The organism is Brucella grignonensis (assembly GCF_002252505.1).
GTDB classification, from domain to species: domain Bacteria; phylum Pseudomonadota; class Alphaproteobacteria; order Rhizobiales; family Rhizobiaceae; genus Brucella; species Brucella grignonensis.
Map to the genome: position 1 here is coordinate 57672 of NZ_NNRL01000153.1, position 57671 is coordinate 115342.

Sequence of the window (57671 nt, forward strand, 5' to 3'; positions counted from 1 at the left end):
GACAATAATTATCCGAAACCGCTCGTCATGCCGAAGCGTGGCTCAAGCTCTGCTCTAAGGCTCCTGATTATCGGCATCGTGCTGACAATGGCAGCGCTTGTCTATTTCCTGTTTCGCGACAAGCTCGGTGACGGATTTGCAATCGTCCTGATGGGCATATTGTCCATGATTGGCGTGTTCTATCTATTTGGCGCTGCCACAGGTCTGATCCAGTTCAGCCAGCGTCATGGCGGGCAGGATCTGGCTCATACCTTCATGGATACGCTGCCCGAAGGAACCGTAATTTCCGATTCCCGTGGCCAGATCGTTTACGCCAATAATTCCTATGCCGGGATGACCGGAGTCGCCACTGCCGACGGCGTGCGCTCGCTCGACAATATCCTCACGAATGAACCCGCTGCCTCGGATGCAATCTATCGCCTGACAAATGCTGTCCGCGATGGCCTCTCGGGGCAGGAAGAAGTACGCATTTCCGGTGGTCTTTCACGGGATGGCCATGGCTCTGCCGCACCAGTCTGGTATCGTATCAAGGCGCGTCCTGTCGATGGCGGACAGGACTTCAAGGGGCAGCTCGTTGCCTGGCAGATTGCCGACATTTCCGATGAGCGTGCCGAACAGGAGCGCTTTTTTCAGGAACTACAGGAAGCAATCAATCACCTTGACCATGCACCAGCCGGTTTTTTCTCAGCTGATCCGGCGGGGCGCATCATCTATTTAAATGCAACGCTCGCGGAATGGCTCGGCGTCGATCTCACGCAATTCACTCCGGGTTCGCTTACGCTCAACGATATTGTTGCGGGCAGTGGAATGGCGCTCATTAAGGCCGTCAAGGCAGAACCGGGGACCAGCCGCAACACAGTCATTGATCTTGATCTGATCAAGCGTAACGGCCAGAGTCTTGCTGTTCGCTTCTATCACCGCGTTCAGGCAGCGCGCGACGGAACACGCGGCACAAGCCGCACAATCGTGCTGGATCGCGCCGAGGGTGACGATTCATCGGCAGCATTGCGTTCTGCTGAAGTTCGGTTCACGCGCTTCTTCAATTCAGCACCTATGGCCATTGCAGCCGTGGATGCCGAAGGGCACACATTGCGCACCAATGCGCGCTTCCTCGATATTTTTGCGCCTGTCGTTGATCGTGATGCGGTCGATAATCGTGTGAAGCTCGAAAATGTCGTTCATGAACGTGACCGTGAAACCTTCAATAAGGCACTGGCTGCAGCATTTGCGGGGCAGGCCAGCATTTCGCCGGTCGATACTGTACTTCCGGGCAATGAAGAACGCCACATCCGCTTCTATCTGAGCGCTGTCACCGATCTGCGCGAAACCAGCGAAGAAGCTGCCATCATTTCTGCAGTGGAAACTACCGAGCAGAAAGCGCTCGAAAATCAGATGGCGCAAAGCCAGAAGATGCAGGCCGTCGGTCAGCTTGCTGGCGGTATCGCTCACGACTTCAACAACGTACTGACTGCAATCATCATGTCGTCGGACTTGCTGCTGAGCAATTACCGCGCGTCCGACCCGTCCTTCCCGGACATCATGAACATCAAGCAGAACGCAAATCGTGCGGCTTCTCTCGTTCGACAGCTTCTGGCATTCTCACGCCGTCAGACGCTCCGTCCGGAAGTTCTTGATCTGACGGATGTTCTGGCCGATCTGCGCATGCTTCTGGCACGCCTCGTCGGTAAGGATATCGGCCTCAAGATCGAGCATGGACGCGATGTATGGCCTGTTAAGGCCGATCTTGGCCAGTTCGAGCAGGTTGCCGTCAATCTGGCCGTAAACGCCCGTGACGCCATGCCAGAAGGCGGCGAGATCACGCTTCGCACGCGTAATGTCAAAGCGCACGAAGCAGCAAAGCTCAACTATCGTGATCTGCCTGAAGCGGACTATGTGGTGTTTGAAGTTGAAGACACTGGTACGGGCATCCCTGCCGATGTGCTGGAGAAAATCTTCGAGCCGTTCTTCACCACCAAGGAAGTAGGCAAGGGGACAGGTCTTGGTCTTTCGATGGTCTATGGCATCATCAAACAGACCGGCGGCTTCATCTATTGCGATTCCGAAGTCGGTAAAGGCACAACCTTCAAGATATTCCTGCCGCGTCATATCGAGGAACAAGGCACCGACAATGCGCCGGTCGCGGTCAAGGAGAAGAAGGTCGAAAAGGCAACAGACCTTTCAGGCTCCGCGACCGTTCTGCTCGTTGAGGACGAAGACGCGGTTCGTATGGGCGGTGTACGCGCGCTGCAGTCGCGTGGCTATACCGTGCACGAAGCAGCATCCGGTGTCGAAGCGCTTGAAGTCCTTGAAGAACTGAACGGTCAGGTCGATATCGTTGTCTCCGACGTTGTCATGCCTGAAATGGACGGCCCAACGCTTCTCCGTGAACTGCGCAAGACGCATCCTGACATCAAGTTCATCTTCGTATCCGGCTATGCAGAAGATGCATTTGCACGCAATCTACCAGCCGATGCTAAATTCGGCTTCTTGCCAAAACCATTCTCTCTCAAACAGTTAGCGACTTCTGTTAAAGAAATGCTAGAGAAAGAGGATTGATGCCAGTTCTCGGTGCGGCAAGCGATGCGTGAGCGCGTGATTTCGATTTTCGGCGGCGGACCCGCAGGGTTATTCGCCGCCGAACGCTTGTCTGCTCTTGGGCATTCCGTCACGGTTTATGAACAGATGCCAACCGTCGGGCGCAAGTTTTTGCTGGCAGGCAAATCGGGTCTCAACATCACCCATTCCGAAGAGTTCGCACAATTCGCGCAGCGCTATGGTGTGAGCAACGATCATCTGTTGCCAGCCTTGCAACAATTCACACCGCAGAATTTACGCGACTGGGCAGATGCGCTCGGAGCTGAAACCTTTGTCGGTTCATCCGGCCGCGTATTCCCGAAAACGATGAAGGCTTCGCCTTTGTTGCGCGCTTGGATACGTCGATTGGAAGCGCAAGGCGTCAAGATACTGACTCGTCACAAATGGATCGGCTTCAGCTCTGGCAGGCCACTGGTGCAAACGCCAAACGGAATTGAAGCGGTACTATGCGACGCCGCCCTTTTTGCCTTTGGTGGCGCAAGTTGGCCCAAGCTTGGTTCCAACGGTGCATGGAGCGAAATATTCGCAGAGCAAGATATCCAGATTGCACCGATGCGTCCGGCCAATTGCGGTTTCGATGTCAATTGGAGTGACATCTTTGCTCAGCGCTTTGCGGGCGATCCGGTCAAGTCGGTGACGATCACCAGCAAGGCAGGCGCAACGCAAGGTGAGTTTGTGATTACACGCGGTGGCGTAGAAGGCAGTCTCGTCTATGCGCATTCCGCCGCTCTGCGTGATGAACTAGAGCAAAAAGGGCAAGCCAATCTGGTTCTTGATCTGGCGCCGGGACGCACAATCGAACGATTGGCGCATGACCTATCACGACAAGATAAGAAGTTAAGTATCAGTAATATATTGCGAAAAGGCGCCGGTCTGACAGGTGTGAAAGCGGCGCTCGTCCTCGAATTTCAGCGTGAGAAAAACCCGACAAAACTCGCACAGACCATCAAGTCTCTCGCAATTCCACTTGTCCGTCCTCGACCGATTGAAGAAGCAATTTCTTCGGCAGGAGGCATAGAATGGAACGAACTCAATGAGCACTATATGCTCAAAAAACTGCCCGGTATATTCGTCGCGGGCGAGATGGTTGACTGGGAAGCGCCAACCGGCGGCTATCTCCTGACCGCATGTTTTGCAATGGGATTGGCGGCCGCAAACGGCATCGATAATTGGCTACGAAATAGGGGTTAGATTTCTCAATCATCCGCGATATGGGGGGAATATGAAACGCTTTTTGAAAGTTACCGGTTCTTTCGTCCTGCTGGCCATTCTTGGCGTCGTGTTATGGTTGGGTTTCAAACCACCGGAGCTTCTTAAAGTCGGTACGGGCTATGCCGCCAAAATTGTCTGCTCCAATGTCTTTCTGGCACATCGCGATGCTGAGGCCGTGCTTGCCGACGATGTGCAGGCACCGGGGCATCCACTGCTGAAATATCTCAACGTTTCCGTAAACGAGGCGCATCAGAGCGTTACCGTACATATCTTCGGCTTCTTTGCGCCGAGCAAAGCTGTTTATCGTCCGGGATTGGGCTGCGCCAATATTCATGACGAGGATTTACGTCCCGATCTGCAGATACCAGCAGATGCTGCAGCGCTTATATCCGACATCAGCATCAACCCCACAGTTCAGAACATCGTAGAAAATCCGGCACTAGCGGGGCCGGGAATGCGAGCAATCGCTGTTCTCAAGGATGGTAAAATTATTGCAGAGACTTATGGCGAGGGCTTCGATGCCAGCACGCCGTTACTTGGCTGGTCCATGACGAAATCGATTATGGCGACATTGATCGGTATGCGCATTGCAGAAGGCCGGATGGATCTAAAACGCGATCACTTGCTACCGGAATGGAACAGTGACGATCGTTCCAAAGTTACACTCGCTGACCTGATGGCCATGGAAAGCGGCCTCAAATTTGACGAAGATTATGGCAACGTCACGGACGTGACGCGCATGCTTTTCCTCGAGAACAATATGACTGGATTTGCCGCCTCTCTGCCGCTTGAAGCGCAGCCGGGCACAAAATTCAACTATTCGAGCGGCACGGCAAACATCCTGTCCAAGCTCTATATGGAAAGTTTCAACAGCCGCGGTGAAGCATTTACCTATGCGCAGAAAAAGCTCTTTGAGCCATTGGGCATCGCGAGCGCTACGTTGGAAGCGGATGCCAGCGGTATTTTTGTTGGCTCTTCTTACCTCTATGCAAATGCGCGCGACTGGCTTTATCTCGCACGATTTCTTCTTGACGATGGAAGGATTGGCGACAAACAACTGTTGCCGGCCGATTTCGTAAACTTCATGCGGCAACCGTCCAAAGCCTCACAGGGGCGTTACGGATCGGCGCAAGTATGGCTGCAAAGTGCAGGGGTGCATGTTGGCACAGAAGGCATCCCGGCAGATGCCTTCTGGATATCGGGTCATGACGGACAAAGCATTCTCATCGTTCCATCGATGCAGCTGGCAATTGTCCGTCTCGGCCTCACTCCGTCACGTACCGGATATAAGGTCCCGGAGCTTCAGGCGGCTGTGGTTAAAGCACTTCACTGATCCGGTTTCAGATCGGCGAGGTTGAGCTTGCGAAAGTCTCCGCCGCTCGGATTCTGGAATGGGTAGAGGCCAAACTCCGGCATGACTGCATAGAGGTGATCGAAAATATCGGACTGGATCTGCTCATAAGAAGCCCAGGCAGTTGTGTTCGTGAAACAGTAGATCTCTAGCGGCAAACCGTCCGGCGTCGGATCCATCTGGCGAACAATCAAAGTCATCCCTTTGTGAATGCCGGGATGACTGCGCAGATAGGTTTCAACATAGGCGCGGAATGTTCCGATATTGGTAAAGCGACGGGTATTGACCGGGTTCTTTGCCTTGTCGCCGAGCTTTGCATTCCAATCGGCGATTTCTTTTTCTTTCTTCGAAAGATAAGCTGTCAGCTGATCAATAGATGCAAGACTTTGAAGTTCTTCTTCGCTCAGAAAGCGGATTGTAGCCTGATCGATAAACAGAGCACGTTTGATGCGCCGTCCGCCTGACTGCTGCATCCCGCGATAGTTTTTCATCGGTTCAGTGATGAGCTTGCGGATTGGAACGGTGGTAATGGTATTGTCGAAATTCTGCACCTTCACCGTATAAAGCGCGATCTCAACCACATCGCCATTGGTATCGAGGTTTTTCATCTCGATCCAGTCGCCGACGCGCACCATGTTTGAGGAGGCGATTTGCATACTGGCTACGAGCGAAAGTAACGTATCCTGAAAAACCAGAATAAGCACTGCGGCCATAGCACCGACACCGGACAGAAGGATGATTGGAGACCGGTCCAGTAGTGTGGCAATTATAAGTACAATTGCCACGATATAGATCACGAGCTTACTGACCTGAATATAGCCCTTGATTGGGCGGTCTTTCGCTTCTTCACGGCGGCTATAAAGCGTATCCACGACGCTTAGAAATGCGCTCACGGTAAATGCCAGGGTCAGGATAATGAATGCCGTTGCAACATTACTGATGACCGTCAGTGCAGTTTGCGGCAACCCAGGTACAGCAGAGATGCCTGACGAAATAATCAAAGCCGGAACGACATTAGCCAGATGACCAACAATACCGTGCTTTTTTAGTTCCTCATCCTGACCAAAAGACGTCTTTCGAACGACTTTATTCAGAACTCTAAGCAATATCGCTTTAATGAGAAAATTGGCGACAAATGCTGCAAGAACAAGACCGCCAAGTGATGCAACCGTTTGCGCCCAAGGATGGGCAATAAAGAATTCTGACAATAGACTTTCCCGTATGGATTGTTTGGAATGATTGGGTGAATGTTTAACAGTGGTACGTGCATGAACCGCTGAAATCAACCGTTGCCATCATTTCAAATAAAAGCTCCGGCCAGAGATCATGATTTTTACCCATGAAGGAAACCAGAGACTTATAGTTACAGCACTGGCGTAGATGTTGCTAACGCGTCTGTCGGAGTTTCTTTCTATGCAAATTCTGAAATGCCTATAAACCGTACGCACGTCGTCGCAGGAATTATTATTCTAAGCTTACACGCTCGGTTACTTAATTTGAACGTGGAGATATGAATTGAAATCAAAGTTTTTATATATTTTATCAACAGCAGGACCTGAGTGAGAAACATAAATCATCAAAAAATACACTATAAAAACAAGACAGGCCGGTTTTACCCGGCCTGTCTTTTATATTCAATTTAACTGCAGATTAGCTGCAACCGCTTGTAGCGCCACATGTGTCGCACTTGAGGCAAGTACCGTTGCGAACCATGGTAAAGTTCTGGCACTCCGTGCAGCTGTCACCCGTATAGCCCTGCATCATCGATTTGATACGGCGATCAGCTTCAAGCTTCTTGGCGGCATTCGTCGTTTCTGCACGAGCAGATGCCGCATCAGCTGCTGCCTTATCGGAGAACAGTTCGGTTGCTGCCTGATTTTCCTGCTGAGGTGCTGGTGTTGCCTGCTCCTCAAACTCGCGCTTGAGTGCAGTCGCCCCTTCAGTCGCCAGACCAACTGTTGCCGAGCGCGGCGCAGACGCTTTCAGCGTGGTGACATTGGAACCTTGTGGTGCCGATGTAACCGAACCCTTTGATTCAACGCCGGGCTGTGTGTTTGACACCAATGTCGGCTTGTAGCCGCGTGTCCAGCCGGTGGAAACGAGATTGGTTTTGCCTTCCTGAATGCCCTTACCGAGCGCCGTGTTCGAGAAATCGCTCGTATCGACATGAGCGAGATCGTTGCGGCCAAGGTAAGACACAGCCAGTTCACGGAAGACATAATCGATGATCGACGTTGCCGTCTTGATCGCATCATTGCCGATGACCATGCCCGCAGGCTCGAACTTCGTGAACGTAAATGCCTCGACATATTCCTCGAGCGGCACGCCATATTGAAGGCCGAGCGACACAGCAATAGCGAAGTTGTTCATCATTGCACGGAAAGCAGCACCTTCTTTGTGCATATCAATGAAGATTTCACCGAGGCGACCATTACCAAACTCACCTGTGCGAAGGTAAACCTTATGACCACCTACGACTGCCTTCTGCGTGTAACCCTGACGACGGTTCGGCAGCTTCTCACGCTCATGAACGATCTTTTCGACGACCTTTTCAACGACGCGCTCTGTGATCTGAACAGCACGCGCTGCTGCCGGTGCTTCAATCAGCGCTTCAACCGCATCATCTTCGTCTTCATCATCTGCAATCAGCGAAGCGTTCAATGGCTGCGAGAGCTTGGACCCATCTCGATAAAGCGCATTGGCCTTAAGTGCCAGCTTCCACGAAAGCATGTACGCGCTCTTGCAGTCTTCAACGGTCGCTTCATTTGGCATGTTGATCGTCTTGGAGATCGCACCTGAAATGAATGGCTGTGCTGCTGCCATCATCCAGATATGGCTTTCAACCGACAGATAACGCTTGCCAATCTTGCCGCAAGGATTGGCGCAATCAAACACTGCATAATGCTCTTCTTTGAGGAAAGGCGCACCTTCAAGCGTCATCGCACCGCAAACGTGAACATTTGCTGCTTCGATTTCCTTCTTGGCAAAACCAATCGCTGGCAGCAATTCAAACGAGAAATCGTTGAGCTGCTCATCAGTAAGCTTGAGCACGTCCTTGCAGAAATCTTCGCCAAGCGTCCACTTGTTGAAAGCGAACTTGATGTCGAACGCGCTTTTTAGAGCCGCATTCAGCACTTCAATCTTCTCGTCAGTAAAGCCCTTGGCCTTCAAAGTAGAAGGATTGACGCCCGGTGCCTGATTGAGATTGCCATGACCGACAGCATAAGCTTCGATTTCAGCAATCTGGCTTTCCGAATAGCCGAGTGTGCGTAGCGCTTCAGGAACTGCACGATTGATGATCTTGAAATAGCCGCCGCCCGCGAGCTTCTTGAACTTCACCAGAGCAAAGTCAGGCTCAATACCGGTCGTATCACAATCCATGACGAGGCCGATCGTGCCGGTCGGCGCGATAACTGTCGCCTGCGCATTGCGGTAGCCGTGCTTTTCACCGAGTTCCAGAGCCTTGTCCCATGCAGCGCGTGCATGAGCGATCATGTCCTGATCAGGGCAATCTTCAGCAATCAGGCCAACCGGATTAACAGCCAGACCTTCATAACCATCATTTTCGCCATAAGCGGCGCGGCGATGATTGCGAATAACGCGGAGCATGCTTTCGGCATTTGGCTCATAGCTTGGGAAAGCACCGAGTTCCTTCGCCATTTCAGCGGAAGTGGCATAGGCAACACCGGTCATGATTGCGGTGAGGGCGCCACAGATCGCACGGCCTTCATCGGAGTCGTAAGGAATGCCGGAGGTCATCAACAGACCGCCAATATTGGCATAGCCTAATCCGAGCGTGCGGTATTCGTAGGAAAGACGAGCAATTTCCTTCGAAGGGAACTGCGCCATCATCACAGAAATTTCGAGAACCATCGTCCAAAGACGAGCGGTATGCTCATAAGCGCTAATGTCGAACGAGCCGTCCTTGTTGCGGTAGGTCAGCAGATTGATCGACGCCAGATTGCAAGCCGTGTCATCAAGGAACATATATTCCGAGCAGGGATTGGACGCGCGGATCGGGCCAGCCGCAGGGCAGGTATGCCAGTCGTTCATCGTGGTGTTGAAGTGAAGACCCGGATCAGCCGATGCCCAGGCGGCATAACCGATCTTTTCCCAAAGATCGCGCGCCTTGAGCGTCTTCATAACACGGCCATCGCGACGTGCCGTCAGGTTCCAGTCGCCGTCAGTTTCGACAGCACGCAGGAACTCATCCTTAAGCGAGACGGAATTGTTGGAATTCTGGCCCGACACTGTGAGATAAGCTTCCGAATCCCAATCGGTATCATAGGTTTTGAACTCAATATCCGTATAGCCCTGACGCGCAAACTGAATGACACGCTTCACGTAGTTTTCAGGAACCTGGTTCTTCTTTGCAGCCTTGATTTCGCGCTTGAGGGCAGGGTTCTTCGATGGGTCGAAGCAATCATCATTGTCTGCTTCGCAGTTCACGCAAGCCTTCATGATGGCAGTCAGATGCTGCTTGACGATCTTGGAGCCGGTAACGAGGGCCGCAACTTTCTGCTCCTCCTTCACCTTCCAGTCGATATATTCTTCGATATCCGGATGGTCGACATCGACAACCACCATCTTGGCAGCGCGACGTGTCGTACCACCCGACTTGATCGCGCCCGCTGCCCGGTCGCCGATCTTAAGAAAGCTCATAAGACCCGACGACTTGCCGCCGCCCGACAGCTTTTCGCCTGCGCCACGCAGATGCGAGAAGTTGGAGCCAGTGCCCGAGCCATATTTGAACAGACGGGCTTCACGAACCCAGAGATCCATGATGCCGCCTTCATTGACGAGATCATCACCAACCGACTGAATGAAGCAGGCATGTGGCTGTGGATGTTCGTAAGCGGACTTGGATTTCGTCAGCTTGCCAGTCTGCCAGTCAACATAGAAGTGCCCTTGACCCGGACCGTCAATGCCATAAGCCCAATGCAGGCCAGTGTTGAACCATTGCGGGCTGTTTGGTGCGACACGCTGCGTTGCAAGCATATAAGCGAGTTCATCACGGAAAGCGCTCGCATCTTCTTCGGAGTTGAAGTAGCCGCCCTTCCAACCCCAATAGGTCCAGGTGCCAGCCAGACGATCGAAAACCTGGCATGCATCCATTTCAGAACCAAAACGCTCATCTTCCGGAAGCTTGGATAGAGCCTCTTCATCCGGAACCGAGCGCCAGAGCCATGAAGGAACATCGTTCTCTTCAACTTTTTTCAGACGGGCAGGGACTCCGGCTTTGCGGAAATACTTCTGCGCAAGAATGTCTGCGGCAACCTGGCTGAACTGCGCCGGGACATTGATGTCCTCAAGGCGAAACACCACCGAGCCATCGGGATTCTTGATCTCACTGGTCGCCGTGCGGAATTCGATCTCCGCATAGGCCGACTGGTTTTCTTTCGTGAAACGGCGTTCGATCTTCATCTGTCCCATCCAAACGTTCTATATATAGTAGCCAGGCTGATCAATTTCAGCCCTAGTTCAGCCTTGGCGTGCCAGCCACAACAGGCGTCCTGCGTATTCGTTTCGAACGTCCTCCCTGCGCAGGAGGGCAATCGTGTTAAGGAGCGTGCTCCTCGATGTTTTTTCAACCAACCCTGCTCACATGGGCACAATTGGTGTTCCAGCCGCAAGGCTGGTCTTATTCGAAGTCATACGAGCTTGCGGATAAGGTCTTTCCCTATCTGGTATGTTATCATGATTGAAAATACTAAATCTAGTATTAATCCGACATCAATACCAACAAAACTCATCTTTCCGGTGAAGCTAAGCCTCTGAATTTCAGACGCAAAAAATCCCGCGCGATAAACATCTTTTCGACGCACCGCCCGCTACTGACTCAACTAAATTGAAGAAAAGGCCAACACAACTCGACGCCCGGCCACGCTACTCACGCAACGATCATTTCATAAAAAACGACTCGGAGATAAGCGTCAAGCTTTGGTTTACCATAAGGCTTCCAACGCTAGATATTGTGAGAAAGTGCTGGGGGCAAATGTGGATAACGGGGAGAATGACAGTTATATGAAGGGGAAACGAAATCATCTCCACAGACCTGCGGCCACCGTTTATTTGAAACTTGCTCAACAAGAGCAATGACCTTCATCCCATCTAATCCAGTTTGACGGTCAAGCCGACGTTGCGCCTAGTGGTCTGAATTCGACATTTGCATCCCTCGATTACAAACTCGGACAATTGTCGAAATCAAAAAGACCACTAGCAAGTTTACGAATCTAGTGGATTTTTCGAATTTGACGTTTGAAACTGCGTTGCAGTCGGTCGGGGTTCAAACGCCAAATTCAATCCACTAGGATAGATGAGTGTCATTTATCCCCAACTCCGGCTATGCCTGAGTTCTTGTTCATTTATATTTTTCTAGGGGGAAATTTGAAACCTTTATTGATGACATCTGTGCTCTTCACAGCGCTCTCTCTAAGCGCCTGCACAACCACGCCTGATTCCAATTCAGCGTCAGTAATTACCTCTGATGCCTGCGGCGCTTCGCAATATCAAAAATTGGTTGGCGGCCCATCCTCTGCGACAACAGGATTAAAAATCCCAGGCGATTCACGTCATTATGGACGTGAAGAGCGCGTCGCAACCGACAAGCCCTCGCGTTTGAATTTCGTTCACAGCGGGACCGCGACCGAGTCTGTGATTAATCCGAAATCTACCGTAATACGCGTATTTTGCGGGTAAAAACCCTATAAAGCTCCGGTAATCCGGGGCTTAAGCTGAATCGCGATCTAGTTGTTACAAATGTCGTAACATTCCAAAGCACACCTCAATCATTTCAATTGAGGTGTGCTCAAAAATATTCTTTGAAATGTAAAAACGGACTATTCAGCGGCAATTGCCATACGTGAACCGCCAAAATCCAACAGAATGCGCTTAAGATCGATTTCATCGACCCGCTCAGCGGCTTCCCGAGGGGAAACCCATTCGCAAACACGTTGATCACGTTCCGGCCAATCCTTAGCACGCTCGATAAAGTGCAGAGCGTAGACCGCAACCGTAAACTGATTGATGCATTCTGGCGGCAGGTCGCTCTTGCAATAATCGAAGCTCCCGATTGGCTGAGATAATATCTCGCCACGTACGCCAGCTTCTTCATAAGCTTCACGAGCAGCCGTCTCCGCAAGCGTGCGGCCAACTTGTGGCCATCCCTTGGGAATCACCCAACGGCCGGTTCCACGACTGGTGATGACAAGAACCTGCAATTCATGTGCGTCGTAGCGGTACACAAGTGCCGCAACCTGTTGCAAACGACCGGAAGGCGTCAGAATACGCTTTTCCGTTGCAACAAATTTTTTAGCCTGTGTTTTCACTGCGAAAGTCCCACCATTTTCCAAACAGAATGGATTGATTCGCCAAAATGACAATGGATTTGTTCGCTAATGCCTCACAATAAAAAGCCGAAAATGCTTTTATTTTTTAAGGGCTTGCTGAAATTTACGGGCGCACAGATTCAAATAAGGACCGTGCAGTCCGCCTCCATCTGATTTCGGCAGACCTTCAATATAGTGTGATTGCGGCGGTTTTACCACCGCAACCTACCTTCATTTATTTTCGTTTAGCCGCGTTTGCCGCCAGCAATCGGTTCCTGATAGGTAAAGCCCATATCCCATGGGAAATAGATCCAGGTATCCTGCGAAACTTCCGTCACAAAGGTATCGACGAGCGGGCGCCCCTTTGGCTTCGCATAAACGGTCGCAAAATGCGCCTTTGGCATCATTTCGCGGACGATGGCAGCAGTTTTGCCCGTATCAGTCAGGTCATCGACGACGATCACACCTTCACCACCGTTTTCGAGCAGTGGGGCGCTAATTCCTTTAAGGATTTCCATTTCACCCTGCGATGTATAGTCGTGATAGGATGCAACGCAGACCGTTTCGATCAAACGAATGCCGAGTTCACGGCAAACAATAGCAGCCGGGACCAATCCACCGCGCGTGATTGCGACAATGGCCCGCCATTCTCGGTTCATATCGGCAATACGCCATGCAAGCGCGCGGGCATCACGGTGGAACTGATCCCAGGAAACGGGAAAGGCTTTATCGGGCAACGACATCGAAATGCTCCATGGAAAATCCGGGAGTTTCACTCCGGACCTGTCAAACCAAAAATGCGCGATGGTGGTTGCCAGTCGCGCTGAACTGTCTGGATCTGCAGCTTTCCTTCATGCGCGCACAACACGCTAAATGCATGCAGCACAGGTATGGAAAGGCTTTCCGCCCGGCAATTTCAGCGCCGGGAAATGCTGATAACCGCAAATAGGCCTATCTTGCAAGAGCGGCGTGAGATCGCAGTCCCGCCCATTGCTAAAATTGAACCAATTAATTGCGAGAAATTAAACGCCGACCCGACAAACAGGTCGGCACTTTTTGAAAATGATCTAGCGTGAGAAAAGCGTCAGGATCGGCAAATCATTAAGCATCGCACGGGTCACGCCACCAAAAACAAGCTCACGAAGCCTAGAATGGCTATATGCTCCCATGACCAAAAGATCAGCGCGCTCTGCAATGATGTGCTCACGCACCACATCCTGTGCATAACGATTGTGGGATGGAAGTGGGGTTATGCTGACATCCAGCCCATGACGGGACAATGCTTCGGCAAGGTCACTTCCGGCAAGCGCTTCATCTTCGCCTTCGCGTTCTGGCGGGTCGACCCAGATAATTTCAGTTCGGCTTGCATGCTTCATCAGAGGCAGAGCATCAAAAGTTGCGCGCGCAGCCTCACGCTTTCCATTAAACGCAACAACGATGCGATCCAGCGCCTCCATTGTGTGAACTGGTGCATAAGGCACCAACAGTACGGGGCAGCTCGAATTAAACACCAGCGTATCGGCGGTTTCATCATTGGTTGCCGGATCGTCCGGGTCCGGTTGACCAGCAACGAGCAATTCAGCGCCCAGGCAGGATGTCAGAACACCGTCAGCAGCAGTGCCCGTTTCAGAGCGGGTGACACGAAACTCGTGATTGGCGTCCTGACGACGCATCTCTTCTTCGAAAAGGTGCTTCAAGCGCTCTGAAATTTCCTTGTGCTGCTTGTCGTGCAGTTCAAACATGCCTGGATCGATAAACCCGTTGGGATCGGCATACACAATAGGAGAGGGAACAGAGTAAAGTCCTATGACGTGAATGTCGGGCATTCTGCGCATCAAAAGCTCAACCGCAGACAAAACCCGCTTCAATTCGGTTTCACTGCGGGAATAGGCAATCACCGTCTTGTAGGACATATTAGTTCTCCTTCCGGCTACATTTCCATTTTATCATATAATGCGCAGAAACAAATAGTTAGAGAGGCTCCGAAGGCTCAGTTTTAATTCAAGCAGCGCCCTGAGATTGCAAGGTTGCAATCATTGTTTCAATCGCAGACACGGCAGTATCGATTTTGGCCACATCGCTGCCGCGCACGACCAGTTCGGTGCTGAAACGGCCATTCTCGAATTTTGGATAAGAACCGATGATCGTTTCAGGGTTTTCTTTCTGAATTTCTGTCAATGGCGCGCCAATGACACCTTCGCCAAACGGGCAACGCACAGTCTTCGAAAACAGTTTCCGCCCGGTTTTCAATGTTGGCAGAACATTATCGAGCATCGCCTGAAATACCGAAGGCACACCTGCCATGACATAGACATTGCCAATATGAAATCCGGGCGCAGTCGATACTGGATTATCAATATGTTCGGAGCCTTGCGGCATGCGAGCCATACGCTTGCGGGACTCCGTGAACTCCAGATCACGCTTGGCGTAGTTCGCGGCAAGCATTTTCATTGCCTTTTCATCATAGATACAAGGCACTTCAAAAGCGCGCGACACCGCATCTGCCGTAATATCGTCGTGGGTGGGACCAATACCGCCTGACGTAAAAACATAATCGAAACCCGGGCGCAGAGCATTCAGCGCCGAAACTATGGCGTCCTCATCGTCGGGAACGATGCGAACCTCTTTGAGATCGATGCCAGCCGCAGTCAGGACATCGGCCAGATGTCCAATATTCTTGTCTTTCGTGCGTCCTGAGAGAAGTTCATCGCCAATTGCAAGCATTGCAGCCGTAACGGCCTGCTGCGGGGTATTCGTCATGCCCAGACTCCATTCTGTATCTTCGCAGTTAATCCCCGGCAGACGAATGCTGCAACTGGTTTTCTGTGTTTTTCAAAATGAAGCCCCCGCATGTGACTGTTTGTTTTCACTATAACTTTTATTCCCTGAAATCGTTGCGGGCGATTTGTTGAATATTTTCTGCACCACCCTTCCGGCGATTTCCACTGTCAGCAAAACCAGTTGTTACAACGGTGGGAAACAGCTTGAATTTGCTTCACAAATCATGACATAGAATTCCTCAGCTGCGGTCGTGGCGAAATTGGTATACGCAACGGACTTAAAATCCGTCGCCTTTTAGGCTTGCGGGTTCAAGTCCCGCCGACCGCACCACCATTCCTATCGGTATAGCTACGAGTATAAAACATTATGATTATACTCAAGTTTACCGTTTCAAGCTTGTTTGCGCTCTCAAAGCCATGTAGCCATGCTCGAAACTAATAGAGAATGCAGAAAGCTGACCGATGAACGCCTTCGTTAAAGCCGTAGCTCAAGCTGAAATTGCTATGCGCGCACTCTTCCCAGAGACGCCGTTGCAGCTCAATGACTATCTTTCACGGAAATATGGCGCAGAAATTTGGCTCAAGCGCGAAGACCTGACACCAGTTCGCTCTTATAAAATACGTGGTGCCTTCAACTTCATTTCGCGCGCCGTAAAAACTGCTGACGAAAATGCGGTCTTCGTTTGTGCATCGGCTGGCAATCACGCACAGGGCTTTGCTTTCGCCTGCCGCCACTTTGGTCGCAAGGGCGTGGTGTTCATGCCGGTTACGACGCCACAGCAGAAAATCGACAAAACCCGCGCTTTCGGTGCGGAATTTATCGAAATCAAGCTCGTGGGCGATATTTTCGATGTCTGTTATGCCGCTTCGCAGGAATATGCAGAAGCAAACAAGGGTGTGATGGTGCCGCCGTTTGACCATGCAGGTATCATCGAAGGGCAGGCGACTGTTGCGCTCGAAATCGAACGACAGTTGCCTGATAATAAGAAGCCCGATTTTGTATTCCTGCCCGTTGGCGGCGGCGGTCTGTCAGCAGGCGTCACACAATATTTCGCAGCACTTGGCTGGAAGACAGCCTATCGCTTTATTGAGCCGCGGGGCGCAGCCAGTCTGAAAGGCAGTCTTGAAGCAGGAAAGCGGATCAAGCTTAGCCAAGTCGATAATTTTGTCGACGGCGCTGCCGTCGCAGAAATTGGCAAAGAAAACTTCAAGCTTCTCAAAGGCTTTGACAAAAATATTGTCATCACGGTTCCGGAAAACCGCCTGTGTTCAACCATCGTAGAGATGCTGAATATTGAGGGCGTTGTCCTTGAGCCTGCTGGTGCGCTCGGCATTGATGCGCTCAAGGATTTCAAGAAGAGCGAACTCAAAGGCAAGCGTATTGTCATCGTGGTATCCGGCGGCAATTTCGACTTTGAGCGTTTGCCAGACGTAAAAGAGCGCGCACTTCGCTATGAAGGGTTGAAGAAATATTTCATCTTCCGCTTCCCGCAGCGTCCGGGTGCGTTGCGTTCATTTCTTGATCTGCTCGGCCCTGAAGATGATGTGGCCCGCTTTGAATATCTGAAGAAATCGGCCCGTAATTTCGGCTCCGTACTGATCGGCATCGAAACCAAGGATGCGGGCAATTTCAAGATTCTGGAAAAGAAGTTTGCGGAAGCAGGCTGGGCTTATCAGGATATTACAGACAATCAGGTGCTGGCCGACTTCATTATCTGATAAAGCGTTCGGATAGAAAACATTTGCCTTTTTGGGGAAAACACCCCATATGGGGCCTCAGGCGCATGGGCTGAACTGTATCAGCTTTCCCGGAATCGGACTTGTTGCGTCTCGCCTCTTGCAGTCAGAATGGTCTGAGAGCAGGGGAGACCCGGCTGGTTTCGGGCACGGCAGCGCAAGTCGACCGGTGTTTTCCGGCGTCCCGTCGTATCATCACAAAATTACTCTTCGGCAAGTTGCGCTTGTCCGAAATTTTAAAGCGGACTGCTATAAAGCGGTGCCGCCGAAAGAGATTGAATTGACTACTGAAAACATTGGCGGCTTTGCCGCTCTTGGTGTTACCGGTGTGCTCCTTAAAGGCGTTGAAGCCGCTGGCATGACCGAGCCAAAGCCGATCCAGACGCAGGCTATTCCGCACCAGCTGGAAGGCCGCGACATTCTCGGCATTGCCCAGACCGGCTCCGGCAAAACCGCTGCATTCAGCCTGCCGATCCTGCAGAAAATCATTGCACTTGGTGACAAGCGCAAGGGCAAGACCGCACGCGCGCTGATCCTCGCACCAACCCGCGAACTGGCCGTGCAGATCGAGGAAACGATCCGCACCGTTGCCAAGCAGGCGCATATTTCCACAGCACTTATTCTCGGTGGCGTATCGCGTCTGAGCCAGATCAAGCGTATGCAGGGCGGCGTGGACGTTCTCATCGCAACACCGGGCCGTCTGACCGATCTTGTGCGCGAAAACTGCGTTGATCTGTCGGAAACCCGCTGGCTGGTCCTCGATGAAGCTGATCGTATGCTCGACATGGGCTTCATCAACGATGTGAAACGTATTGCCAAGGGCACGCACAAGAACCGTCAGACCGCACTTTTCTCGGCAACTATGCCAAAGGAAATCGCGGCACTCGCACAGAGCCTGCTGCGCGATCCGGTGCGCGTTGAAGTTGCTCCACAGGGTACGACCGCTGCTGAAATCACGCAGGTCGTGCATCCTGTTCCAACCAAGGAAAAGCGCCGTCTGCTCTCCGGTCTTCTTGGCGATAAGGGCATGAAGTCGGTTATCGTCTTCACCCGCACCAAGCATGGCGCAGATGCAGTCGTTCGTCATCTCGAACGCGATGGCTTCGATGTTGCCGCGATCCACGGCAATAAGTCGCAGAATGCCCGCCAGCGCGCGCTGAACGGTTTCCGCGATGGCACATTGCGCATTCTGGTAGCAACCGACATCGCCGCACGCGGCATTGACGTTCCGGGCATCAGCCATGTCGTCAATTACGATCTGCCGGATGAGCCCGAAACCTACGTGCACCGCATTGGTCGTACCGGTCGTAACGGTGCCAGCGGCGCTTCGATCACGCTTTACGATGCAGCAACTGAAGATTCAAAGCTGCGCGCCGTTGAACGCGTTACGCGTAACAAGCTGACCATCAAAGAAGCGCCTGTTAAGCTTGCACCAGCACCGGCTCCTAAGTTCGACGATGCGGAAGACAAGCCACGTTCGGACCGTAGACCCGGTTCGCACTCTGTGCCGCAGAAACATCGCCGTCCCGCAAACAAGATGGCCAAGTCTGGCGAACATCGTTCGGGTCAGGGTTCCCAAGGTTCAAAATCTGCGGGAGGAGAAGGCGCTGCAAAGCCAAAGCGTCCATTCCATCGCAAACGTCGTCCAGGTGGCGGCGGTGGCGGCCAACGCGCGGCTTAATCGCAGCACTACTTTTTCTAGAAGCCGCCCTTAACGGGGCGGTTTTTTCGTTTTAGCCGGATTGGTGAGTTAGTCCTTGCAATTTCACTTGGAAAATTATTCCCCGCTTGCTTGAAGAACATCGCGCTTCCACATAGTTTCCTCTCAATTAGAAGGAACGGAAGCCATGCTCAATTCGGCACTCGACGCTATCGGCAATACCCCACTGATCCGCTTGAACAAGGCTTCTGAAGTCACTGGTTGCGAAATCTACGGCAAAGCCGAATTTCTCAATCCCGGTCAGTCGGTCAAGGACCGCGCAGCGCTTTATATTATCCGAGATGCCGAAAAACGCGGACTGCTCAAGCCCGGTGGCGTTATCGTTGAAGGTACGGCAGGAAACACCGGCATCGGCCTTACCTTTGTTGCCAAGGCGCTTGGCTATCGCACCGTGATTGTTATTCCGGAAACCCAAAGCCAGGAAAAGAAGGATGCGCTGCGCCTCCTTGGCGCAGAACTGATTGAAGTTCCTGCAGCACCCTATCGCAATCCGAACAATTATGTGCGTCTGTCCGGGCGTCTGGCCGAGCAACTCGCCAAAAGCGAGCCCAACGGCGCAATCTGGGCCAATCAGTTCGACAATATCGTCAATCGCATCGCGCATATTGAAACCACCGCACAGGAAATCTGGCGTGATACCAATGGCAAGGTCGATGGTTTCGTCTCGGCTGTAGGCTCAGGCGGCACGCTCGCAGGCACAGCGTTTGGCCTCAAAGACAAGAACGCGGACATCAAGATCGCTCTCGCTGATCCGCATGGTGCTGCACTTCATTCCTTCTACACGACAGGCGAACTGAAATCGGAAGGTGATTCCATCACCGAAGGCATCGGACAGGGGCGTATTACGGCCAATCTCGAAGGCTTTACGCCTGATTTTTCCTACCGTGTTGGCGATGCCGACGCGCTCGATATTCTGTTTGATCTGGTGCAGAAGGAGGGACTCTGCTTGGGTGGTTCTTCAGGCATCAACATTGCCGGTGCAATCCGCCTTGCAAAAGATCTCGGCCCGGGCCACACAATCGTGACCGTGCTTTGCGACTATGGTAATCGTTACCAGTCCAAGCTGTTCAATCCTGCTTTCCTGCGCGGCAAAGATTTGCCAGTACCGGGCTGGCTGGAAACGGAAACTGAAGTTCACATACCGTACGAGGGATAATCATGGCATACGAGACTGAAGCTTTGTTCCGCGAAGATGCATATCTTAAAAGCGCGGAGGGTTCGGTCCTTGCCCTGACAGATACCGGCGGGATTATTCTCGATCAGACAAATTTTTATGCCACTTCCGGCGGTCAACCGGGAGATACAGGCTTTTTTGAGCGTGCTGACGGCTCGCGCATTGAAATTGCTGCAACCGTTACCGGCGAAAGCAAAAACGAAATCATCCATGTGCCAGCCGAAGGGCAGGCTGTCCCTGAAATCGGCGAGAAGTTGGTTCTGCATATCAATTGGGAGCGTCGTTACAAGCTGATGCGTATGCATACGGCCTGCCATCTTCTTTCTGTCGCATGCCCGTTTCCAATTACCGGTGCTGCTGTTGGCGAAGATGAAAGCCGCGTCGATTTCGATCTTCCGGATGCGAGCTACACCAAGGAACTCGTCACCGAAAAACTCATGGAAATGGTGAAATCCAACGATTCCGTTACCCTACGCTGGATCAGCGACGAAGAGTTTCTGGCCAATCCCGATATTGTGAAATCAAAGAACGTGCGCCCTCCTGTGGGTGCAGGACGCCTTCGTCTGGTGGTTATCGGTGAAAATGGCAGTGTCGACTCGCAACCATGCGGCGGCACACACGTTTCTGAGACGCAGGAAGTGGGTGAAATCCACATCGGCAAGATCGAAAAGAAGGGCAAAGAAAACCGCCGTTTCCGCATTCGATTTGGCGCTTTGCCAGCAGCTTAATATTCAGGAGCAATCATGTCCGATAAAAGCGCATTTGTTATCTCCCGCGATGATTTGAAAGCCCGATTGGGCGAGCCGGGTCTCGCAATCGTGGATGCATCCTGGTATTTGCCCGCAGCCGGTCGCAACGGGCAAGACGAATATAATGCCGCGCATATTCCAGGCGCAGTCTTCTTTGATCAGGATGTAATTGCTGATAAGGATTCGGGCCTTCCGCATACCTTGCCATCGCCGGAGCTTTTTGCGCGTCATGTCGGTGCGATGGGCATCACAGCAGATGAAACCGTTGTTGTCTATGACGGTCCCGGCATGTTTTCTGCGCCGCGCGTCTGGTGGATGTTCCGCGTGATGGGCGTGAAGAACGTCCTGGTTCTCGATGGCGGTTTTGATAACTGGAAGGCAGCTAACTTCCCTGTCACCGCTGAAGCCACAAAAATCGCTGCAACGCTGTTCACGCCATCATTCAATGTGGCCAAGGTCGTCGATTTTGCAGAAATGAGCAAAATCGTGGAAGGGCACAGCTCCCAGATCGCTGATGCGCGTGCCGCTGGCCGTTTCACAGGCCGCGATGTAGAACCGCGCGCAGGTATGCGTTCCGGTCACATGCCGGGCGCACGCAATGTGCCCGTTGGGTCGCTGTCTGAAAAAGGTGAGCTGAAGAGCCTCGACAGCCTTCGCGAAATCTTCGCCAATGCCGGTGTGGACCTCAACAAACCGGTCGTCACCAGCTGTGGTTCCGGCGTCACCGCTGCTGTCATCACACTGGCATTGACCTCGCTTGGCCACGAAGACAATCGGCTTTATGATGGTTCATGGAGCGAATGGGGCAGCAGGCAGGATACGCCTGTCGTGACCGGCGAAGCAGAATAAGCATGACTGAAATACTAACGGCCAGAGTAACCCATCTGGAAATGACAGCGCGTCCGGCGCTGTCGGTTCCGGTTCCATCCGGCCTGCGCCTTGCCATTATGCGCTCGACTGAGATGCCGGTGCATTTCTATCGCTATCTCTACGAAAAAGTTGGACGCCAGCATCACTGGATGATGCGGCGCGTGCAAAGCGATATAGATGTTGCTGAAGCCATTCATGCAGAGACTGCCGAGATTCATGTCCTTTATGCGGACGGAAATCCGGCCGGTCTTTTGGAGCTCAACCTGTCAGCCTTGCCGGAAACAGCCGAAATTCTCTATTTCGGACTTGTTCCTGATTATCAGGGGCGGGGACTGGGGAAGTTCTTCTTCAGTGAAGCCATTTCGACTGCGTGGTCGCACAGCCCACAAAAAGTGGCCATTCATACCAACACGCTCGACAGCCCGCGCGCGCTACAGCTTTATCAAAAGATGGGATTTGTGCCGGTCGGCTGGTCCGAGGAAGAAGTCACGCCCTGGGAATAGAGCAAGCACTACTATCCACGTGCGACTTCACGACCATTGGTGATTGAAACAACGGAAGCACTAGTGATGCGTCCGCTTTCCTCATCGAACACAACGCAATTTCGACCGCGCTGTTTGGCCATATAAAGACAACGATCAGCCCGGCTTAACACTTGAGAGTTGGTTTCGTTCTTTGGTGCAGACGCCACACCGATACTGATGGTCAACGGATAAATCTGATACTCCGTGGCGTGGAACGGTGTATTTTCTACTTCTGAGCGAATTCGTTGTGCAACCCGCATGCCGGTTTCGCCAGTTGCGCCCGGAAGAAAAACGCAGAACTCTTCGCCGCCGATACGTCCGACGAGATCACCTTTACGGGTAACATTCTGAAGTGCAAAGGCAATCAGCTTAAGCGCACGGTCGCCAACACTATGACCGAACGTATCATTTATCGCCTTGAAATGGTCGGCATCGATGACGAGAAGTGTCCCGCTTTCAATACGCGAGCGGCTGATTTTCATAGCATCGAACAGCGCTTCGCGGTTCAGTAATCCAGTCATGTGATCGACACGAGATCGCGCCTGTAACTCGATATGGGCTTTTTCGAGTTGCGCATAGGCATCGCTGAGTTTGCTATGTTGCACAAAGATATAAAGAAGCGAAGGGAAGGCCGTTATAGTCGGGATTACGATGCTTAGACTAAGAGCTATAATCCCCGGCATGCCACCAGAGATGAATCCAATGATCAGGCTGGTCCCAACTGAAAACAGGACCACAGACAACGTTATCAACGTTGCCTTCCATAAAGCCGCCTTCATACCGAACTCCCCACCCCCGACAAAGATGTTTTAGCTGCCTGTCTCTGAACCCTCTATGAACAGACCTGATCTTTGTGGGCCTTATAAGAGGAATGCTTTGGCGAAGATAGAAGCGCCCCCGCACGGATGCAATTTTTTATATATGCGTGCTATTATTGACACAATCTAAAGTAGAGTGACGCGAATATATTACCCATAGATTAGCTGAACGACAACTATCTTTAAAAGAAATAACAGCAATTGTAATTTTTAACATTTTACTAATTTACAATATTAGATCGCAACAATGCTTACACAACAGAAGGACGCCTTTGGAGCGTCCCTCAATGTTCAAAAAATATATCTCACGGTGACCAGAGCATTTGAGCCAAAAGAGTGAAACGTTTTTGCGTGAGGTAAATGCGTGAAAGCAAATAATTAGATCTGTTCCAACGATTCAATCTTAACTGGAACCGCGTTAGAAGACTGCCAGATATTTCAGGAGCGATATGATACCGATGATGATGACGATCACCTGAGCGATCTGTTTTACTTTCCCATCAAGTGGCAGCATGTTGATGAGATAAAGAACGAGAAAGATAACCAGAATTGTTATCAGAAGACTGATGAGGATGGACATAGGCTGTCGGCCCCTTCTAGGAACGGCTTTTCTATAAGCATTCGGTGGTGGTTCCTTCACAGCACCGAATTAAACTTGAGAAATCATGGGAAGCGAGGAGTATTTCTGCCCCCGCACATCCCTGATCTCAACCATTTTCCGTTTGAAAATGATGTACCGGTTAACGTTCCAATGAGAGTATGGTTCCAACACCTAGCAAAGCAAAACGGCGACTTTCGCCGCCGTTTACCGTATTTCCTGTCTGGAATTATTCGTTATTTTAACATTGAGCCTGTTTGTTGACGTCGGCTATGCCAGCTGAATGCTTCTTCCAGAAGGTGAGGGGTGTGCCCACCTCGGCTGCATGCACGCTCAAAATAATCATTCAGCTGATCGCGATAATCCGGATGAGCGCAGTTGTTGATAATCAGCTTTGCCCGTTCACGGGGCGCAAGGCCACGAAGATCTGCCAGACCTTGTTCGGTCACGAGAATATCCACATCGTGTTCTGTATGATCCACATGTGTCACCATCGGAACGATCGACGATATCGCACCATTTTTGGCTTCGGACTTACTGACGAAGATCGAAATATAAGCATTACGCGCAAAATCGCCTGAACCACCAATACCATTCATCATGTGCGTGCCATCCACATGAGTCGAATTGACGTTTCCGTAAATATCGAACTCAAGCGCGGTGTTGATACCGATAATGCCAAGACGACGGATAACCTCGGGATGATTGCTGATCTCTTGCGGACGCAGGATCAGTTTATCGCGATAGCGATCAATGTTGTTGAAGACGCGTTCACCACACGCAGGGCTCAATGTAATCGAAGAACCTGACGCATAATCGAGTTTACCTGCATCAAACAGATCAAAGGTGCTGTCCTGGAGCACTTCACTATACATACGCAGATTATGGAACGGGCTTTCAGCAAAGCCATTGAGAACCGCGTTCGCGATTGTGCCGATACCGGCCTGCAAAGGATTGAGCGTCAGATCGAGACGACCCGCCTCCACTTCATTCAAAAGAAACTGGATGAGGTGTGAAGCAATCGCAATCGTCTCACCATCTGCAGGCTCTACGGTTGAAGCGCTATCATTTTCCTGCGTAATGACGATGCCGGCAATCTTCTCCGGCGGAATGGGAATATATGGAAGACCAACCCGGCTGTCACAGGCTGTGACCGGAATTGGGTCGCGGGAAGGGCGCTTCGTCGGTATATAGATGTCGTGCAATCCTTCAAGAGCCAATGGCTGATTCAGGTTGACCTCAACAATGACTTTCTCGGCAAGAATCGCAAAACTGGCGGAATTACCGATGGATGTCGTGGGAATGATCCCGCCATTTTCGGTGATAGCAAGCGCCTCGACGACAGCGTAATCGATAGGGCCAATCTGATTGGATCGCAGCTGTTCAACAGTCTCTGACAAGTGTTGATCGATAAACATGACTTCGCCGCGATTGATCGCTGCACGCAATGTACGATCCACCTGAAATGGCATCCGGCGTGCCAGTACATGTGCTTCCGTCAGCAGCTTGTCGACATCGTGGCCGAGGGAAGCACCGGTAATCAAAGTTATCTGAAAGGGATCGCTTGCGGCGCGTGCCGCCATTGCCAGTGGAACAGCCTTGGCATCCCCTGCGCGCGTAAATCCGCTCATGCCAACAATCATGCCATCTTTGATCAGGCTTGCGGCTTGCTCCGCAGTGATAATCTTGTCACGCAAAGACGCGTTCCTGATGCGTGCTTCCAACATGTAATTCAACCTTCCTTGCAGACCGGCTTAAGAGCCGGAAACAACGCCCTCCACTACGCCCAACTGCTGTGAGCATGGAGCCAGAGTCAGCGCATGCAGGTAATAGCGCATGCTGACTGCGATTACACGCATGCTTTGGTCTTAGATCAGCATTCCGGAATTACAGTGGGAATCGGTTCCAAGGAATGATTTCGATCAAAGGAGGCGCGTGAAAAATGCATTCCATGCTTTGGCGGAAACATGGTTCAAACTATTCACAACACAATGATTTCAAGATAAATCTAACGCTGTTGGCACCGTCCTTCTCATAAAAAACACTGAAGCGCATTTCTTTCAGCAGCACCGTCTGGCTGGGGATTATGTCTTCGCAAGCAGAAGAGGTTACGCGATGAACGATATCGCTGATCAGAGTGTCGGTTTCGGACGAATTGCGGCTATGATTCCGGTCAAAGACATGGATGTCGCCTGCCAATTTTACTGCGGTGCATTAGGTTTTAAAAAAGTCTTCGAAAACGGAAATCCGGTGGGTTTCATGATCCTGAAACGCGAAGAAGGTGAACTGCACCTCTCACTACAAAAAAACCACAAAGCTGCTAATTTCAACATTGCGCATATGCTGGTGAAAGACGTCGATGCTATGCACGCCATCTGTAAACGGCACGGCATGAGGATCATAAAAGGTCTGCAAGACAAGGACTACGGCTTACGGGCATTCGTTTTTGAAGACCCGGATGGAAATCGTATCGATGTAGGGCAAAAAGCCAGTTCAAGCCGCCTGAATGAGCGCGCGTAATATCTTGTAATATTTACAACAAGTGAGAAACAGGGCAGGGCTTTTAGATAGCCCTGCCTTGCAATCTCTTTACCGACAACGCGCCGTATAAATTCTGCCGTGGCGGTCTCTATATTCACATTTACCGTTGCGTAAGTTGCGAACAAGCAAACCACCAATAGCACCGGCGCCAGCACCGATCAGTGCTCCTCGTCCACCACCGGCTATTCCTCCAATAGCGGCACCGGCAACGGTTCCGATGCTGACATCCTTCTCGGTCGTCGTGCATCCAGCAATGATGAGCATGGCAACCAGTGCCGCTGAAATCTTACCCATTGAACCTATCCTCTCCTTGAAACGATAAACGCCCAATTATATGCTAAAGAATTGAATTTTGTGCGCTTTCACATATGTGATATAAATCCATTTCGCGCCAAAATGCGAATACTTTCTTGGGGGATTTCTATGCTCCGCATAGGTCCAATCCCAAATTTTGCTTAGATGCATTTTCATATTTTTCGCTTTAACAATGGGCTCTCAGTACGGAGTAACTCATTGTTATCACTGGAAAATCACATTTCAACCTAGAACATACCCTAGCCATAGACCACAATCACATAAGATAGATTATGGAACTATTAGATTGAAATCTGTATGCGAACTCACGACGAACGTTAGCGTCGCTGAGCGATATACAGATGTCCCGGCACCGGCGATCCTTGCTCGCTTCGAACTGTGATGTCTGTGCAGCGTATGCAATCCATTCCGTGTACTGAGAGCAGCGAACGCACATAGGATTGCGCATGTGCAAAGCGCTGGAAATCACCGACCATGAAATCGCGCCCAGCGAAGCGCTCGTCGGGCTGTGTTTCACTGGAAAAGCCAAAATAGCCTCCGGCCTGCAGATGATCAGCAACGCCCGAGAAAAAACGGTCCAGCTCGCCCATATAAGGCAGTACATCAGTTGCGACGATCAGGTCCCAATTGTCTTCCTCAGTGGTCTCCAGGAAACGGACTGCCTCGCCAACAAAAAGCGCATCGTAATCGCCCTTTTCATAGGCCACTTCGATCATGTTTTCCGATATGTCGACGCCTGTCTTATGATCGGCCATATCATCCAGTGCATCGGCTGAAAGTCCCGTACCACAGCCCAGATCCAGCATACGCTCAGCCTGAAACTCGTCATCCAGTTCCAGAAGCATTTCGCGCAATTGCAGCGGCACATCGTAACCAAGCTGATCGACAAGAATAGTGTCGAACATCTCGGCATGCTGATCAAAAAGCGTAGCAACATAAGCGTCAGGCGCTTTTGGCGGCACCGTTCCACGCCCCATGCTCGCCAGACGCACAGCAGCACCGCCGTGGTCATCGGGATCAATTTCGAGAACTGCTCTATAGGCTTCAGCAGCAGCATCCAGATCGCCAGCCTTTTCCAAGGCAAGCGCATGATTATAAGCCTCAGCCAGCGCTTCTTGATCAAGAGAATCCGTGTTGTTGGACTTGCCGTTCTGCTTGGACATCTGCGTTGCCTTTTGTTGAGCCGTCAGCGAACTGAAAAGGCCTATAGAGAGCTAATATATGGGTTAGGGCTGTCTTTTCCATAGATAGAAAAGGCGAGGCGAAACCACTCGCCTGCCCTCCTACCCTCATATCAAGATGACAGCAAGAACCAGTTCTATTCGGCTGCTGCGGGAGCCGTGCTTGAAGCAGGCTTATGGTCAGCAAGCTTTCGTGCAATGACTGCACAAGCCATCAGCTGGATCTGGTGAAACAGCATGAGCGGCAGCACCACGCTGCCCACATTCGCGCCTGCAAAGATCACACTGGCCATCGGCGCACCGCTGGCAAGGCTCTTCTTAGAGCCGCAGAACATGATGGTAATGCGGTCAGCGTGGTTAAAGCCGAGCCACTTGCTGCCATACCAAGTCGCCAGCATAACGATCACCAGAAGCAGGATACTTACACCGATCATGACGCCCAGATCGTTCCAAGAAACTGTATGCCACAGTCCTTCGACAATGGCCTCGCTGAAGGCGAGATAGACCACCATCAGGATCGAGCCTCGATCAACAAAACCAAGCGCTTTGCTGTGACGACGCATGAAATTGCCAATCCATGGTTGCAATATCTGCCCTAAAACAAACGGTGCAAGCAACTGAAGCAAAATGGATTCGAGCGCATCGACAGAAATCCCGCCGCCGCCTTTGACTGCAAACAGCAACCCGACGAGCAATGGTGTCAGGAACATACCAAAGATGTTCGATGCCGATGCAGAAACGATAGCCGCAGAAACATTGCCACCAGCCATTGAGGTGAAGGCAATTGAAGATTGTACGGTGGAAGGCAGAACGCAAAGGTAAAGAATGCCGAGATAGAACGGCGATTGCGCAAGCCCCGGAATAGTCCAGCCCGCGGCCAGTCCTAAAATCGGAAACAGAACGAATGTTGCGCAAAGGACTGCCAGATGCAATCGCCAGTGGGTCACACCTGCGATAACTGCCTCACGCGACAAACGTGCACCGTGCAAGAAGAACAGAAGCCCGACGGCGATCTTGGTTGCGATCCCGAACCATTCAGCAAAATCACCCTGCACAGGAAAAAATGACGCGAGCAGAATGGTCGCAATCAACATGCAGGTGAATTTATCGGGCAGAAAACGCATTTCTCGTCAGTCCTTCAGCATGGCATTCTCGAATGCTCTCCTAAAACACCAGGGCGTCTCGGAGAGCATTCTGAGCATATTTGATCCCTAATCTGTAATAATCCGATCAGAAACCGGAACAATACTAAAGGAATAGAGCCAACCGCCAATTGGATCACTTTTCCGGGAAAAATCGTCGATTAAGAGCTTTTCAGCCCTCAATCCACTTCATATCCATTTGGATTTTTCGACTGCCAGTTCCACATGTCCTTACACATTTCGCGAAGATCCTTCTCGGCGGTCCAGCCAAGAAAATCACGCGCAAAAGCTGGGTCAGCGTAGCATTCGGCCACATCGCCCGGACGGCGTGGAGCGACCTCATACTTAATTTCACGATTTGAAACGTGTTCGAAGGCTTTGACCACATCGAGAACGCTATAGCCCTGCCCTGTCCCCAGATTGACAGAAAAGCACTTCGGTTCATCAAGTTTTTTGAGTGCTTTAAGGTGTCCTGCCGCAAGATCAACAACGTGAATGTAATCGCGCACGCCTGTACCATCCGGCGTGTTGTAATCATTGCCCCAGATGTTGAGCTTTTCACGACGACCGGTTGCCACCTGCGCAATGATCGGCATCAGATTGTTTGGAATCCCCTTGGGATCTTCACCGATAAGACCACTTTCATGCGCACCAACCGGGTTGAAATAACGCAGGATCGCGATCTTCCAGCTATTGTCGCTGTTATAAAGATCGCGCAGCATATCCTCGATAACAAGCTTCGTGCGTCCGTATGGATTGGTCGCAGAAAGCGGCTGATCTTCGGTAATCGGCAATTTTTCCGGGTCGCCATAAACAGTCGCAGACGAGCTGAAAACAAGCGTTTTAACGCCTGTAGCTTCCATTGCCTGTAACAAACGCAACGTACCAAGCACGTTGCAATCATAATAATGCAATGGCTTTTCACTCGATTCACCGACCGCCTTCAAACCGGCAAAATGAATGACAGCCGTGCATTTATGGCGCGTGATAATCTGTTCCAGCAGGGTGCGATCGCGAATGTCGCCCGGCTCGCGAATAGGTGCGCGACCAGTGATCTTTTCCACGCGATGAAGAGCTTCCGGATTGCTGTTATCGAAATTATCGACCACCACCACGTCATGACCGGCTTCAATCAGCTGTACGCATGTATGCGAACCGATATATCCAGCGCCACCAGTTACAAGAATCGTCATGCTTTAAATACCTGCTTGTTGAACATACTGCCCCAATGTGCGATCCCGAGAGCGTTTGCTGGCTGACTATGCAAAAACCACAGCAGACTGCAACCCAACCCTTCCGATTCTCGCAAATTGCCTCAAGAATGCGACATCAATTTTACTGGAGTGAAGATGGAACCCTCCCGCAATATCGACCGTCTTCTCGAAATCATGGTTGCTCTTCGCGACCCCGAAACGGGCTGTCCTTGGGATGTAGAACAGACTTCCAAGTCAATCGCACCATATACACTTGAGGAAGTCTATGAGGTCCTAGATGCAATTGAGCGCGATGATGCCGATGATTTTCGTGAAGAACTCGGCGATCTGTTGTTGCAGGTGGTGTTTCACTCCCGCATGGCTGAAGAACAAGGCAAGTTTGGTTTCGGTGATGTTGTCGAAGCCATCACACACAAGATGATCCGCCGCCATCCGCATGTGTTTGGCGATGCCGAAGCCAGAAGCGCCGGGATGGCCAAAGGATCATGGAATCGTATCAAGGCTGAGGAAAAAGCTGAACGCGCGGAACGCCGCGCCAAGCTCGGCTTGGAAACCATTGATAAAACACGCTATCTTGACGATATACCACACGCCTTCCCTGCCCTTTTACGCGCCTTGAAGCTTCAGCAAAAGGCAGCCAAGGTCGGCTTCGACTGGTCAGAAGCAGCCCCCATATTGGACAAGATCGCGGAAGAAACAGCCGAACTGAAAGAAGCGATGGCGGCGCAAGACAAGGCCAATATTGCAGAGGAGTATGGCGATCTGCTCTTCGCTATGGTCAATCTTGGCCGACATCTGGAAATTGACGCCGAAACAGCGCTCATTGCAGCCAATGACAAATTCAAGCGTCGCTTCGATTTCATCGAAAAGTCATTGAAGGAAACAGGCAGTAGCCTTGAGGCAGCACGGCTCGATGACATGGAAGCAATCTGGGTCGAGGCAAAGAAAAAAGGGCTCTAAGCAGCCCTCAAAATTCAAACTTTGTCTTCCCACTTCGGTCGGAACATCTGATAGACCTCTTCGGTGGTTGCATAATCCATATAGCCAAGTCGGGTAACCGGCTTGGCTTTTCTTATGTCAAACAGCCCATCTGTCAGAACGCTTTCGTCGATATGAACGCCGACGACTTCGCCGATGACCATATAATTGTCCGTCGGCCTGCCCTCTTTGTCTTGCAAGCGCTTGATATCTACCGCCACACATTCCAAGGCGGCATAGGCTTCCTTCACGTATGGCGCAGCGATGAGCTTACCGTGCGCAACTGTCAGGCCAGCATACTCAAATTCGCTTACACTGCGCGGAGCGTTGACCGAAGAAGCATTCATTTTCTCTTTCAGGTGATCACTGACCAGACTGGCTGTGAATTCACCTGTTTCCTCTATGAATGTGACGCTGTCTTTCACGCCCGAGGACGAAAACATCACCATCGGTGGTGTGTCACATATGGCATTGAAAAACGAGTATGGCGCTAGATTGACGGCACCCGCCGCCGAACGAGTCCCGATCCAGCCGATCGGACGAGGTGCGACAATCGCCTTAAATGGATTGTGAGGCAAATTATGACCAGTAGACGGTTCATAAAACATCATATTTTCCACCAGAGCATTTCCTGTTTTTCTTGAATCATTGGAAATGCTCTATCTCTTTGTTTTTTCGCATTATCCGACGCAAAACCGCTTCGCACTTTTGCTGGAAATGCTCTAGTTATAATTAATTCATAAAGCGAAAACTTAAGATGACCATGGTCCACTATAATCGGAAACGATCTTGTCCATTTCCGCTCTCGGACGCTCAGGCATTTTGTTTTCTGCTGTCCCGATATGCACGAAACCAGCTACCCGTTCGTTGGGGGCCAGTCCCAGATGAGCGCGCGCTGGCGCGTCATCGGAATACCAATTGGTGATCCAGTTGGTTGCATAACCCAGCGCATTCGCTGCAATGCAAAGGTTCATGGCCACGGCACCTGCCGAAAGAAACTGCTCCCATTTCGGAATGCGTTCATGTGCAACCGGCGACGAAACAATACCAATGACCAATGGAGCGCGTGCAAAACGTGCCCTCTCCTGGTCTTTACGGCTATCGTTCAAAGGGCCTTCACGCTCTTCGGCCCGCTTGGCGAGATACTCACCAACCTTGTGACGAACATCTCCGCGATAAAGAATGAAGCGCCATGGTGTAAGGCGTCCGTGATCTGGTACGCGCGCAGCCACTTTCAGCAATTCGTCGAGTTCAGCCCCCTCAGGTGCTGGTTCCGAAATGACGGAAATTGGCGTGGAGCTACGCTGCGCCAGAAAATCAAACACTGGATGTGTCACGAGAATCCCTTATCGCTGAAATCTGTATATATGACTTCACTTAGAACATAATCCGACCGGAATGAAACGAAGATCGATAAGATTATGCGTCAAATAAAAAGCTTTGGATCGCCGATCTGATAACATCGGATTGACCACACGCCAAATGGAGGCGGCTTCTTCGCGCGCAGCACTGTCTAGGTGTAAAGCCAAAAATCTCTGACGCTATATAGCTCGCATGGATAAATTTGCCATGACAACGGTCGATTTGGCCTTGAATTCGCCACCCGCTTGGGTTCAAAACATCATCATGTCAGATATCCTGGGTCTGTTCCGAACAAGCAGTGCAAAATTATCGCGCAGCAAGTCGTTTGTGGCGACACTTTCGCTTGTCCTGATGGCTTCCTCCGCATTCGCGCAGGGCCCCGGTGGACCAAGCGGACCAGGCGGACCGGGTGGTCCCGGCGGTGGCATGGGTGGAGGAATAGGTGATGGTGGTGGTCGGCAAGGCGGTTCCGACAGTTGGTTTAAACTGCCGGGTTTCCAACTGGAGCCACCAGCACCGGCACCTGCTGTGCAGGCTCCATCGGGTAACACCGGAGCAGTAGAGACAAACAGCACAATTGGCCTTCCGAACTTTCCGGAGCCAAAGCTCAATTTGCCAACGCTCAGCCCATATGCAAGCCCGGCAAGTCCCGAGAATAATCCCCTGGTTAAAACGAGCGAGCTGGATCTGAAAGCACGCCTCAACGAGGATGGCCCAGATATTTCGACCGGCCTTGTATGGCGCGTCTTTGCGCCTGAGGTTGGACCGGATGGACAGTTGGCACTCATTGCCTCGTCAAAAGGTGGCAGTACAGTGTTCAATCTGCCAGAAGGCAGTTATCTGGTACACGCTGCATATGGCCGAGCAGGCGCAACCAAACGCATTACGCTTACGAATGCCAGCCGTCATGAGGTCATGACTCTCGATGCAGGCGGCATGAAGCTGAGCGCTGTCCTGCCGGATGAAGGTAAGATCAAAAGCGATCTCGTTCGCTTCTCCATTTATGCCGACGAAGATAACAACGACCGTTCACTTATTGTCCCGGATGTGAAGCCCGATACAATCATCCGATTGAATAGCGGCACTTATCACGTTGTGTCCAACTACGGCACTGCAAACGCCACTATCCGTGCGGATATCCGTGTGGAAGCCGGCAAACTAACCGAAGCAACCGTACAGCATCGCGCTGCCGAAGTCGTGTTGAAGCTGGTGCGTGAAAGAGGCGGCGAGGCCCTCGCCGACACGTCCTGGTCAATCCTGAATGCTTCGGGCGATGTTGTTCGCGAAAGCGCCGGTGCCTACTCGTCGATGGTCCTGATTGAAGGCGATTACGTTGCGGTCGCCAAAAACAAAGACCGTATCTATCAGCGCGATTTCAAAGTAACATCTGGCGCAAATGGCGAAGTGGAAGTCGTCGCAAACCATGAATCCGAAGCGCCTAATGATGGCTCAGCTGCCCAAGATTGATTGAACTGATTTCGTAATAAGAAAGGCCCGCTTTCACGGGCCTTTCTTTTATGCATTACGCAGGCGCAAAAGATCTGGCGGTGTCGCCTCTTCTGTGAGACGAGCAATCGCTTCGTCCAGCGTCATGGCTTCCTGATCGCGTGAACCAAGACGACGCATGTTGACTGTTTTTTCTTCAGCTTCACGCATACCGCAGACGAGAATGACCGGAACCTTCTGCAAGGAATGTTCGCGGACCTTGTAGTTGATTTTCTCGTTGCGAACGTCAGTCACAACCTGCAAACCAGCAGCCTTGAGCTTGGCTGCAACTTCCGCTGCATAGCCGTCAGCTTCCGACGTGATCGTTGCAACGACCACCTGAATAGGCGCAAACCAGAGCGGCATGTGACCGGCAAAGTTTTCGATCAGAATGCCAAGAAAACGCTCCATCGAACCACAGATTGCGCGATGGATCATGACCGGCTGGGTCTTTTCCGAATTGCTGTCGATGTAGAATGCACCGAAACGTTCAGGCAGGTTGAAGTCGACCTGAGTGGTTCCGCATTGCCATTCACGGCCGATAGCGTCTTTCAGCGTATATTCAAACTTCGGACCGTAGAACGCACCTTCGCCCGGCAGAATACCGGTCTTGATGTCATCTGACTGTTCCTTGATCTGCTCAAGAACCGTCATCATTACGCTTTCAGCGCGATCCCACAATTCATCCGAACCGACGCGTTTTTCAGGGCGGGTCGAAAGTTTGATCGTGATCTCTTTAAAGCCGAAGTCCTTATAGACCGACAGAATAAGATCATTGATCCGTAAGCATTCCGAAGCCATCTGTTCTTCAGTACAGAACACATGTGCGTCGTCTTGTGTGAAGCCGCGAACACGCATCAGACCATGCAACGCACCCGAAGGTTCGTAGCGATGCACATTGCCAAATTCTGCAAGCTTTATAGGCAGATCGCGGTAAGACTTAAGGCCATGCTTAAATATCTGGACGTGACCCGGGCAGTTCATCGGCTTCAATGCAAACACGCGATCATCATCGGTATCGTCACCGGCAACAGTGACCTTGAACATGTTGTCGCGATACCAGCCCCAGTGACCGGAAGTCTCCCAAAGCGACTTGTCCAGCACCTGCGGCGCGTTCACTTCTTGATAGCCGTGGCTGTCGAGACGACGACGCATATAAGCCACCAGCGTCTGGAACATGCGCCAGCCTTTGGCGTGCCAGAACACAACGCCCGGACCTTCTTCCTGGAAATGGAACAGATCCATTTCGCGGCCCAAACGGCGATGATCGCGTTTTTCAGCTTCTTCAAGCATATGAAGATAGGCGTTGAGATCATTGTCGTTGGCAAATGCCGTACCGTAGATGCGTGTGAGCATCGGATTGTTGGCATCGCCGCGCCAGTAAGCGCCTGCAACCTTCATCAGCTTGAAGGAATTGCCGATCTGGCCTGTGGACGCCATATGTGGACCGCGGCAAAGATCGAACCATTCGCCCTGATTATAGATCTTCAGATCCTGACCTTCAGGGATCGCATCGACGAGCTCAACCTTGTAGCTCTCGCCCTTATCGGCAAAAACCTGCTTGGCCTTCTCGCGCGACCAGACCTGCTTGGTAAACGGCTTGTTGCGCTGAATGATTTCGCGCATCTTCTTTTCGATCACCGGCAGATCATCTGGCGTGAAAGGTTCATTACGCGCAAAGTCGTAGTAGAAACCATTCTCGATGACAGGGCCGATCGTGACCTGCGTTCCCGGGAAAAGCTCCTGCACGGCTTCAGCCAAAACGTGCGCCGTGTCGTGACGGATCAGTTCCAGCGCGCGTGGGTCTTCTCGGGTCAGAATTTCGATAGCGCCGGAAGCACCAAGCGGATCGGAAAGATCGCGCACGGTGCCATCTACGGCATAAGCCACGGCTTTCTTAGCAAGTGATTTGGAGATTGATTCTGCAAGTTTGGCGCCGGTTGTGGCGGCATCATATTCGCGCACCGAGCCATCGGGAAATTGCATGGAAACATTCGACATCATATTTTCCTTATCCAGTCCCGCCAACGATTGCGGGTGGTTTACGCACGAAGCGATCCTGCTTAAGTTCGCAGAACCGCCTATATGTTGCTTTTTGCAACTTTGAATGAAGACTGGCTATTAGTCTTTTTTGGCCAGTCCGTAAAGCAAAAGCGCCGTGGCAAACTGCATCACGGCGCCTGTCAGAGTTCTGGAAACTACTGCATAATTCCTTAAATCAGAATCGATTTACGGTAAAATTATGCAGCATGTTTAAACTGTTAGAGCGGCCTTTGTGCGCCCCCTTGGGCGTACGACGCTCTAAATGAACTCAGTTGCGGATTGCGAGACAGGGAACGCCCTGCTGCTTGAGCTTCGTACATGTCTTCTCAGCTGCATCCGAATCTTTGAAGCCTGTGAAACGAACACGATAAACCTTACGGCCACGCGGAGCTGTCGAAATTTCAGCCTTCGTGCCGGGAACCAGACGGCTCACGACAGGCAAGTACTTGGCCTGCAATTCATCCGCACCTTTGCGCGAAGGTGATACACCAACCTGAACACGCCAGGCAGACATTGCAGATTTCACCAGAAAGCCACCATCGCCCTGCTCGATTCTAGAATCATCGATCATGTCGGCAACAGCATCAACCTTCGGCTTCTGAGGCTTAAGCGGCGAGATAACCGGCAATGGCGTCTGGATTGCAGCGGCGGCAGCGACAACTTCTTCCGTAGCCGTTCCCGCGCCTTCCGTACCGAAGCGGGTCAGCAGCTTCGCCATGCGATCATCACGCTCACGCGAGGATCCGGCACCAAGCACGACACCCACAAGATGCTTGTCATTGATGATTGCGGATGAAACGAGATTGTAGCCCGAAACATCGGTATAGCCGGTCTTGATCCCATCAACGCCCTGATAGCGATACATCAGGTTGTTATGGCCGTTGAACGGACGGCCTTTATAGGTAAACGAACGCTGGGAAAACAGCGCATATTCCTGCGGAAAATCACGACGCAGCGACATACCAAGCACAGCCATATCGCGTGCGGTCGTCAGCTGGGTCATCTTTGCGGTCAAGCCCGATGGGTTGGCGAAGTAAGTGCTTTTCATACCAAGGTTTCGAGCTCTTTGCGTCATGAGACGACCAAAACCTGATTCCGAACCACCCAGATATTCGCCGACAACGGTGGCTGCATCATTTGCAGAAACAATAACCATGCCGTTGACTGCATCGCGGACAGAAATCGTCTCGCCCGCCTTGAGATAAAGCTTCATTCTAACTTTTGCAGCTGCATTCTTGGAGATGGGCATTTCATCATCCCAATGCAGCTTACCGGTCTTGAGAGCTTCAAATGTAAGGTATAGCGTCATCATCTTTGCCAATGACGCAGGAGCACGTTGCTCGGTTGCACCGTCTTGTCCCAGAACAATGCCGCTATCGGCATCAAAAACCACCCACGAAACATTCGCCATGGCGTTGGTTGTGCAGAAGATACTGGCACCAAGCGCAACACCGGCAATCAGCTGGGAGGTGCGGGACAACGATTTATGCATATTGGCTCACAAGAAAAGAAAACACGATGCAAATGAAGCCGAATTACGGCGCGAAAAAGACGCCGGGCCGACCTGATTTCCTTTTCCCGATAAAACAGATTTATCATTAACGAATTCTAATCAGTGGACGATAAATTAACAGATTTGTATCAATCTTTTAAAAACAGATAGTTAGCCTGTGGGTGACGACACCCGCCAGTAACGCCAAGGCAAATACCAGCGATAATAGCCTGATAATTCCTTGGGCACAGGATCGAAACCGTGAGTCCCCATGGGGCCACAGCGCATGATCCGGAACAGCCCCATCCAGCTACCGTTCCACAATCCGTAACGAGCCACAGATTCGTAGGTATATTCTGAACAGGTTGGCATATGGCGGCAGGAATTGCCGATGAATGAGGAAAGGGTGAGCTGATAAAGCCTTATCAAGCTCGTACCGAGCACCCTGCCAGGTGTTTTCCGCCACGGATCAGTAAAATTGCGGGTATGGCGCTTCTTGACTGTTGTTGCTTCACCCGAATGATCTTTCCCGCAACTGCACATATCAGGCGGCCTGCACCTTTTCTTCGATCTGGCGAATGCAATCAACAACTGCGTCAAAAGTCAAAAGCGTCGATGCATGGCGTGCCCTGTATTCACGCACCGGTTCGAAATATTTCAGATCCTCAAAGCGACCTTCCGGTGCAGGGCCATTTTCTTTCAGCATCTTATACATCGCATCACGAGCGGCTCTGAGTTCTTCCGACGAGCAGCCGATGACATTTCGCGCCATAACCGATGACGACGCCTGCCCCAATGCGCAAGCCTTTACCTCATGTGCGAAATCCGTAACTACCCCATCAGCCATCTTCAGATAGACCGTAACCGTTGAGCCGCACAATTTTGAGTGAACGGTTGCGACCGCATCAGGGTTAGCAAGCCGCCCTATCCGTTCGATATTCCCTGCAAATTCAAGGATACGTTTGTTGTAAACATCGTCGATCATTTGGACAAACCTTCCGTCTAGTATGGCGAACCCGAAATTCGTATAACCGTAAAGCGACCGTCTGAACGAATTTCGGGTTCTAAGCCATACTAGTATAGTATTGAATCTAGTGTGGTTTTCGGATTTGAAGTCCCTATACGTGAATGCATTGCCATCGATAGGAACTTCAAATCCACCACACTAGCCGGATAAAAACGTAAATTTGTCGCCCGGTTACGGTTTGAAGTTGCATTTTCCTGACTATATAATAGGCAAGTCGTGACTGCGCCATGGACAGATTATCACATGGTAATGAGCAGCCGCACGAATATCCGTCCGGCAGCTTGGTGTTGCCGGATCAATACATCGCACGCTCGCAAGCCAAACCGCTGGGCGCATCGTTGTATTGTCCGTTTAACTCGTCTCCTCCTCGAAGGAGACTACTGGAGAATACTGATGGACGCTCGCATCCTTAAAATCGATGACGAATCCAATTTGCCCGTAGATTTGCCAAAGCCAACGCAGGCCGAAGCAGAAGCTGCTGTGCGCACACTTCTTCGCTGGGCTGGAGATAATCCCGACCGTGAAGGTCTTCTGGACACGCCACAGCGTGTTGCCAAATCCTATAGTGAGCTATTCGGCGGTTATGCTGAAAGCCCCGAGGATGTTCTTGGCACCACTTTTGAGGAAGTCTCCGGCTATGATGATATGGTGCTTGTGAAGGACATCTCCTTCTTCTCGCATTGTGAGCATCATATGGTGCCGATCATCGGCAAGGCACATGTTGCCTATTTACCGGATGGCAAAGTGCTCGGTCTGTCGAAGATTGCTCGCGTCGTCGATATTTTTGCCCGTCGCCTGCAAACACAGGAAAGCATCACCGCTCAGATCGCTGAAAGCATTCAGCGTATTCTGAAACCTCGCGGTGTCGCAGTCATGATTGATGCAGAACATATGTGCATGGCGATGCGCGGCATTCGCAAACAGGGCTCAAGCACAATCACGACGACCTTTACCGGCACTTTTAAGGAAGACGTGAACGAACAGGTTCGTTTCATGAGCCTTATTCGCAAGTAAGACATATAATCAGGCGCAACAATGAGCATTTTTCCTGCCCAGCCCTCCGACAAGAAGGCGATTGAAGAAGGCACGGTTTTCATGCCGCGCTTTGATGCATCAGGTCTTATCACTGCTGTCGTAACCGATGCACGTGATGGTGAGTTGCTGATGGTCGCCCATATGAACGAGGAAGCGTTGCGCCTGACGCTTGAAACCGGGATCGCGCATTATTGGTCGCGCTCCCGCAATACGCTTTGGAAAAAGGGCGAAACCTCTGGCAACCTGCAGAGCGTGATCGAGCTGCGTACCGATTGCGATCAGGATGCGCTCTGGCTGAAAGTCAGCGTTGCTGGTGCTGGTCCCACTTGCCACACAGGTCGCCGCTCGTGTTTTTATCGACAGGTTCAATCTGTGGATGGTCAGATCAGCCTGTCGCTGAATGGCTCCTGCGACCACAATCACTAACTTTTCTCACGATCTGTGAACTCTCTCAAATCGATGTGATGGCGCGATTTTCTCTCGCGCCTTCAATTTGCAGCATTTATTGTTTCGATACAGTGTTTTGATACACTCCCCCGAAAAAGAGGTGCTTGGTCGATATGCTCGCATGGGGTCAAAGGCGCAAGGCAGCCAATACGCAACCCTTGAAGCCGGAAGAAGAAATCATCGATCTGCCGCAGGTGCGGCATGAACCACGTCGCATTGCGCTCGCCTTGGGCGGCGGTGCCGCACGCGGCTGGGCCCATATCGGCGTTCTACGCGCACTTGATGAAGCGGGCATCGAAATTGAGATGATCGCCGGCACATCGATCGGTGCACTGGTCGGTGGTTGTTATCTGGCGGGCAAACTTGACCAGCTCGAAGAATTCGCACGCAGCCTGACACGGCGCCGCATGTTCAATCTTCTCGACATCACATTTCGTGGAAGTGGTTTGTTCGGTGGCATGAAGCTCGACGGGCGTATGCGTGAGCATCTCGACAGTCTGCGTCTTGAAGATTTGGATCGTCCATTCGTCGCGGTTTGCACCGAATTACGCACGGGCCATGAAATCTGGCTCTCTACAGGCCCGTTGGTTGAAGCAATGCGGGCATCCTATGCCCTGCCCGGCGTGTTTGAACCTGTTCGCTGGCAGGAGCGCGTACTGGTTGATGGTGCGCTGGTCAATCCGGTTCCTGTCTCGGTATGCCGTGCCTATGAACAACGCCTCGTTCTGGCTGTAAATCTCCATTACGACCAGTTCGGCCGCGCGGCTGTTATCAAACATGCCCAATCGCGCCAGGAAGGTTTTGCTGAAACAATTCATGGTGAGAAGGAAAGTCGCCTCGGCATCACCGGTGTCATGATGGAAGCCTTCAACATCATTCAGGACCGCATTTCACGTGCCCGTATGGCTGGCGATCCGCCGGATGTTTCACTGATGCCGACCGTCGGACAAATCGGTCTGGCCGACTTCCACCGCGCATCAGAAGCAATCGATATTGGCTACGCTGAAACCGTAAAGCGATTGGAAGACATCAAAAGACTGCAAGGCATAAGCGGTTGATGGACGCAGCAGATTCGCCACGATCTATGGTAAATCCGCATAGGTCGACGTTGAAAGCCGCAGAATGGCCACAATCTTGACACCAAGAAGCCAGGAAAACTGAAGTTTTAAGTGCCTTAAATTGCAGTATTACGACTTTTAGGCACTCTTTTTTGAAAAAGATCGGCAGAAGCACAAGATCGGGCTTGTGCCTGTCTGATCGATTTGCTAGATGCCTCCTCGCTGACAAGTTCAGCTTCTACCACACAGTGCGGTCGTGGCGGAATTGGTAGACGCGCAGCGTTGAGGTCGCTGTGGGGCAACCCGTGGAAGTTCGAGTCTTCTCGACCGCACCATTCTCTCCCAAGAGTTATGATTTCTTTTAAGACACAGCTCTGCGATCTGGTTGAACACCAGATGAAGCAGGGCTTTTTTGCGTTTTAAAATCAGACATTTAAGCCCGACATAAAATAACTTCATTCAATTGTGCTCAACTGCAAGAATGGCCTTGTGCAGTCCAGATTGATTTGCTAAATGCCCTTTCGCTGACAAGTTCAGCTTCTACCACGTGCGGTCGTGGCGGAATTGGTAGACGCGCAGCGTTGAGGTCGCTGTGGGGCAACCCGTGGAAGTTCGAGTCTTCTCGACCGCACCATTCTCTTCCTGAGAAAATCTGATTTTTTGCGCTGCAGCAATGAATAGCTTCTCGAATTTGGGATGTTATGCACGCTGCTAAAATGCTTTATTGCATCATGCAGACGCCAATCAACGACAGGAAGACACAATGAAAATCAGCGCACGCAATCGCCTCAAAGGCACAATCGTCGATGTCACCAAAGGCGCAACCACGGCACATATACGCATTGATATTGGAAATGGCGTCGTTGTTACCTCGTCCATCACCAATGAAGCCGTAGATGAACTTGACCTCAAGGTTGGCAAGACGGCTTATGCCGTCGTCAAGGCATCGGATGTAATGGTCGCGACAGACGACTAACCCAATAAAAACCCCGCTCAAAGCGGGGTTTATTGTTTCAAAGGTTCAATCACACTTCGTCACTATGCTCGCCCAGTTTCGGCGAACGTCTATCGAGTTTCAGTTCGGCGTCCGAGAATCGGATTGGCGTACGCAATCCCGGCACACCATCGGGATCGATTCTCATCTGTCGCGCGATGAATTGCGGATCGGCAAACACATCTTCAACCGTGTTGATCGGCCCGGCAGGCACGCCTGCCTTGGCAAGCGCTGCCAGAAGATCATCCCGTAACCACTGCTTCGTACGATCTTCCAGCAAAGCCGTGAGTGCATCGCGATTGGCAACGCGCAATGCATTAGTGAGAAAGCGGGAATCGCGCGCGATTTCGCCGATTCCCAGCAAAGCGGTCAGTTTTGCAAACTGCCCGTCATTGCCACAGGCGATAATGAAATAACCGTCTGATACAGGCAGCGTCTGATAAGGCGCGATATTGGGATGCGCATTGCCCATCCGCTTGGGAGCAACACCCGACGCCAGATAATTCATCGCCTGATTGGCAAGAACCGCCGACATGCAATCAAACAGCGCCATGTCGATATGCTGACCCTTGCCCGTGCGCCCACGCATGATTAGAGCCGACTGAATGGCGATGACGCTGTAAAGCCCGGTGAAGATGTCTGCGAAAGCCACACCAATCTTTTGCGGTTGCCCGTCCGGATCGCCAGTCAGGTCCATGATGCCGCCCATGCCCTGGATCATGAAATCATAACCCGCACGTTCTGCATAAGGGCCGGTGTGGCCGAAACCCGTGATTGAACAATAGATCAGCCGTGGATTGATCGCCTTCAGGCTTTCATAGTCGAGACCGTATTTATCAAGACCACCGAGCTTGAAATTCTCAATCACCACATCCGCATCAGCGACGAGCTTGCGCACAAGCTCCTTGCCCTCAACGGTGCGAAAATCGGCAATGATCGATTGCTTTCCACGATTGCAGGCGTGGAAATAGGCTGCTGACTTTTCGCCTTCAACCTCGATAAAGGGCGGTCCCCATGTGCGGGTATCGTCACCTTCAGGGCTTTCGACCTTGACGACGTCGGCACCCAGGTCGGACAGTGTCTGTCCGACCCATGGACCTGCCAGAATGCGGGCCAGCTCAATGACTTTAAGACCCGCAAGCGGTGTATTCTGCATTTCTCAAAACCTTTCCGGCGATCAGAAGAAGGCCTGAATGCCGGTCTGCGCACGTCCGAGAATCAGCGCATGAACGTCATGCGTGCCCTCATAGGTATTGACGGTTTCAAGGTTCTGCGCGTGGCGCATAACGTGATATTCGATCTGAATGCCGTTGCCGCCATGCATGTCACGAGCCTGACGTGCAATATCGAGTGCCTTGCCGCAATTGTTGCGCTTGACGATAGAAATCATTTCGGGCGCCATCTTGCCTTCGTCAAACAGACGGCCAACGCGCAGAGAAGCTTGCAAGCCAAGCGTGATTTCGGTCTGCATATCGGCGAGCTTCTTCTGGTAGAGCTGTGTGCCAGCCAAAGGCTTGTCGAACTGTTTGCGATCAAGCCCATACTGGCGTGCGCGGAACCAGCAATCCTCTGCCGCACCCAGCACGCCCCATGAAATGCCGTAGCGTGCACGGTTGAGACAGCCGAACGGACCCTTGAGGCCCGATACATTCGGCAACAATGCATCTTCCGATACTTCCACGCCATCCATGACGATTTCGCCGGTGATCGAAGCACGCAACGAAAGCTTTCCGCCAATCTTGGGTGCAGAAAGCCCCTTCATGCCCTTTTCGAGCACAAAACCACGGATCGCGCCGTCATGCGCCGTCGACTTGGCCCAGACCACGAAAACGTCGGCAATCGGTGAATTGGATATCCACATTTTGGAACCGCTGATGCGATAGCCGCCATCGATTTTGTCAGCTCGGGTTTTCATGCCCGCAGGATCGGAACCGGCGTCAGGTTCGGTCAGACCGAAGCAACCGATCAATTCGCCGGAAACCAGACCCGGCAGATATTTCTTGCGCTGCTCATCAGAGCCATAAGCATAGATCGGATACATGACGAGCGACGACTGAACGCTCATCATCGAACGATAGCCGGAATCGATGCGCTCAACTTCGCGTGCCACCAGACCATAGGACACATAACCGGCATTGGCAGCGCCGTATTCTTCAGGAAGCGTTACACCGAGAAGACCAGCCTGCCCCATCAAGCGAAACAGGTCTGGATCAGTCGTCTCATCAAGATAGGCTTTTTCAATGCGTGGCAGCAGAACATCGCTCGCGAAAGCCTGCGCCGAGTCGCGGATCATCCGCTCGTCTTCGGTCAATTGCTCATCAAGCAGAAACGGATCTTCCCAGTTAAATACGGCACGCGACATGAACAATCTCCTCAAATTCAGTTGTGGCGACTATGGCGCAGCACTCTCTCACATGCAATTTACGTTTACTCATTGATCTATTCCATTTAGTAATAGATCATGATTTCACTATCGAGACGACTGCTTCCCTCTACAAGCGCGCTTGCTGCCTTTGATGCAGTGGCGCGCTACCAAAGCTTTTCGAGCGCAGCCGAAGAGCTGTCTTTGACGCAAGGTGCTGTCAGTCGTCAGATCGCTTTGTTGGAAGAACAGCTTGGTGCTGTCCTGTTTGACCGCACCAGCCGCCATGTCATGCTGACTGATGCCGGACGCGCCTATCTTCATGCAATAAGCCCTGCCCTTGCTTCCATTCGTGCCGCCTCATTGCAGGTCATGTCGCAAATGCGTGGGACAACGCTCAATCTCGCATTTCTTCCGACCTTCGGCACCCGCTGGCTGATCCCGAGAATCCCGCGTTTTGTCGCACAATATCCGGATATTATTCTGAATTTTGCCACGCGTATCGGCCAGTTCGACTTTGAACGCGAGGGCCTTGATGCGGCAATCCATATTGGCCAGCCAGACTGGCCCAATGCCGATTGCACATTTCTGATGGAGGAAACGGTTGCGCCTGTTTGCAGCCCGGCTTTTCTGAAACAGCACGCGATCACCGAGCCGACCGACTTGTTGCGCCTGCCACTTTTCAATATGGCGTCACGCCCTGGCGCATGGAACCACTGGTTCAAAAGCCTCGATATTGCAGCGCCTGTAGCGGGCGGAATGCGCTTTGAGCAGTTCTCAAATGTTTCTCAGGCATGTGTCGCAGGTCTTGGGATTGCACTGATGCCGCTGTTTCTGATCAGTGCCGAAATTGAAAGTGGGCAGCTTGTCGTGGCCTATCAACACACAGTCAAAAGCCCGAGCAGCTATTACTTTGTAACACCGCAGGCGCGTGCAAACACGCCTGCGGTCAAGGCCTTTCGCGATTGGCTTTTGACGGAAGTCAATCGCGAGTTCGATCCTCACGCCATCGAGTTGCTGACGATTTCATAAGAGCGAAGGCGCTTCTGATGGTCATAGATCATGCCCGTCACCATCAATTCGTCAGCGCCGGTACGTTCGGCAAATTCACGAATGCCCTTGTCGACTGTTTCAGGGCCACCCACGACACGACATGAGAGCATCTGGCGAACCAGTGCCTGTGCGGAAGGATCAAGCTGCTCCTGATAGCCGACAACGGGCGCTGGCAACTTGCCCGGACGGCCGCTGCGCAAGTTCACAAATGCCTGCAATTGTGACGTGAACAGATGATGCGCTTCTTCATCCGTATCGGCTGCAATGACGTTGAGTCCCAGCATCACATAAGGCTTCTGCAGATATTCGGACGGCTCAAATCGTTCGCGATAGAGTTCAACAGCACGTTCCATGTCAGCCGGTGCAAAATGGGAGGCGAAGCCATAAGGCAGTCCCAGCATCGCAGCCAATTGCGCGCCAAACAGGCTTGAACCGAGAATCCAGACCGGAACATTCAGTCCCGCGCCCGGAACGGCCTGAACGCGTTGGGCGGGATCGGCCGGCTTGAAATAATTGAGAAGCTCCACGACATCGCGTGGAAAGTCATTGGCGCTGCTTTCCAGATTGCGGCGAAGCGCGTGTGCGGTCAGCTGATCGGTGCCCGGCGCCCGGCCAAGGCCCAGATCGATACGACCCGGAAACAGCGACGCCAGTGTGCCGAACTGTTCGGCAATCACCAATGGCGAATGGTTGGGCAACATGATTCCACCTGCCCCAACGCGAATTGTGGACGTGCCCGCCGCCACATGGCCGATAACCACCGAGGTTGCCGCACTGGCAATACCGGGCATGTTGTGATGCTCGGCCAGCCAATAGCGCGTAAAGCCCAATTTTTCGGCCTGCTGGGCCAATTCGAGCGTGTTGTGCAGAGACTGTCCTGCATCACTGCCTTCAGGGACGGGTGAAAGATCGAGTACAGATAAAGGTATCATGATTGCTCATATGGTGTGTGAGAGTTGGGATGCAAATTCATCCCAAGAAAAAGGGCGGCCCACATGTGGCCGCCCTTAATCTGATTATTCAATACAAGTTTCAGTGATGGGCTGCTGTCGCAGGCTCCTTGCCCTCTTCCTGCTCTGGCACGAACTCGCCTTCCACATCCTTCTTTGCAATGAAAGTGTAGAACATAGGAACCACGAACAGCGTGAAGACCGTACCGACGGTGATGCCGGTGAAAATCACCAGACCCATTGAGTAACGGGCAGCCGCACCCGCGCCACTTGCAATGATCAGCGGAACAACACCAAGCGCCATAGCAGCCGTGGTCATCAGAATCGGACGCAGGCGGGTTTCTGCCGAGAGGATGATGGCCTCACGACGCGAATGACCATGCAGGCGACGCTGCTGATTGGCGAACTCCACCATCAGAATGCCGTGTTTGGTTATCAGCCCCACAAGCGTAATGAGGCCGACCTGCGTGTAGATGTTCAGCGTTCCAAGTCCCAGATTCAGCGGAACGATAGCACCAAAGATCGAGAGCGGCACCGACATCATGATGATGAACGGATCGCGGAAGCTTTCGAACTGCGCCGCAAGCACCAGATAGATCACGATAACGGCGAGACCGAAGGCAATCATAATCGTATTGCCTTGCTCGACTTCCAGACGCGACTGACCGGAATAGTCGAGGAAGAAGCCTTCCGGCATCTTCTGCTGCGCCAGATTGACGAGCGTCTGCAGGCCCTGACCTGTCGTAACACTCGGCATAGGCAGAGCGGAAATCGTCGCAGAGTTGAGCTGATTGAACTGCTCAATCGCCGCAGGCGAAGCGTTCGTCTTGATCTTGATCACCGACGACAGAGGCACCATCGAACCCGAAACACTGCGAACATAGAAATCGCCGAGCTTTTCAGGATTGGAACGATAGATGTCCGGCACCTGACTGATGATGTCGTAGCTGTTTGAATCGCGGTCAAACTGGGCAATCTTTGCACCACCGGTCAGAAGACCAAGGGTCGAACCGATATCGCTCACCTGCACACCAAGCGTTGCAGCGCGATCGCGATCAATCGTGATCGTGGTCTGCGGTGCATTAAAGGACATCGAGTTCTGAACAATGATGTACTGACCCGTTGCCTGTGCTTCATTCTTGATTTCCTCAGCAAGCTGGAAAACCTGATCCGAAGGACCTGTTGATTGAAGCGCAATTGAGATCGGCAGACCGCCGCCCGTACCCGGCAAGGAAGGCGGAGCGAAGATAAAGGCTTCAACACCTGCGACCTTGCTCAGACGATTGGTCAAATCCTGCTGGATTTCCTTCTGCGAGCGCGAACGTTCCGACCATTCCTTCAATACCCAGAGCGCAATACCCGAATTCGTACCGCCATCCATACCAACGATCTGGAAGCGTGTATCCAATTCTGGCAGATCCTTGGTCAGACCATCGATCTGCTCGGCATAGAGATTGGTGTATGCAGAAGTCGCATATTGCGGAGCCTGGAACATCGAGAACAATGCGCCGGAATCTTCTTCAGGTGCCAGTTCGGTCGATGTGTTCACAAACAAGAAGCCTGTAAGACCAATCAGAGCAATAACGATCATCAGGGTGATCGGGCGATAATTAAGCGACCCCGACACCATGCGATGATACCACTTCTCGAATCTCGAGAAGGTGCTGTCGATGAACTTCTGGAATCGCGATGCTTCGCCATGCTTGAGCATACGCGCGCACATCATCGGCGAAATCGTCAATGCCGCTACACCGGAGATGATAACCGCGCCTGCCAGCGTGAAAGCAAACTCGCGGAACAGCGAACCAGTCAAGCCGCCGGTAAATCCGAGAGGCGCAAACACCGCTGCCAGCGTGATCGTCATCGCAATAATCGAACCGGTGATTTCCTTCATACCCTTGAAGGCAGCATCCATCGGACGCAACCCTTCTTCGATATGACGGTGAATATTCTCCAGCACCACGATAGCGTCGTCGACCACCAGACCAATCGCCAGAACCATCGCAAGCAGCGATAGGAGATTGATCGAGAAGCCGAAGATATAAAGGAAGAAGCAGACACCGATCAGCGAGATCGGGATTGTTACGATTGGAATGAGAACCGAGCGGAACGAACCAAGAAAGACGATGATGACCAGAATAACAATGGCCACGGCTTCGCCGATGGTCGTGAAAACTTCCTTGATCGACGAGCTGATCTGCTCGGTCGCGTCATAAACGAGATCAAGCTTCATGCCTTCAGGCAGCGATGCCTGAATAGACGGCAATTCCTTGCGAACGGCGCTCGCCATGTCGATAGGGTTTGCTGCAGGCGTCGGATAAACGCCAAGGAACGTACCGGCAGAGCCATTGAACGAAACAATCGTATCCGTGCTCTTTGCAGCCAGTTCGATTTTTGCAACATCGCGCAGGCGCACGACTTCATCGCCGGAAGTCTTGATCGGCATCGCGCCAAAGGCTTCAGGCGTCTGCAAGGTCGATTCCAGCGTGATCGAAGACGATACGTACTCGTTCTTGGTTGTGCCCGGTGCCGACAGGAAGTTCGAGGCATTGATAGCAGCCAGAACCTCGGGTGCTGTGATCTCGCGTGCAGCCAACTGGATCGGATCAATCCACACACGCATCGAATAGACTTGACCACCAAGAATTTCAGCCTTTGCCACACCTTGAATCGTGGACATACGAGGCTGAATGACGCGCTCCAGATATTCCGTAATCTGCTCGCTCGTCATATTCGGATTTTGCGCTGCCAGATACATGGTCGCAAAACTCTGGCCCGTGCCCTTGACGATAACCGGATCATCGGATTCAGACGGCAGATTGCCACGAACCTGATTGACCTTTGCGATCACTTCGGTGAGCGCTGCATCCGGATTTGCGCCAAGCTTCATCTGAACCGTCACCGTGCTCGACGATGGGCGGCTGGATGACGTGACATAGTCAATGTTTTCAGTGGTTGCTACCGATTCAGCGATTGGCGACGTAATAAAGCCCTGAATAAGCTCAGCACTCGCACCCGCATAAGCCGTAGTAACGGTAATAACGGTTTCATCGACCTTTGGATATTCACGCACAGTAAGCTGCGCGATACCCTGAAGGCCAAGAAGAATGATCATGAGAGCGACCACAGTAGCAAGTACGGGTCGCCGGATGAAGATATCGGAAAAGCTCATCTTGCTCGCCTATTACTTGTCAGCCGCAGGCAGCGGATTGACTGTGTTGTCGATCATAACAGCAGCACCTGGTGCAAGCCGGTTCTGACCTGCACTGATCACGATGTCACCAGCCTTCAAACCATCGGTAATTTCTACGACGCCGCCATAACGACGACCGAGTTTGACGAAGACCTGCTGGGCGATCAGCTTTTCAGCTTGCCCTTCGGGAGCCTTTTCGCCTTCCTTCGGCTGTTGCGGACGAACAGCATAAGCATAATCGCCATAAAGGCTGGTCACGATTGCAGTCTGAGGCAGCGCAAGAACATTGTCTTCCTGCGGAAGTTCAATGCGGACCTGAACGAACTGGCCAGGTACGAGGCGCGGCTCATCGTTCCGCACCTCTGCACGAACCGAAACCAGACGGCTTGATGGATCGATCTTCGGGTCAATACCAACAATCGTTCCATTGTAAGTGAGTTTATCTGCGTTTGGACCGACTTTCACAACCTGGCCGAGTTTGAGCGACGTCAAGGATTGTTCCGGCACGGTGAAATCAATCCGCATCTTGTCAATTTCCTGCAAGGTACCGATTACAGTACCGGGCGTCAGATACTGACCGAGATCGACTTTCGAAATACCGATCATGCCATCAAAGGGCGCAGTAACGGTCTTCTGGTCAAGCACAGCCTGCATTCTCGCAACGGTCGCCTGTTTGGCACTTGCCGCAGCAGCCGTTGTATCAACGTCAGAAACTGCACCAACACCGCGTGTGCGCAGTGTTTCAGCGCGTTTCAGGTTTTGATCTGCAAGAATAGCTTCAGCCTTGGCGGCCACCAGATCGGCAGTTTCAATGCTGTTTTCGAGTTCAAGCAGAACGTCGCCCTGCTTCACTTCCTGATTGGCCTTGAAGTTGATTTTATCAACGATTCCATTGACCTGAACCGTGAGATCAACACCATTGATCGCATTCGCAGAACCGATTGCTTCAATACCGGGCGTCCATACACCCGGCTCCAATGTAACGGTTGAAACCGTCTTCGCCGGCTGTTGCATATTGGCGAAGAAATCTTTGATCGCCTGCGTTCTGAACAGGTTAAATCCAACAAGCCCTCCCACGACGATCACGAGGAAAATTATTGCCAGAATAAGGCGCTTGATCATTGCGGATGCACTCCAGAGCGTCGTTGGTGTGCTTCCTTTATGTTCCTCACAATTTGGTCGCACGAATTTTACTTGAATATCAGATGGAAATAACTGTACCGTCTGGACGGTATTGTCAACTATGGAACTGTCAGGAGACCCAAGGAATTGCACACAAAGAATAAGGTCTCTTCGCGAGAGCGCATTTTGCGCGCAGCCGTTGAACTCGCTCAGGAAGTTGGACCCGCACATATATCGCTTGATGCAGTGGCCGCCCGCGCAGGCCTCTCAAAAGGAGGATTGCTTTATTCGTTTCCCACGAAAGCAAAGCTGCTCGAAGGTGTGGTCGAAGAATATATGAAAGAGCATGAACGGGCGATGGAAGTTCAGGAGAACCTTCAAAGCGGTGATAAAAACCGCGTTGCGCGTGCTTTTTTTGATGTTTATCGCGTTCAAGCGGACGATGAACCGCCAGCCAGCGGAATTCTGGCAGCGCTGGTCGAGAACCCGGACTTTATGATCCCTGTCAGGCATTATCACAGAACCTTGCTGGATCGGATGCTGAAAGATGCGACCGACGATAATCTTGTTTTGATCACCTATCTGGCGCTTACAGGTCTGGAATGTGGCCGTTTGCTCGATTGTGATATCGTCAGTGATGAAGAGCGTCACTCGGTTATCTGTCGGCTCGAGAAGCTATTGGAAGCTGGTTAACCCCATCTGCTGCCGATAATTGATACAAAAAACGCGCCATAAATGGCGCGTTTTGTTTTTAACGAAGATGAAGTTACGGGGCTGGAATGTCGCCCCTCTCCCATCCGGCTGTCGTTTCAGCGGCAAAATCTTCAAAGCGCCCTTCGGCAATTGCCGCGCGAATGCCCTGCATCAGATATTGGTAATAAGCCAGATTATTCCATGTCAGCAGCATTCCGCCCAATGCTTCACCCGACTTCACCAGATGATGCAAATAAGCGCGGCTGTAGTCACGCGTTGCCGGGCAATTAGATTCCGGATCAAGCGGACGATGATCATCGGCATGACGCGCATTGCGCAGGTTCACTTTTCCAAAGCGCGTGAAAGCCAGACCATGACGACCGGCACGCGTCGGCATCACGCAATCGAACATATCGATGCCGCGGGCAACCGATTTTAGAATGTCATCCGGCGTGCCGACACCCATCAGGTAACGCGGCTTTTCCGATGGCAGGATCGGGCAAACAACTTCGAGCATGTCGAGCATGACGTTCTGCGGTTCGCCAACCGCCAGACCGCCAACGGAATAGCCTTTGAGGTCCATCGCCTTCAGTGCTTCAGCCGAGCGTTCACGCAGACGCGCATTGTCACCACCCTGCACGATGCCGAACATCGCCTTGCCAGCCTGTGTGCCAAACGCCACTTTGCAGCGTTCTGCCCAGCGCAGCGACAATTCCATCGCGCGTTCGGTGTTCTTTTCAGGCGATGGCAGCGCCACGCATTCATCGAGCTGCATCTGAATATCGCTATCGAGCAGCCCCTGAATTTCGATGGAACGTTCCGGCGTCATTTCATAAGGCTTGCCATCGATATGCGAGCGGAAAGTCACGCCGTTTTCATTAAGCTTGCGGAGCTGCGCGAGCGACATGACCTGAAAGCCACCGGAATCCGTCAGAATCGGACCTTTCCATCCGCCAAACTCGTGCAGACCACCGAGACGCGCCACACGTTCAGCACCTGGACGCAGCATCAGATGGTAGGTGTTGCCGAGGATAATATCAGCGCCCAAATCCTTCACCTGATCCATATACATGGCCTTGACGGTTCCGGCTGTGCCAACCGGCATGAAGGCAGGTGTCCGCACCACGCCGCGCGGCATGGAGATTTCGCCCTGACGCGCTGCGCCATCACGCGCAAGCACTTTGAATTCAAAATTTTCGCTGGTCATGCCGTGTCTCTAATATCTCAAGCTCGTTCAAGCAAGCTTGCATCGCCGTAGGAATAGAAGCGGTAGCCTGTCTCGATTGCACGCTTATATGCTTCTTGCATCGTGTCGAAACCACTAAAGGCCGAAACCAGCATGAAGAGCGTCGAGCGTGGCAGATGGAAATTGGTCATCAGCAGATCGACTGCACGGAATTTGTAGCCCGGTGTGATGAAAATATCAGTCGGGCCTGCCCAAGGGCGAATGATGCCATCTTCACCGGCAGCACTTTCAATCAGGCGCAGCGATGTTGTGCCGACGCAAATCACCCGGCCGCCGCGCGCATGAACGGCATTGAGCGCATCTGCGGTTTCCTGCGAAACATAACCGATCTCGGAATGCATCTTGTGGTCCGTCGTGTCGTCGGCTTTGACAGGCAGAAACGTGCCCGCCCCCACATGCAGTGTCACGAAATGCTCTTCGATACCGCGTTCGCGAATTCTCTCAAGAAGATCAGGCGTGAAATGCAGTCCAGCAGTTGGTGCTGCAACTGCGCCCTCTTCCCGCGCATAAACAGTCTGATAATCGCTGCGATCGCGCTCATCCTCAGCGCGCTTGGATGCGATATAAGGCGGCAAAGGAATATGGCCGACGGCGGCAATCGCTTCGTCAAGCATCGCACCCGAAAGGTCGAAAACCAGAAGCACTTCACCTGCATCACCCTTTTCGGCAACGGTTGCATCGAGCGCGCCCATGAAGCAGCTCGAACCAGAATGACCGAAACGAATGCGGTCGCCTTCCTTCACGCGCTTGGCCGGACGCAGGAAAGCTTTCCAGCGATCAAGGCCGGTGCGCATGTGAAGCGTAGCACTCACCTGCGAAATATTGCCTTCGCGCTCGCGCATGCCTTCCAGCTGTGCCGGAATAACCTTTGTATCGTTGAAAACGAGCGCATCACCCGGTTGAAGCAGATCGGGTAATTCAAATACCTGTCGATCTTCGAATGGCTGACCGGGACGGACACGCAAAAGTTTGGCGTGATCGCGCGGCTCGGCTGGACGCAGCGCAATACGCTCATCCGGCAAATCGAAATCGAAAAGATCAACACGCATCGTAAACCTCATAAGAGCACCACCATTCAGCATACGCTCATGGAAATGCGTCAAAGCAAGAGCGGCCCCGGCAAAACCGGAGCCGCTATATTTCTATAGAAATGACTAAATTAGATGTCTGCAGCAATGCGTGCAGTTACGATCACGTCTGGATCGGTAACAGGTTCGCCGCGCTTGATCTTGTCAACATTATCCATGCCTTCGATAACCTGACCCCATACAGAGTACTGACGGTCAAGCCATGGAGCATCGGTGAAGCAGATGAAGAACTGCGAGTTAGCCGAATTCGGGTTCTGCGAACGAGCCATCGAGGCTGTGCCGCGCTTGTGCTGGGTGTTCGAGAATTCAGCCTTCAGGTCGGGCTTGTCCGAACCGCCCATGCCAGCACGCGAGCCGTTAAAATGCGCGCCGCCGGTCTTGCCGAACTTAACGTCGCCGGTCTGAGCCATGAAACCGTCGATAACGCGATGGAACACAACGCCGTCATAAGCGCCTTCGCGTGCCAGTTCCTTGATGCGCTCGACATGGCCAGGGGCAAGATCAGGGTAGAGTTCGAGAACAACATTGCCCTTTGTGGTTTCAAGAACGAGTGTGTTTTCCGGGTCTTTGTAAGCCATCGGGCCTCTCCTATTGAGCGTATCCCTAAAAGTTTGAATCATTTTTTGGGACAGGAATACGCGTTGAATTTAGAGCGCATCCCGAAAAGTGTGAAACGGTTTTCGGATAAGATGCGCGTTAAAACAGATATTTAGAGCGCCGATCTCTTTCAATCAGATCGAAAAGCGCTCTAAAGCTTATTTCTTGTCGATCGTAGCCTTGATGATCTTGTCAGGATTTTCTACCGAACCATTGTCGGATTCACTACCCTTTTTGATCTTATCAACCACGTCCATGCCACTGACAACTTTGCCAACAACAGTGTACTGGCCGTTCAGGAATGAACCTTCGTTGAACATGATGAAGAACTGCGAGTTGGCCGAGTTCGGATCCTGGCTGCGCGCCATACCAACCGTGCCACGCACAAATGGTTCCTTTGAGAATTCAGCCGGAATGTTCGGGAGTTCCGAGCCGCCTGTACCAACACGCGAGGCATTGAAGCCCTTGTCGACGTTACCGAACTTCACGTCACCGGTCTGAGCCATGAAACCAGGAATAACACGGTGGAATGCAACGCCATCGTAAGCGCCTTCCTTCACCAGCTTTTCAATCTGTGCGACATGCTTTGGTGCAAGCTTTGGATCGAGCTCAATAGCAACATTGCCATCTTTGAGCTGCAAATTGAGGGTGTCAGCAGCAAAGGCTGCACCCTGAGACAGCGCAACAATAGCAGCTGCGGCAAGCGTCGAACGAATGAATTGCATGATCGGAAAACTCCCTGCGATCAGGATTTGAATTTTGCTTCCAGTGCTGTGGCTACCGCGACTGGAACGAAGGGCTTGATGTCGCCTCCCATAGAGGCAATCTGACGAACTAATGTGGCAGTAATCGTGCGCACGGCTGGATCGGCAGGCAGAAATACGGTCTGGAGTTCCGGTGCCATTGTGCCATTCATACCAGCCATCTGCATCTCATAATCGAGATCGGTGCCGTCGCGGAGGCCGCGAACCATAAGTTGCGCACCATGTTTACGCGCAGCAGCAATCACCAGATTGTCGAAAGAGATCACAGATAGTCGGTTGGCATCCTTACCGAGAATAGCCTTGGCGCTCGCACCGATAAGCTCGACACGCTCCTCAAAACTGAACAATGGTTTTTTGCCGGGATGCACACCAATGGCGACAATAACCCTGTCTGCAAGGCGCAGCGCACCTTTCAGCACATCCATATGGCCATTGGTCACCGGGTCGAAGGAACCAGCATAAATCGCGATCGTCATTTCTTCCAGCTAGCCTTTTCTCGTCAGATTTTCAACAACAACCACAATTGGAAAGAAATCAGAAACCAAGAAAACAGATGAATTCGATATGAACAACGATTTCACGACAAGTTCACAACCGATTTACCAAGATAGGCGCAAACTTGGTGCAACCTTTTCGCTTCTCAAGCGTATCTATAACGAAAGGATACCGCGATGATGATATTTCTTCTGGCATTATCCATGATGGTAGCGATGGCTGCATCGGCGATCGTATTGCTTCTGGAAGAGAACGAAGCGAAGCGCCAACGTGTACGTCCCGCCGCTTTTAATCTGAGCACCATGCGTAAGCTCAGATCGCATTAAGTTCTGTTTTGAGTTTCCTGAGATCGCCAGTTCCCTCCAGTCCTGGCATCTGAAAAAAGGCCGATGTTGAACCATCGGCCTTTTTATTTGGCGAATTAATTAGTGTTCTTTTGGAAAAGGTTTTCTCACGTAAGGCAGGCTCTGGCGTTGGCAAGCACCAAAAGCAAGATAATTTGCACGTCCCTCGGTTAGGCTGATTCCGCCATTTGGCCCGCAAAACACTTTGTGGGCATCATCTTCGTCTTGCCCATCATCTTCCCAAAAACAAACAGGACAAATTTCGAAACCACCTCGCTCGCTCAGTGTCTTAAACCCACAGCATGAGCATCGAAGCGGCAATTCATCAATACATTTCATTCACTTGCCTCAATAGCCAACGTTGAAACAATAAGGCAGAAATATCGCTTCTAACTTCCTTGGAGGCCGGTACTGACTAGATCAAAAATAGCTAGTCTAATCTGAGCTTCTCAGATTGAAAAAGCCCGGGAACTCCGGGCTTTCTTTGTTCAAAGTTCTATTCTTCGCCACCAGCTGCAGGCGCATCACCCTCAGCTGCGGTTTCATCAACCTCGGCAGCGCCATTCTCTTCGTCGCTTTCTGTTTCTGAAATGCGCTCGACCGAGACGACCTTTTCGCCGTCAGCCGTATTGAAGATCGTGACCCCCTTGGTCGAGCGTCCAGCGATACGAATGCCGCCAACCGGCACGCGGATCAGCTGACCACCATCGGAAACCAGCAGGATCTGATCGCTTGCTTCAACCGGGAACAGAGCAACAAGCTTGCCGATTTCGTCGGTTTTCGAAGTATCGGTTGCACGGATACCCTTACCGCCACGGCCGGAAACGCGGAACTCATAAGACGAGGAACGCTTGCCGTAACCATACTCACTGACCGTGAGAACGGTTTCTTCGCGTGCCTTAAGTTCCTGATAAAGCTCTTCCGAAAGATCCGTTTCGACCGCGACATCCTCACCGACAACCACGATGTCATCTGCATCGTCCGCACCTTGCGCCCGGCGCTCGGCAATCGAACGCTTGAGATAGGCAGAACGGGTTGATGCATCCGCATCCACATGATGCAGGATCGCCATCGAAATAACCTTGTCGCCATCCGGCAGATTGATACCGCGAACACCGATCGAATTACGGCCTGCAAAGACGCGAACATCTGTAACAGGGAAGCGAATACACTGGCCACCGGCACAGGTCAGAAGCACGTCATCGAATTCGGTACATGTATCGACCGAAAGGATTTCATCGCCTTCTTCTTCCAGCTTCATCGCGATCTTACCGTTACGGTTGACCTGAACGAAGTCGGAAAGCTTGTTACGGCGAACCGTACCGCGCGTCGTCGAGAACATGACGTCGAGGTTTGCCCAGGATTCTTCATCCTCCGGCAATGGCATGATCGTGGTAATGCGCTCACCCTGCTGCAATGGCAGCATGTTGATGAGGGCCTTGCCGCGCGACTGCGGATTGCCGACCGGCAGACGCCAGACTTTTTCCTTATAAACGATACCACGCGAGGAGAAGAACAGAACCGGTGTGTGCGTATTGGCGACGAACAGACGGGTTACGAAATCCTCGTCCTTCGTTGCCATGCCGGAGCGACCCTTGCCGCCACGACGCTGCGCACGATAGGTCGCCAGCGGTACACGCTTGATATAACCGGCATGACTGACAGTCACGACCATATCTTCGCGAGCGATGAGGTCTTCATCGTCCATTTCGGCGCCACCAAGACCGAACTCGGTGCGGCGTGGCGTGGCGAACTCGTCACGAACAGCAATCATCTCTTCTTTGACGATTGTCATAACGCGAATGCGCGAGCCGAGAATCTCCAGATAGTCGCGGATTTCTTCGCCGATTTTATTCAGCTCGTCCGCAACTTCATCGCGGCCAAGTGCTGTCAGACGCTGCAGGCGCAGATCAAGAATAGCACGTGCCTGCTCTTCCGAGAGGTTATACGTGTTGTCTTCATTGATCGCATGACGCGGATCATCGATGAGACGG

The 57671-nt window shown here is 52.0% G+C and carries 49 protein-coding genes, 3 tRNA genes and 1 pseudogene (2 of these 53 cut by a window edge); 22 read left to right on the forward strand and 31 right to left on the reverse strand.

The window, feature by feature from the left end; all coding sequences use genetic code 11:
* The 3 genes in view from cckA to CEV33_RS06080 are tightly spaced (at most 31 nt apart) and all read left to right on the forward strand, a layout consistent with a single transcriptional unit that may run on beyond the window.
* Positions 1–2556, forward strand: the 3' portion of a protein-coding gene (cckA, locus tag CEV33_RS06070; protein ID WP_094539596.1) for a cell cycle histidine kinase CckA. The gene continues 15 nt to the left of window position 1, outside the view; the window shows 2556 of its 2571 coding nt (coding positions 16–2571); its start codon lies off the left edge, out of view; its stop codon occupies positions 2554–2556.
* Positions 2557–2580: 24 nt separating this feature from the next.
* On the forward strand, positions 2581–3786 hold the full coding sequence (locus tag CEV33_RS06075) for a TIGR03862 family flavoprotein (protein ID WP_094539597.1): 1206 nt from the start codon (positions 2581–2583) through the stop codon (positions 3784–3786).
* Positions 3787–3817: 31 nt separating this feature from the next.
* The gene (locus tag CEV33_RS06080; RefSeq protein WP_094539598.1) at positions 3818–5140 is read left to right on the forward strand and encodes a serine hydrolase domain-containing protein; all 1323 of its coding nucleotides are present in this window, start codon (positions 3818–3820) and stop codon (positions 5138–5140) included.
* Here CEV33_RS06080 and CEV33_RS06085 read toward each other — a convergent pair.
* The 6 genes from CEV33_RS06085 to CEV33_RS06115 form a co-directional block, all read right to left on the reverse strand.
* The gene (locus CEV33_RS06085) at positions 5134–6366 is read right to left on the reverse strand and encodes a mechanosensitive ion channel family protein (RefSeq protein WP_094539599.1); all 1233 of its coding nucleotides are present in this window, start codon (positions 6364–6366) and stop codon (positions 5134–5136) included. The two genes, CEV33_RS06080 and CEV33_RS06085, sit on opposite strands and share 7 nt — an antisense overlap.
* 442 nt (positions 6367–6808) lie before the next feature.
* A complete protein-coding gene (locus CEV33_RS06090; RefSeq protein ID WP_094539694.1) occupies positions 6809–10582 on the reverse strand; it encodes a vitamin B12-dependent ribonucleotide reductase in 3774 nt (1257 codons plus the stop codon).
* 1415 nt (positions 10583–11997) lie between these two features.
* Positions 11998–12486, reverse strand: a complete 489-nt coding sequence (locus CEV33_RS06095; protein ID WP_094539695.1) for an NUDIX hydrolase — start codon at positions 12484–12486, stop codon at positions 11998–12000.
* 245 nt (positions 12487–12731) lie between these two features.
* Positions 12732–13229, reverse strand: coding sequence for a xanthine phosphoribosyltransferase (gpt, locus tag CEV33_RS06100; RefSeq protein WP_094539600.1), 498 nt, complete (start codon positions 13227–13229; stop codon positions 12732–12734).
* Between the two features lie 324 nt (positions 13230–13553).
* On the reverse strand, positions 13554–14399 hold the full coding sequence (locus tag CEV33_RS06110) for a universal stress protein (protein ID WP_094539602.1): 846 nt from the start codon (positions 14397–14399) through the stop codon (positions 13554–13556).
* A gap of 88 nt (positions 14400–14487) precedes the next feature.
* Entirely contained in the window at positions 14488–15246 is a 759-nt protein-coding gene (locus CEV33_RS06115; RefSeq protein WP_094539603.1) for a competence/damage-inducible protein A, read from the reverse strand.
* Positions 15247–15511: 265 nt separating this feature from the next.
* Here CEV33_RS06115 and CEV33_RS06120 point away from each other — a divergent pair.
* From CEV33_RS06120 to CEV33_RS06150, 7 genes and pseudogenes are all read left to right on the forward strand, one after another.
* Positions 15512–15597, forward strand: a tRNA-Leu gene (locus CEV33_RS06120).
* A 131-nt stretch (positions 15598–15728) separates the two neighbouring features.
* Positions 15729–16985 (forward strand): threonine ammonia-lyase IlvA, encoded by a 1257-nt coding sequence (gene ilvA, locus CEV33_RS06125; RefSeq protein WP_094539604.1) that lies wholly within the window; start codon positions 15729–15731, stop codon positions 16983–16985.
* A gap of 49 nt (positions 16986–17034) precedes the next feature.
* A pseudogene (locus CEV33_RS06130) lies at positions 17035–18684 on the forward strand (DEAD/DEAH box helicase).
* A gap of 166 nt (positions 18685–18850) precedes the next feature.
* Positions 18851–19879 carry a cysteine synthase A gene (locus tag CEV33_RS06135; protein WP_094539605.1) on the forward strand — a complete coding sequence of 343 codons (1029 nt, stop codon included), beginning with the start codon at positions 18851–18853 and terminating at the stop codon, positions 19877–19879.
* Positions 19880–19881: 2 nt separating this feature from the next.
* Positions 19882–20625: an alanyl-tRNA editing protein gene (locus CEV33_RS06140; protein ID WP_094539606.1), complete on the forward strand. Its 744-nt coding sequence runs from the start codon at positions 19882–19884 to the stop codon at positions 20623–20625.
* A gap of 15 nt (positions 20626–20640) precedes the next feature.
* The gene (gene sseA, locus CEV33_RS06145; RefSeq protein WP_094539607.1) at positions 20641–21495 is read left to right on the forward strand and encodes a 3-mercaptopyruvate sulfurtransferase; all 855 of its coding nucleotides are present in this window, start codon (positions 20641–20643) and stop codon (positions 21493–21495) included.
* Positions 21496–21497: 2 nt separating this feature from the next.
* Positions 21498–22019 carry a GNAT family N-acetyltransferase gene (locus tag CEV33_RS06150; RefSeq protein WP_094539608.1) on the forward strand — a complete coding sequence of 174 codons (522 nt, stop codon included), beginning with the start codon at positions 21498–21500 and terminating at the stop codon, positions 22017–22019.
* An 11-nt stretch (positions 22020–22030) separates the two neighbouring features.
* Here CEV33_RS06150 and CEV33_RS06155 read toward each other — a convergent pair whose 3' ends face one another.
* The 3 genes from CEV33_RS06155 to CEV33_RS06165 form a co-directional block, all read right to left on the reverse strand.
* Entirely contained in the window at positions 22031–22819 is a 789-nt protein-coding gene (locus CEV33_RS06155) for a GGDEF domain-containing protein (RefSeq protein WP_094539609.1), read from the reverse strand.
* A gap of 457 nt (positions 22820–23276) precedes the next feature.
* Complete coding sequence (locus CEV33_RS06160; protein WP_094539610.1) at positions 23277–23438, reverse strand: Thivi_2564 family membrane protein; 162 nt, start codon at positions 23436–23438, stop codon at positions 23277–23279.
* A gap of 254 nt (positions 23439–23692) precedes the next feature.
* Positions 23693–25183, reverse strand: coding sequence for an acetyl-CoA hydrolase/transferase family protein (locus tag CEV33_RS06165; RefSeq protein ID WP_094539611.1), 1491 nt, complete (start codon positions 25181–25183; stop codon positions 23693–23695).
* Positions 25184–25571: 388 nt separating this feature from the next.
* Here CEV33_RS06165 and CEV33_RS06170 point away from each other — a divergent pair, with 388 nt between their 5' ends.
* Complete coding sequence (locus CEV33_RS06170) at positions 25572–25976, forward strand: glyoxalase superfamily protein (protein WP_094539612.1); 405 nt, start codon at positions 25572–25574, stop codon at positions 25974–25976.
* Between the two features lie 69 nt (positions 25977–26045).
* On the opposite strand, the gene CEV33_RS06175 is transcribed toward CEV33_RS06170, so the two are convergent.
* The 4 genes from CEV33_RS06175 to galE all read right to left on the reverse strand — a co-directional run bounded on the left by CEV33_RS06175 (position 26046) and on the right by galE (position 29828).
* Positions 26046–26291 carry a YMGG-like glycine zipper-containing protein gene (locus tag CEV33_RS06175; RefSeq protein ID WP_094539613.1) on the reverse strand — a complete coding sequence of 82 codons (246 nt, stop codon included), beginning with the start codon at positions 26289–26291 and terminating at the stop codon, positions 26046–26048.
* Between the two features lie 338 nt (positions 26292–26629).
* Positions 26630–27475, reverse strand: a complete 846-nt coding sequence (locus CEV33_RS06180; protein WP_094539614.1) for a class I SAM-dependent DNA methyltransferase — start codon at positions 27473–27475, stop codon at positions 26630–26632.
* A 155-nt stretch (positions 27476–27630) separates the two neighbouring features.
* Positions 27631–28617 carry a bile acid:sodium symporter family protein gene (locus tag CEV33_RS06185; protein ID WP_094539615.1) on the reverse strand — a complete coding sequence of 329 codons (987 nt, stop codon included), beginning with the start codon at positions 28615–28617 and terminating at the stop codon, positions 27631–27633.
* A 197-nt stretch (positions 28618–28814) separates the two neighbouring features.
* A complete protein-coding gene (gene galE / locus CEV33_RS06190; protein ID WP_094539616.1) occupies positions 28815–29828 on the reverse strand; it encodes a UDP-glucose 4-epimerase GalE in 1014 nt (337 codons plus the stop codon).
* A gap of 156 nt (positions 29829–29984) precedes the next feature.
* Between galE and mazG the strand changes: the two genes are divergently transcribed.
* Positions 29985–30809, forward strand: a complete 825-nt coding sequence (gene mazG, locus CEV33_RS06195; RefSeq protein WP_094539617.1) for a nucleoside triphosphate pyrophosphohydrolase — start codon at positions 29985–29987, stop codon at positions 30807–30809.
* Between the two features lie 14 nt (positions 30810–30823).
* Here mazG and CEV33_RS06200 read toward each other — a convergent pair whose 3' ends face one another.
* Positions 30824–31435, reverse strand: coding sequence for a flavin reductase family protein (locus CEV33_RS06200; RefSeq protein ID WP_094539618.1), 612 nt, complete (start codon positions 31433–31435; stop codon positions 30824–30826).
* 144 nt (positions 31436–31579) lie between these two features.
* Positions 31580–32164, reverse strand: coding sequence for a nitroreductase family protein (locus CEV33_RS06205; RefSeq protein ID WP_094539619.1), 585 nt, complete (start codon positions 32162–32164; stop codon positions 31580–31582).
* Between the two features lie 232 nt (positions 32165–32396).
* On the opposite strand from CEV33_RS06205, the gene CEV33_RS06210 reads away from it, so the two are divergent.
* On the forward strand, positions 32397–33656 hold the full coding sequence (locus CEV33_RS06210) for a hypothetical protein (protein WP_328588548.1): 1260 nt from the start codon (positions 32397–32399) through the stop codon (positions 33654–33656).
* A 48-nt stretch (positions 33657–33704) separates the two neighbouring features.
* Here the strand turns inward: CEV33_RS06210 and thrS are convergent, their stop codons facing one another.
* The 4 genes from thrS to CEV33_RS06230 form a co-directional block, all read right to left on the reverse strand.
* Positions 33705–35678 carry a threonine--tRNA ligase gene (gene thrS / locus CEV33_RS06215; RefSeq protein WP_094539620.1) on the reverse strand — a complete coding sequence of 658 codons (1974 nt, stop codon included), beginning with the start codon at positions 35676–35678 and terminating at the stop codon, positions 33705–33707.
* Positions 35679–35985: 307 nt separating this feature from the next.
* The gene (locus tag CEV33_RS06220) at positions 35986–37209 is read right to left on the reverse strand and encodes a D-alanyl-D-alanine carboxypeptidase (protein WP_094539621.1); all 1224 of its coding nucleotides are present in this window, start codon (positions 37207–37209) and stop codon (positions 35986–35988) included.
* 171 nt (positions 37210–37380) lie between these two features.
* On the reverse strand, positions 37381–37752 hold the full coding sequence (gene yidD, locus CEV33_RS06225; RefSeq protein WP_094539622.1) for a membrane protein insertion efficiency factor YidD: 372 nt from the start codon (positions 37750–37752) through the stop codon (positions 37381–37383).
* Between the two features lies 1 nt (position 37753).
* Positions 37754–38194, reverse strand: a complete 441-nt coding sequence (locus CEV33_RS06230; RefSeq protein ID WP_094539623.1) for an iron-sulfur cluster assembly scaffold protein — start codon at positions 38192–38194, stop codon at positions 37754–37756.
* 435 nt (positions 38195–38629) lie between these two features.
* Between CEV33_RS06230 and folE the strand changes: the two genes are divergently transcribed.
* From folE to CEV33_RS06260, 6 genes are all read left to right on the forward strand, one after another.
* Positions 38630–39250 (forward strand): GTP cyclohydrolase I FolE, encoded by a 621-nt coding sequence (folE, locus tag CEV33_RS06235; protein WP_094539624.1) that lies wholly within the window; start codon positions 38630–38632, stop codon positions 39248–39250.
* A gap of 21 nt (positions 39251–39271) precedes the next feature.
* Positions 39272–39697, forward strand: coding sequence for a phosphoribosyl-AMP cyclohydrolase (gene hisI, locus CEV33_RS06240; protein ID WP_094539625.1), 426 nt, complete (start codon positions 39272–39274; stop codon positions 39695–39697).
* A 134-nt stretch (positions 39698–39831) separates the two neighbouring features.
* Positions 39832–40776 carry a patatin-like phospholipase family protein gene (locus CEV33_RS06245; protein WP_094539698.1) on the forward strand — a complete coding sequence of 315 codons (945 nt, stop codon included), beginning with the start codon at positions 39832–39834 and terminating at the stop codon, positions 40774–40776.
* A gap of 250 nt (positions 40777–41026) precedes the next feature.
* Positions 41027–41111: transfer RNA gene (locus CEV33_RS06250), tRNA-Leu, on the forward strand.
* A 214-nt stretch (positions 41112–41325) separates the two neighbouring features.
* A tRNA-Leu gene (locus tag CEV33_RS06255) sits at positions 41326–41410 on the forward strand.
* Between the two features lie 129 nt (positions 41411–41539).
* Positions 41540–41752, forward strand: coding sequence for a TOBE domain-containing protein (locus CEV33_RS06260; protein WP_064320641.1), 213 nt, complete (start codon positions 41540–41542; stop codon positions 41750–41752).
* A 49-nt stretch (positions 41753–41801) separates the two neighbouring features.
* On the opposite strand, the gene CEV33_RS06265 is transcribed toward CEV33_RS06260, so the two are convergent.
* Both CEV33_RS06265 and CEV33_RS06270 read right to left on the reverse strand, forming a co-directional pair.
* Positions 41802–42926, reverse strand: coding sequence for a CaiB/BaiF CoA transferase family protein (locus CEV33_RS06265; protein WP_094539626.1), 1125 nt, complete (start codon positions 42924–42926; stop codon positions 41802–41804).
* A 21-nt stretch (positions 42927–42947) separates the two neighbouring features.
* The gene (locus CEV33_RS06270; protein WP_094539627.1) at positions 42948–44132 is read right to left on the reverse strand and encodes an acyl-CoA dehydrogenase; all 1185 of its coding nucleotides are present in this window, start codon (positions 44130–44132) and stop codon (positions 42948–42950) included.
* Between the two features lie 99 nt (positions 44133–44231).
* Here CEV33_RS06270 and CEV33_RS06275 point away from each other — a divergent pair, with 99 nt between their 5' ends.
* Positions 44232–45164, forward strand: a complete 933-nt coding sequence (locus tag CEV33_RS06275) for a LysR family transcriptional regulator (protein WP_094539628.1) — start codon at positions 44232–44234, stop codon at positions 45162–45164.
* Here CEV33_RS06275 and CEV33_RS06280 read toward each other — a convergent pair.
* The 3 genes from CEV33_RS06280 to CEV33_RS06290 all read right to left on the reverse strand — a co-directional run bounded on the left by CEV33_RS06280 (position 45134) and on the right by CEV33_RS06290 (position 50450).
* Entirely contained in the window at positions 45134–46117 is a 984-nt protein-coding gene (locus tag CEV33_RS06280) for an LLM class flavin-dependent oxidoreductase (RefSeq protein ID WP_094539629.1), read from the reverse strand. The two genes, CEV33_RS06275 and CEV33_RS06280, sit on opposite strands and share 31 nt — an antisense overlap.
* Positions 46118–46217: 100 nt before the next feature.
* A complete protein-coding gene (locus CEV33_RS06285; protein WP_094539630.1) occupies positions 46218–49307 on the reverse strand; it encodes an efflux RND transporter permease subunit in 3090 nt (1029 codons plus the stop codon).
* A gap of 12 nt (positions 49308–49319) precedes the next feature.
* Positions 49320–50450, reverse strand: a complete 1131-nt coding sequence (locus tag CEV33_RS06290) for an efflux RND transporter periplasmic adaptor subunit (RefSeq protein WP_094539631.1) — start codon at positions 50448–50450, stop codon at positions 49320–49322.
* 147 nt (positions 50451–50597) lie between these two features.
* Between CEV33_RS06290 and CEV33_RS06295 the strand changes: the two genes are divergently transcribed.
* The gene (locus CEV33_RS06295; RefSeq protein ID WP_094539632.1) at positions 50598–51143 is read left to right on the forward strand and encodes a TetR/AcrR family transcriptional regulator; all 546 of its coding nucleotides are present in this window, start codon (positions 50598–50600) and stop codon (positions 51141–51143) included.
* Positions 51144–51216: 73 nt separating this feature from the next.
* Here CEV33_RS06295 and tgt read toward each other — a convergent pair whose 3' ends face one another.
* The 5 genes from tgt to coaD form a co-directional block, all read right to left on the reverse strand.
* Complete coding sequence (gene tgt / locus CEV33_RS06300; protein ID WP_094539633.1) at positions 51217–52350, reverse strand: tRNA guanosine(34) transglycosylase Tgt; 1134 nt, start codon at positions 52348–52350, stop codon at positions 51217–51219.
* Between the two features lie 17 nt (positions 52351–52367).
* The gene (gene queA / locus CEV33_RS06305) at positions 52368–53438 is read right to left on the reverse strand and encodes a tRNA preQ1(34) S-adenosylmethionine ribosyltransferase-isomerase QueA (protein ID WP_094539634.1); all 1071 of its coding nucleotides are present in this window, start codon (positions 53436–53438) and stop codon (positions 52368–52370) included.
* Positions 53439–53548: 110 nt separating this feature from the next.
* Positions 53549–54055, reverse strand: a complete 507-nt coding sequence (locus CEV33_RS06310) for a peptidylprolyl isomerase (protein ID WP_094539635.1) — start codon at positions 54053–54055, stop codon at positions 53549–53551.
* A gap of 177 nt (positions 54056–54232) precedes the next feature.
* Positions 54233–54799, reverse strand: coding sequence for a peptidylprolyl isomerase (locus CEV33_RS06315; protein ID WP_094539636.1), 567 nt, complete (start codon positions 54797–54799; stop codon positions 54233–54235).
* A gap of 20 nt (positions 54800–54819) precedes the next feature.
* Entirely contained in the window at positions 54820–55314 is a 495-nt protein-coding gene (gene coaD, locus CEV33_RS06320; protein ID WP_094539637.1) for a pantetheine-phosphate adenylyltransferase, read from the reverse strand.
* A 195-nt stretch (positions 55315–55509) separates the two neighbouring features.
* Here coaD and CEV33_RS23970 point away from each other — a divergent pair, with 195 nt between their 5' ends.
* A complete protein-coding gene (locus CEV33_RS23970; RefSeq protein WP_164844637.1) occupies positions 55510–55659 on the forward strand; it encodes a hypothetical protein in 150 nt (49 codons plus the stop codon).
* 99 nt (positions 55660–55758) lie between these two features.
* On the opposite strand, the gene CEV33_RS24790 is transcribed toward CEV33_RS23970, so the two are convergent.
* Together CEV33_RS24790 and gyrA are read right to left on the reverse strand one after the other, a co-directional pair.
* Positions 55759–56016, reverse strand: a complete 258-nt coding sequence (locus CEV33_RS24790) for a CPCC family cysteine-rich protein (RefSeq protein ID WP_094539638.1) — start codon at positions 56014–56016, stop codon at positions 55759–55761.
* 157 nt (positions 56017–56173) lie between these two features.
* Positions 56174–57671: the 3' portion of a DNA gyrase subunit A gene (gyrA, locus tag CEV33_RS06330; RefSeq protein ID WP_094539699.1), read on the reverse strand. 1277 nt of this gene lie beyond the right edge of the window; 1498 of the gene's 2775 nt are visible here — the last part of the coding sequence; its start codon lies beyond the right edge, outside the window; it ends in the stop codon at positions 56174–56176.

Excerpts from the sequence above, each read along its gene's own strand:
- CEV33_RS06075 (WP_094539597.1), top strand. The coding sequence starts at position 2,581 with ATGCGTGAGCGCGTGATTTCGATTTTCGGCGGCGGACCCGCAGGGTTA.
- CEV33_RS06080 (WP_094539598.1), top strand. The coding sequence starts at position 3,818 with ATGAAACGCTTTTTGAAAGTTACCGGTTCTTTCGTCCTGCTGGCCATT.
- CEV33_RS06090 (WP_094539694.1), bottom strand. The coding sequence starts at position 10,582 with ATGAAGATCGAACGCCGTTTCACGAAAGAAAACCAGTCGGCCTATGCG.
- gpt (WP_094539600.1), bottom strand. The coding sequence starts at position 13,229 with ATGTCGTTGCCCGATAAAGCCTTTCCCGTTTCCTGGGATCAGTTCCAC.
- CEV33_RS06110 (WP_094539602.1), bottom strand. The coding sequence starts at position 14,399 with ATGTCCTACAAGACGGTGATTGCCTATTCCCGCAGTGAAACCGAATTG.
- CEV33_RS06115 (WP_094539603.1), bottom strand. The coding sequence starts at position 15,246 with ATGACGAATACCCCGCAGCAGGCCGTTACGGCTGCAATGCTTGCAATT.
- ilvA (WP_094539604.1), top strand. The coding sequence starts at position 15,729 with ATGAACGCCTTCGTTAAAGCCGTAGCTCAAGCTGAAATTGCTATGCGC.
- CEV33_RS06135 (WP_094539605.1), top strand. The coding sequence starts at position 18,851 with ATGCTCAATTCGGCACTCGACGCTATCGGCAATACCCCACTGATCCGC.
- CEV33_RS06140 (WP_094539606.1), top strand. The coding sequence starts at position 19,882 with ATGGCATACGAGACTGAAGCTTTGTTCCGCGAAGATGCATATCTTAAA.
- sseA (WP_094539607.1), top strand. The coding sequence starts at position 20,641 with ATGTCCGATAAAAGCGCATTTGTTATCTCCCGCGATGATTTGAAAGCC.
- CEV33_RS06150 (WP_094539608.1), top strand. The coding sequence starts at position 21,498 with ATGACTGAAATACTAACGGCCAGAGTAACCCATCTGGAAATGACAGCG.
- CEV33_RS06155 (WP_094539609.1), bottom strand. The coding sequence starts at position 22,819 with ATGAAGGCGGCTTTATGGAAGGCAACGTTGATAACGTTGTCTGTGGTC.
- CEV33_RS06160 (WP_094539610.1), bottom strand. The coding sequence starts at position 23,438 with ATGTCCATCCTCATCAGTCTTCTGATAACAATTCTGGTTATCTTTCTC.
- CEV33_RS06165 (WP_094539611.1), bottom strand. The coding sequence starts at position 25,183 with ATGTTGGAAGCACGCATCAGGAACGCGTCTTTGCGTGACAAGATTATC.
- CEV33_RS06170 (WP_094539612.1), top strand. The coding sequence starts at position 25,572 with ATGAACGATATCGCTGATCAGAGTGTCGGTTTCGGACGAATTGCGGCT.
- CEV33_RS06175 (WP_094539613.1), bottom strand. The coding sequence starts at position 26,291 with ATGGGTAAGATTTCAGCGGCACTGGTTGCCATGCTCATCATTGCTGGA.
- CEV33_RS06180 (WP_094539614.1), bottom strand. The coding sequence starts at position 27,475 with ATGTCCAAGCAGAACGGCAAGTCCAACAACACGGATTCTCTTGATCAA.
- CEV33_RS06185 (WP_094539615.1), bottom strand. The coding sequence starts at position 28,617 with ATGCGTTTTCTGCCCGATAAATTCACCTGCATGTTGATTGCGACCATT.
- galE (WP_094539616.1), bottom strand. The coding sequence starts at position 29,828 with ATGACGATTCTTGTAACTGGTGGCGCTGGATATATCGGTTCGCATACA.
- mazG (WP_094539617.1), top strand. The coding sequence starts at position 29,985 with ATGGAACCCTCCCGCAATATCGACCGTCTTCTCGAAATCATGGTTGCT.
- CEV33_RS06200 (WP_094539618.1), bottom strand. The coding sequence starts at position 31,435 with ATGTTTTATGAACCGTCTACTGGTCATAATTTGCCTCACAATCCATTT.
- CEV33_RS06210 (WP_328588548.1), top strand. The coding sequence starts at position 32,397 with ATGACAACGGTCGATTTGGCCTTGAATTCGCCACCCGCTTGGGTTCAA.
- thrS (WP_094539620.1), bottom strand. The coding sequence starts at position 35,678 with ATGATGTCGAATGTTTCCATGCAATTTCCCGATGGCTCGGTGCGCGAA.
- CEV33_RS06220 (WP_094539621.1), bottom strand. The coding sequence starts at position 37,209 with ATGCATAAATCGTTGTCCCGCACCTCCCAGCTGATTGCCGGTGTTGCG.
- yidD (WP_094539622.1), bottom strand. The coding sequence starts at position 37,752 with ATGTGCAGTTGCGGGAAAGATCATTCGGGTGAAGCAACAACAGTCAAG.
- CEV33_RS06230 (WP_094539623.1), bottom strand. The coding sequence starts at position 38,194 with ATGATCGACGATGTTTACAACAAACGTATCCTTGAATTTGCAGGGAAT.
- folE (WP_094539624.1), top strand. The coding sequence starts at position 38,630 with ATGGACGCTCGCATCCTTAAAATCGATGACGAATCCAATTTGCCCGTA.
- hisI (WP_094539625.1), top strand. The coding sequence starts at position 39,272 with ATGAGCATTTTTCCTGCCCAGCCCTCCGACAAGAAGGCGATTGAAGAA.
- CEV33_RS06245 (WP_094539698.1), top strand. The coding sequence starts at position 39,832 with ATGCTCGCATGGGGTCAAAGGCGCAAGGCAGCCAATACGCAACCCTTG.
- CEV33_RS06260 (WP_064320641.1), top strand. The coding sequence starts at position 41,540 with ATGAAAATCAGCGCACGCAATCGCCTCAAAGGCACAATCGTCGATGTC.
- CEV33_RS06265 (WP_094539626.1), bottom strand. The coding sequence starts at position 42,926 with ATGCAGAATACACCGCTTGCGGGTCTTAAAGTCATTGAGCTGGCCCGC.
- CEV33_RS06270 (WP_094539627.1), bottom strand. The coding sequence starts at position 44,132 with ATGTCGCGTGCCGTATTTAACTGGGAAGATCCGTTTCTGCTTGATGAG.
- CEV33_RS06275 (WP_094539628.1), top strand. The coding sequence starts at position 44,232 with ATGATTTCACTATCGAGACGACTGCTTCCCTCTACAAGCGCGCTTGCT.
- CEV33_RS06280 (WP_094539629.1), bottom strand. The coding sequence starts at position 46,117 with ATGATACCTTTATCTGTACTCGATCTTTCACCCGTCCCTGAAGGCAGT.
- CEV33_RS06285 (WP_094539630.1), bottom strand. The coding sequence starts at position 49,307 with ATGAGCTTTTCCGATATCTTCATCCGGCGACCCGTACTTGCTACTGTG.
- CEV33_RS06290 (WP_094539631.1), bottom strand. The coding sequence starts at position 50,450 with ATGATCAAGCGCCTTATTCTGGCAATAATTTTCCTCGTGATCGTCGTG.
- tgt (WP_094539633.1), bottom strand. The coding sequence starts at position 52,350 with ATGACCAGCGAAAATTTTGAATTCAAAGTGCTTGCGCGTGATGGCGCA.
- queA (WP_094539634.1), bottom strand. The coding sequence starts at position 53,438 with ATGCGTGTTGATCTTTTCGATTTCGATTTGCCGGATGAGCGTATTGCG.
- CEV33_RS06310 (WP_094539635.1), bottom strand. The coding sequence starts at position 54,055 with ATGGCTTACAAAGACCCGGAAAACACACTCGTTCTTGAAACCACAAAG.
- CEV33_RS06315 (WP_094539636.1), bottom strand. The coding sequence starts at position 54,799 with ATGCAATTCATTCGTTCGACGCTTGCCGCAGCTGCTATTGTTGCGCTG.
- coaD (WP_094539637.1), bottom strand. The coding sequence starts at position 55,314 with ATGACGATCGCGATTTATGCTGGTTCCTTCGACCCGGTGACCAATGGC.
- CEV33_RS23970 (WP_164844637.1), top strand. The coding sequence starts at position 55,510 with ATGATGATATTTCTTCTGGCATTATCCATGATGGTAGCGATGGCTGCA.
- CEV33_RS24790 (WP_094539638.1), bottom strand. The coding sequence starts at position 56,016 with ATGAAATGTATTGATGAATTGCCGCTTCGATGCTCATGCTGTGGGTTT.